The sequence below is a fragment of the Clostridium ragsdalei P11 genome (assembly GCF_001675165.1).
In the GTDB taxonomy this organism is placed as follows: domain Bacteria; phylum Bacillota; class Clostridia; order Clostridiales; family Clostridiaceae; genus Clostridium_B; species Clostridium_B ragsdalei.
In genome coordinates, this window is the sequence record NZ_LROS01000077.1 from 1 (window position 1) to 57,671 (window position 57,671).

At 31.5% G+C, this 57,671-nt stretch carries 46 protein-coding genes and 3 riboswitches (1 of these 49 running past the window's edge); of the genes, 26 read left to right on the top strand and 20 right to left on the bottom strand.

The window, feature by feature from the left end:
- Nucleotides 1-230 precede the first annotated feature (230 nt).
- The 7 genes from CLRAG_RS18745 to CLRAG_RS18775 all read right to left on the bottom strand — a co-directional run bounded on the left by CLRAG_RS18745 (nucleotide 231) and on the right by CLRAG_RS18775 (nucleotide 8,818).
- Complete coding sequence (locus CLRAG_RS18745) at nucleotides 231-1,502, bottom strand: SpoVR family protein (protein ID WP_065079905.1); 1,272 nt, start codon at nucleotides 1,500-1,502, stop codon at nucleotides 231-233.
- A 5-nt stretch (nucleotides 1,503-1,507) separates the two neighbouring features.
- On the bottom strand, nucleotides 1,508-2,710 hold the full coding sequence (gene yhbH, locus CLRAG_RS18750; RefSeq protein WP_065079789.1) for a sporulation protein YhbH: 1,203 nt from the start codon (nucleotides 2,708-2,710) through the stop codon (nucleotides 1,508-1,510).
- A 4-nt stretch (nucleotides 2,711-2,714) separates the two neighbouring features.
- Nucleotides 2,715-4,637 carry a PrkA family serine protein kinase gene (locus CLRAG_RS18755; protein WP_065079790.1) on the bottom strand — a complete coding sequence of 641 codons (1,923 nt, stop codon included), beginning with the start codon at nucleotides 4,635-4,637 and terminating at the stop codon, nucleotides 2,715-2,717.
- Nucleotides 4,638-5,137: 500 nt separating this feature from the next.
- A complete protein-coding gene (locus CLRAG_RS18760) occupies nucleotides 5,138-5,602 on the bottom strand; it encodes a MarR family winged helix-turn-helix transcriptional regulator (RefSeq protein WP_242872181.1) in 465 nt (154 codons plus the stop codon).
- A complete protein-coding gene (locus CLRAG_RS18765; protein WP_065079792.1) occupies nucleotides 5,586-7,163 on the bottom strand; it encodes a DHA2 family efflux MFS transporter permease subunit in 1,578 nt (525 codons plus the stop codon). Before CLRAG_RS18765 ends, CLRAG_RS18760 begins: the two co-directional genes overlap by 17 nt.
- Nucleotides 7,164-7,175: 12 nt before the next feature.
- On the bottom strand, nucleotides 7,176-7,829 hold the full coding sequence (locus tag CLRAG_RS18770; protein WP_065079793.1) for an HlyD family secretion protein: 654 nt from the start codon (nucleotides 7,827-7,829) through the stop codon (nucleotides 7,176-7,178).
- 20 nt (nucleotides 7,830-7,849) lie between these two features.
- A complete protein-coding gene (locus tag CLRAG_RS18775; RefSeq protein ID WP_065079794.1) occupies nucleotides 7,850-8,818 on the bottom strand; it encodes an HlyD family secretion protein in 969 nt (322 codons plus the stop codon).
- A gap of 403 nt (nucleotides 8,819-9,221) precedes the next feature.
- Between CLRAG_RS18775 and CLRAG_RS18780 the strand changes: the two genes are divergently transcribed.
- The 3 genes from CLRAG_RS18780 to CLRAG_RS18790 all read left to right on the top strand — a co-directional run bounded on the left by CLRAG_RS18780 (nucleotide 9,222) and on the right by CLRAG_RS18790 (nucleotide 15,005).
- Nucleotides 9,222-10,271, top strand: coding sequence for a carbamoyl phosphate synthase small subunit (locus tag CLRAG_RS18780; RefSeq protein WP_065079795.1), 1,050 nt, complete (start codon nucleotides 9,222-9,224; stop codon nucleotides 10,269-10,271).
- A 267-nt stretch (nucleotides 10,272-10,538) separates the two neighbouring features.
- Entirely contained in the window at nucleotides 10,539-13,745 is a 3,207-nt protein-coding gene (carB, locus tag CLRAG_RS18785) for a carbamoyl-phosphate synthase large subunit (protein ID WP_065079796.1), read from the top strand.
- Nucleotides 13,746-13,835: 90 nt separating this feature from the next.
- A complete protein-coding gene (locus CLRAG_RS18790) occupies nucleotides 13,836-15,005 on the top strand; it encodes a M20 metallopeptidase family protein (RefSeq protein WP_065079797.1) in 1,170 nt (389 codons plus the stop codon).
- Nucleotides 15,006-15,069: 64 nt separating this feature from the next.
- Here CLRAG_RS18790 and CLRAG_RS18795 read toward each other — a convergent pair whose 3' ends face one another.
- On the bottom strand, nucleotides 15,070-17,049 hold the full coding sequence (locus tag CLRAG_RS18795) for a sigma-54-dependent Fis family transcriptional regulator (RefSeq protein ID WP_083985803.1): 1,980 nt from the start codon (nucleotides 17,047-17,049) through the stop codon (nucleotides 15,070-15,072).
- 383 nt (nucleotides 17,050-17,432) lie between these two features.
- Here CLRAG_RS18795 and CLRAG_RS18800 point away from each other — a divergent pair, with 383 nt between their 5' ends.
- Together CLRAG_RS18800 and CLRAG_RS18805 are read left to right on the top strand one after the other, a co-directional pair.
- A complete protein-coding gene (locus tag CLRAG_RS18800) occupies nucleotides 17,433-18,329 on the top strand; it encodes an isocitrate lyase/PEP mutase family protein (protein WP_154105031.1) in 897 nt (298 codons plus the stop codon).
- Nucleotides 18,330-18,527: 198 nt separating this feature from the next.
- Nucleotides 18,528-19,811 (top strand): MFS transporter, encoded by a 1,284-nt coding sequence (locus CLRAG_RS18805; RefSeq protein ID WP_065079799.1) that lies wholly within the window; start codon nucleotides 18,528-18,530, stop codon nucleotides 19,809-19,811.
- 421 nt (nucleotides 19,812-20,232) lie between these two features.
- On the opposite strand, the gene CLRAG_RS18810 is transcribed toward CLRAG_RS18805, so the two are convergent.
- Together CLRAG_RS18810 and CLRAG_RS18815 are read right to left on the bottom strand one after the other, a co-directional pair.
- On the bottom strand, nucleotides 20,233-21,447 hold the full coding sequence (locus tag CLRAG_RS18810; RefSeq protein ID WP_065079800.1) for a sensor histidine kinase: 1,215 nt from the start codon (nucleotides 21,445-21,447) through the stop codon (nucleotides 20,233-20,235).
- Between the two features lie 3 nt (nucleotides 21,448-21,450).
- Nucleotides 21,451-22,128, bottom strand: coding sequence for a response regulator transcription factor (locus CLRAG_RS18815; RefSeq protein WP_065079801.1), 678 nt, complete (start codon nucleotides 22,126-22,128; stop codon nucleotides 21,451-21,453).
- 228 nt (nucleotides 22,129-22,356) lie between these two features.
- On the opposite strand from CLRAG_RS18815, the gene CLRAG_RS18820 reads away from it, so the two are divergent.
- The 5 genes from CLRAG_RS18820 to hemL all read left to right on the top strand — a co-directional run bounded on the left by CLRAG_RS18820 (nucleotide 22,357) and on the right by hemL (nucleotide 29,415).
- Nucleotides 22,357-23,307: a glycosyltransferase family 2 protein gene (locus tag CLRAG_RS18820; protein WP_065079802.1), complete on the top strand. Its 951-nt coding sequence runs from the start codon at nucleotides 22,357-22,359 to the stop codon at nucleotides 23,305-23,307.
- A 58-nt stretch (nucleotides 23,308-23,365) separates the two neighbouring features.
- Nucleotides 23,366-23,785, top strand: coding sequence for a GtrA family protein (locus CLRAG_RS18825; RefSeq protein WP_065079803.1), 420 nt, complete (start codon nucleotides 23,366-23,368; stop codon nucleotides 23,783-23,785).
- Between the two features lie 12 nt (nucleotides 23,786-23,797).
- Nucleotides 23,798-25,996, top strand: coding sequence for a glycosyltransferase family 39 protein (locus CLRAG_RS18830; protein ID WP_065079804.1), 2,199 nt, complete (start codon nucleotides 23,798-23,800; stop codon nucleotides 25,994-25,996).
- Between the two features lie 583 nt (nucleotides 25,997-26,579).
- Nucleotides 26,580-26,758: riboswitch (cobalamin riboswitch) on the top strand.
- 157 nt (nucleotides 26,759-26,915) lie between these two features.
- Entirely contained in the window at nucleotides 26,916-28,112 is a 1,197-nt protein-coding gene (hemA, locus tag CLRAG_RS18835; protein WP_065079805.1) for a glutamyl-tRNA reductase, read from the top strand.
- Between the two features lie 28 nt (nucleotides 28,113-28,140).
- Nucleotides 28,141-29,415, top strand: a complete 1,275-nt coding sequence (hemL, locus tag CLRAG_RS18840) for a glutamate-1-semialdehyde 2,1-aminomutase (protein WP_065079806.1) — start codon at nucleotides 28,141-28,143, stop codon at nucleotides 29,413-29,415.
- Nucleotides 29,416-29,802: 387 nt separating this feature from the next.
- On the opposite strand, the gene CLRAG_RS18845 is transcribed toward hemL, so the two are convergent.
- The 3 genes from CLRAG_RS18845 to CLRAG_RS18855 all read right to left on the bottom strand — a co-directional run bounded on the left by CLRAG_RS18845 (nucleotide 29,803) and on the right by CLRAG_RS18855 (nucleotide 33,636).
- A complete protein-coding gene (locus CLRAG_RS18845) occupies nucleotides 29,803-30,606 on the bottom strand; it encodes a lipid II flippase Amj family protein (protein WP_065079807.1) in 804 nt (267 codons plus the stop codon).
- Between the two features lie 472 nt (nucleotides 30,607-31,078).
- Complete coding sequence (galU, locus tag CLRAG_RS18850) at nucleotides 31,079-31,948, bottom strand: UTP--glucose-1-phosphate uridylyltransferase GalU (RefSeq protein WP_065079808.1); 870 nt, start codon at nucleotides 31,946-31,948, stop codon at nucleotides 31,079-31,081.
- A 32-nt stretch (nucleotides 31,949-31,980) separates the two neighbouring features.
- Complete coding sequence (locus tag CLRAG_RS18855; RefSeq protein WP_065079809.1) at nucleotides 31,981-33,636, bottom strand: glycosyltransferase 87 family protein; 1,656 nt, start codon at nucleotides 33,634-33,636, stop codon at nucleotides 31,981-31,983.
- Nucleotides 33,637-34,037: 401 nt separating this feature from the next.
- Here CLRAG_RS18855 and CLRAG_RS18860 point away from each other — a divergent pair, with 401 nt between their 5' ends.
- The 3 genes from CLRAG_RS18860 to CLRAG_RS18870 all read left to right on the top strand — a co-directional run bounded on the left by CLRAG_RS18860 (nucleotide 34,038) and on the right by CLRAG_RS18870 (nucleotide 37,840).
- Nucleotides 34,038-34,877: a DNRLRE domain-containing protein gene (locus tag CLRAG_RS18860; RefSeq protein WP_065079810.1), complete on the top strand. Its 840-nt coding sequence runs from the start codon at nucleotides 34,038-34,040 to the stop codon at nucleotides 34,875-34,877.
- 198 nt (nucleotides 34,878-35,075) lie between these two features.
- Nucleotides 35,076-35,972 (top strand): DUF6385 domain-containing protein, encoded by an 897-nt coding sequence (locus CLRAG_RS18865; protein WP_065079811.1) that lies wholly within the window; start codon nucleotides 35,076-35,078, stop codon nucleotides 35,970-35,972.
- Between the two features lie 65 nt (nucleotides 35,973-36,037).
- Nucleotides 36,038-37,840, top strand: coding sequence for a tetratricopeptide repeat-containing glycosyltransferase family 2 protein (locus CLRAG_RS18870; RefSeq protein WP_083985804.1), 1,803 nt, complete (start codon nucleotides 36,038-36,040; stop codon nucleotides 37,838-37,840).
- A 30-nt stretch (nucleotides 37,841-37,870) separates the two neighbouring features.
- On the opposite strand, the gene CLRAG_RS18875 is transcribed toward CLRAG_RS18870, so the two are convergent.
- From CLRAG_RS18875 to CLRAG_RS18890, 4 genes are all read right to left on the bottom strand, one after another.
- The gene (locus CLRAG_RS18875; protein ID WP_065079812.1) at nucleotides 37,871-38,773 is read right to left on the bottom strand and encodes a sensor histidine kinase; all 903 of its coding nucleotides are present in this window, start codon (nucleotides 38,771-38,773) and stop codon (nucleotides 37,871-37,873) included.
- An 18-nt stretch (nucleotides 38,774-38,791) separates the two neighbouring features.
- Nucleotides 38,792-39,532 carry an ABC transporter permease subunit gene (locus tag CLRAG_RS18880; RefSeq protein ID WP_065079813.1) on the bottom strand — a complete coding sequence of 247 codons (741 nt, stop codon included), beginning with the start codon at nucleotides 39,530-39,532 and terminating at the stop codon, nucleotides 38,792-38,794.
- Nucleotides 39,525-40,448, bottom strand: a complete 924-nt coding sequence (locus CLRAG_RS18885) for an ATP-binding cassette domain-containing protein (protein WP_065079814.1) — start codon at nucleotides 40,446-40,448, stop codon at nucleotides 39,525-39,527. The genes CLRAG_RS18880 and CLRAG_RS18885 overlap by 8 nt, the downstream gene beginning before the upstream one ends.
- An 86-nt stretch (nucleotides 40,449-40,534) precedes the next feature.
- Complete coding sequence (locus tag CLRAG_RS18890) at nucleotides 40,535-41,230, bottom strand: response regulator transcription factor (protein WP_065079815.1); 696 nt, start codon at nucleotides 41,228-41,230, stop codon at nucleotides 40,535-40,537.
- A 113-nt stretch (nucleotides 41,231-41,343) separates the two neighbouring features.
- A riboswitch (SAM riboswitch) is annotated at nucleotides 41,344-41,444 on the top strand.
- A gap of 79 nt (nucleotides 41,445-41,523) precedes the next feature.
- Between CLRAG_RS18890 and CLRAG_RS18895 the strand changes: the two genes are divergently transcribed.
- The 8 genes from CLRAG_RS18895 to CLRAG_RS18930 all read left to right on the top strand — a co-directional run bounded on the left by CLRAG_RS18895 (nucleotide 41,524) and on the right by CLRAG_RS18930 (nucleotide 50,579).
- Complete coding sequence (locus CLRAG_RS18895) at nucleotides 41,524-42,480, top strand: methionine ABC transporter ATP-binding protein (RefSeq protein WP_065079816.1); 957 nt, start codon at nucleotides 41,524-41,526, stop codon at nucleotides 42,478-42,480.
- A gap of 2 nt (nucleotides 42,481-42,482) precedes the next feature.
- Nucleotides 42,483-43,139, top strand: a complete 657-nt coding sequence (locus tag CLRAG_RS18900) for a methionine ABC transporter permease (protein WP_065079817.1) — start codon at nucleotides 42,483-42,485, stop codon at nucleotides 43,137-43,139.
- Nucleotides 43,140-43,205: 66 nt separating this feature from the next.
- Nucleotides 43,206-44,480: a nickel-dependent lactate racemase gene (larA, locus tag CLRAG_RS18905; protein WP_065079818.1), complete on the top strand. Its 1,275-nt coding sequence runs from the start codon at nucleotides 43,206-43,208 to the stop codon at nucleotides 44,478-44,480.
- A 168-nt stretch (nucleotides 44,481-44,648) separates the two neighbouring features.
- Nucleotides 44,649-45,035: a GntR family transcriptional regulator gene (locus CLRAG_RS18910; RefSeq protein ID WP_065079819.1), complete on the top strand. Its 387-nt coding sequence runs from the start codon at nucleotides 44,649-44,651 to the stop codon at nucleotides 45,033-45,035.
- A 22-nt stretch (nucleotides 45,036-45,057) separates the two neighbouring features.
- Complete coding sequence (locus CLRAG_RS18915) at nucleotides 45,058-46,191, top strand: DUF1648 domain-containing protein (protein WP_065079820.1); 1,134 nt, start codon at nucleotides 45,058-45,060, stop codon at nucleotides 46,189-46,191.
- A gap of 371 nt (nucleotides 46,192-46,562) precedes the next feature.
- Nucleotides 46,563-47,933 carry a cell wall-binding repeat-containing protein gene (locus tag CLRAG_RS18920; RefSeq protein WP_065079821.1) on the top strand — a complete coding sequence of 457 codons (1,371 nt, stop codon included), beginning with the start codon at nucleotides 46,563-46,565 and terminating at the stop codon, nucleotides 47,931-47,933.
- Nucleotides 47,934-48,082: 149 nt separating this feature from the next.
- Nucleotides 48,083-49,030 carry a leucine-rich repeat domain-containing protein gene (locus CLRAG_RS18925; RefSeq protein ID WP_065079822.1) on the top strand — a complete coding sequence of 316 codons (948 nt, stop codon included), beginning with the start codon at nucleotides 48,083-48,085 and terminating at the stop codon, nucleotides 49,028-49,030.
- A 364-nt stretch (nucleotides 49,031-49,394) separates the two neighbouring features.
- The gene (locus CLRAG_RS18930) at nucleotides 49,395-50,579 is read left to right on the top strand and encodes a pyridoxal phosphate-dependent aminotransferase (protein WP_065079823.1); all 1,185 of its coding nucleotides are present in this window, start codon (nucleotides 49,395-49,397) and stop codon (nucleotides 50,577-50,579) included.
- A 266-nt stretch (nucleotides 50,580-50,845) separates the two neighbouring features.
- On the opposite strand, the gene CLRAG_RS18935 is transcribed toward CLRAG_RS18930, so the two are convergent.
- Nucleotides 50,846-51,607, bottom strand: a complete 762-nt coding sequence (locus tag CLRAG_RS18935) for a LysM peptidoglycan-binding domain-containing protein (RefSeq protein WP_065079824.1) — start codon at nucleotides 51,605-51,607, stop codon at nucleotides 50,846-50,848.
- Nucleotides 51,608-51,614: 7 nt separating this feature from the next.
- A riboswitch (cyclic di-AMP (ydaO/yuaA leader) is annotated at nucleotides 51,615-51,752 on the bottom strand.
- 449 nt (nucleotides 51,753-52,201) lie between these two features.
- Here CLRAG_RS18935 and CLRAG_RS18940 point away from each other — a divergent pair.
- Entirely contained in the window at nucleotides 52,202-53,365 is a 1,164-nt protein-coding gene (locus CLRAG_RS18940; RefSeq protein WP_065079825.1) for a DUF116 domain-containing protein, read from the top strand.
- Between the two features lie 19 nt (nucleotides 53,366-53,384).
- Here CLRAG_RS18940 and CLRAG_RS18945 read toward each other — a convergent pair whose 3' ends face one another.
- Nucleotides 53,385-54,842 carry an MDR family MFS transporter gene (locus CLRAG_RS18945; RefSeq protein WP_065079826.1) on the bottom strand — a complete coding sequence of 486 codons (1,458 nt, stop codon included), beginning with the start codon at nucleotides 54,840-54,842 and terminating at the stop codon, nucleotides 53,385-53,387.
- 163 nt (nucleotides 54,843-55,005) lie between these two features.
- Nucleotides 55,006-55,455 carry a MarR family winged helix-turn-helix transcriptional regulator gene (locus tag CLRAG_RS18950; RefSeq protein ID WP_065079827.1) on the bottom strand — a complete coding sequence of 150 codons (450 nt, stop codon included), beginning with the start codon at nucleotides 55,453-55,455 and terminating at the stop codon, nucleotides 55,006-55,008.
- Nucleotides 55,456-55,916: 461 nt separating this feature from the next.
- Between CLRAG_RS18950 and CLRAG_RS18955 the strand changes: the two genes are divergently transcribed.
- The 4 genes in view from CLRAG_RS18955 to CLRAG_RS18970 are tightly spaced (at most 50 nt apart) and all read left to right on the top strand, a layout consistent with a single transcriptional unit that may run on beyond the window.
- Nucleotides 55,917-56,279, top strand: coding sequence for a DUF2089 domain-containing protein (locus CLRAG_RS18955; protein WP_013237152.1), 363 nt, complete (start codon nucleotides 55,917-55,919; stop codon nucleotides 56,277-56,279).
- A gap of 25 nt (nucleotides 56,280-56,304) precedes the next feature.
- On the top strand, nucleotides 56,305-56,694 hold the full coding sequence (locus CLRAG_RS18960; protein WP_065079828.1) for an SHOCT-like domain-containing protein: 390 nt from the start codon (nucleotides 56,305-56,307) through the stop codon (nucleotides 56,692-56,694).
- A gap of 12 nt (nucleotides 56,695-56,706) precedes the next feature.
- Nucleotides 56,707-56,958, top strand: coding sequence for a hypothetical protein (locus CLRAG_RS18965; RefSeq protein ID WP_065079829.1), 252 nt, complete (start codon nucleotides 56,707-56,709; stop codon nucleotides 56,956-56,958).
- Nucleotides 56,959-57,008: 50 nt separating this feature from the next.
- Nucleotides 57,009-57,671: the 5' portion of an MFS transporter gene (locus tag CLRAG_RS18970; protein WP_065079830.1), read on the top strand. The gene runs 609 nt beyond the window's last position; the window shows 663 of its 1,272 coding nt (coding positions 1-663); it begins with the start codon at nucleotides 57,009-57,011; its stop codon lies beyond the right edge, outside the window.

Sequence of the window (57,671 nt, forward strand, 5' to 3'; positions counted from 1 at the left end):
ATTTGAGCATCCTCGATATCTCATAGTAACCACAGCTAATACTAATCTAGTAAATTTAGAATTCGTAGTGTTTTTTAGCTCAATTAAATCTTCAATTTTATAATCATACAGTGATTCTATTTCAAATAATTTTCTTCCCATAATTAAAACTCCTTTCTCCGTACATTTAGTATTTGGAGAAGAATTTTAATTATTCTGTATAAGTTAATATTTTAGTTAGAAACCCTATATTAATCACATCTTAAAGTTTTATAAGTAATAGTAGTAGGCTCGCTGCAGCATACTTCTATATCTTCTTTGCTTATTTTGGTATTTAATTTCACGGGATATCCCCACAATTCATAAATGCATTTTAAAGTAGCTTCCATATAATTTGAATTTAATTCTCTCCCATCGTAAATATGTTTTAATACGAGGGTATTGTCCTTTTTTAAAATATCATCAACGACAATATTGGGAATGGAACCCATACCACAATTATTGCATAGGGTATTCCTGATTTCAATCCATCCTTTTTCATCAGGAATTTCTTTTATTACGTAGTCACTGCGTTGTTTTGCATATTCAAATAAATTTAGTTCATAACACAGCTCTTTTGTTAAGTATCTTCTAATAAAAGAGGCATCTCTTTCCAGTGATCTTACTTCAAATATTTTATTTTGTCCGTATCTTTTATCTAAGTCTTCAAATATTTTAAAGCCAATATAATAGGGGTTAATTCCTCCCATAATAGGTGTAATTACATCATTATGTCTTTTAATGAATTCAATGTGAAGTGAAGGCGAAAGGTCCAGTCTATTTAAGGTCTTGTAGTGCCAGTAACTTGCCCAACCTTCATTCATAATCTTTGTTTCAACCTGAGGTATAAAATATGCAGTTTCTTTTTTTACTACATATAAAACATTTTTTTGCCATTCTTCTAAGTCACTGTGATTTATAATAAAGTTTAGTAAGTCTTCTTTTGATTCTTCTTCTGTTTTTTTTAATCCTATAGCCCTATTTGTTTGAAATCTTATGGAATGAGCGGCATTTAAAATTTTTTCTACTCCTTCATACCCGATGCTTGGGTCATTTATATATTCTCTTATCATATCTGCGTCATTTTTAAACATTTCAAGAGTATAGGATGCTTTAGTACCCTCTTTAAACAATCTGTTATTTTTAAAGAAATCATTATGTCCGTATACATGAGCCATTGTTAGAATTTGCAGTAACAGTGTATTGTCCTTCATCAAATAAGCAAGACAGGGATTTGAGTTTATTACCATTTCATAAGGAAGTCCTGTAAGGTTATATTTGTAAAGTGATTTTGTCCTATCATAGGATTTGCCAAAACTCCAGTGAGGGTATCTAGCAGGCATTCCCAGATAGGCTTCGTATCCTATCATGTCTGTATAACTTACAATTTCAAATTCTTGAGGATAAAAGTCAAGTCCTGATTTTTTAGATGCATCTTCTATAATGTCACACCATTTTTCTAAATCTGTACCTGTATATTCCAGAAAAATCACCTTCCTTCCAGTTCTTTTTTCAATATTTTTTTAAGGGATATCCATAAGTCTTGCTTCTCATTAATAGTTACAGTAGAAAAGTTATTTTTATCTATTCCTCGACGGAAAATGTTTTTTATATTACTTCCAAAATAGCTGGGTATGATTTCTGCATAGCTAAAAAGATTGCAGACTTCACATAAATCTTTGGCAGCTTTTAAAGCACGTTCGTTGTCTTCATCCCAATTGTCACCGTCACTTACATAAAAGGTATATACGTTCCAGTAAGCAGGATTATAATTTTCTTCAATTACTTCAAGAGCTTTATTTAATCCGCTGGATATATAGGTTCCACCAGATTCTACTTTGTGGAAAAATTCATTTTCAGTAACTACTTTTGCTTTAGTGGAGTGAGAAATAAATTTAATTTCAACATTATTGTATTTAGCTTTTACAAATTGATACAGAATAAAGAAAAAGGATCTAGCTAAGAATTTTCTTGTGCTATCCATGGAACCTGAGGTATCCATTACGCATATAACAGCAGCATTTAATTCACGCTTTTTTTTCTCTTTTATCCTGAAGTATCTTAAATCTTCCTGCCTGAAAGGAAATCTTGAGTCTATATCTTTAGAAATAATTTTATTTTTAAACAGTGGGTCTTTGGAAGCTTCTCTAATATCTCGTTTAGAGTTTTGCTGTCTTTTTAGCTTTTCTATAACAGTTCTTTTCTTAGCGAGCCTTGGATTTATTCCATTTCTTTGATATCCTGCTTTTTTTAAGGATTTTTTAGACAGTAGTTCTGAAAATTTTTTTTTGTCCATCAAAGGTAGCTCCATATCTTCAAGAAGGTAATTCATAAGTTCTTCTAAGGTAATTTCCGTTTCGTACATATCTTCCCCTTCTTCGTTACCTGCACCGCCTTTGCCTTTGCCTCCATTTTTCGCTAGGGATCTTCCAATTTTATCTCCTCTTTTTTGAGATCCATTTCCACTTCCAACTTGGGGACTGTTGTCTCCATATATAAAGTGATATTCTTTAATGCCCTTTATGGGAATTTTAATTTTCTTATCTTTACTCTGACCTATAATGCTTTCTTCTGATATTATATCTGCAAGATTATCCTTTATGGATTTCTCTACTAATTGCTTGTGGCGCCTTCTATCTTCTAAGGATCTATCATGGTGATCCCTTGGATCAAATTCTCTAAAAATAGCCATAATATCAATCCTTCCATAGGTTGTTGGCAGCGTATTTTAAAATAACGTCACAGCAGTGGTTACAATATCCATCTGCCTTCATTTCCTCAACCATGGAATTATATTTTTCGTTTTGTTCCTTGCCCCTTACTTTTGACTTAGTTATAACTCTGGATAGTTCTTTTACAGATGCAGTGAGTTTTTTCTCAATAGCTTCTTTAAGAGGTTCGTAGGAAGTATAGCTGATTTTTCCTCCATTTCTTATAACGTAGAACATATATGAAGTTACATCTGTTCTAAATCCTTTTGCAGAATTTTCGGAGATGCCAATATGTTCTTCTATAGATCTCATGAAAGTCTCATCTGGTTCTAATTCTTCTCCAGTAGATTGATCTTTAATTTTATTTTTATTTACATAAGCTTCTGCATGATCTAGGTAATTATCAAAAAGACTTTCTGCCTGTTCTTTAAAACTGTGAATAAAAGCTCTGGTTATTTCTTTTTCCAATACTTTGTTGTATTCTTTTCTAATGGTATCTTTTATAAAAGTTAAATATCTTTGTTTATCATCTTCAGCTATATCCAAATCTTTAACTGCTTTTGTTAAGCTTTCTATTACGCTAAGAGGATTTATACAGTTGTATTCTGAGTTTGAAAGTGCACTATCTAAGGCTTTTACTATAAACCTAGTGGAAATTCCTGTCATTCCTTCTCTAGAACCTGCTTCCTCTTTTAATTCTGAAAAGTCAATTTTTTTAGTTGTGCCTTTTTCAACGATATCTTCTCCATTGTAAATTTTTAATTTTGTCATAGGATCTACCTTGTTGGAAGGTGAAAGTCTGGATAGAATTGCGAACATTGCTGCTATTTCTATGGTGTGGGGTGCTATATGTGCATTAAATTGACTCTTGCCAAGTATTTTTTTATATATTTTAATTTCTTCATTTAATTCCATGCAGTAAGGAACTTCAATTTTTACTATTCTATCTAGTATTGCTTCGTTAGTATGGTCAGATTTAAATTTGTTCCATTCAGATTCATTGGAATGTGCTAGAATAATTCCATCAAAATAAATCATTGAACCCTTACCTGGAGATGGAACTGATTTTTCCTGGGTAGCTGTAATTATTGTGTGAAGATATTCCACATCATTTTTAAAAACTTCAATAAATTCTACAAGCCCTCTATTACCTACGTTGAAAGCACCATTTAGCGAGAATATTCTAGGATCATCTTCAGGGTACATATCCATCTTTGATATATCAATGGAACCTGTGAGTACGGATGTATCTTGGTTATTAGGATCAACTGGGGGTACTACTCCAATGCCTTTTCTTGATCGTATGGAAAAGTCAGTAGTAGTTACAGGAAATTTTTCATATTCGCCGCCGTAATCATGCTTTAGCCTATATTTACAAACAGGACATAAATCACCTTCAATTTCTACACCGAGTGCTTTCTCAAAACTTCCTTTTAAATGTTTTGGTATAAGGTGCAGAGGCTCTTCTCTCATAGGACATCCTTCAAGAGTATAAATAGGTTCTGAGGTTTCAAGGGCTTTTTTAATTGATTCTACTAAAGATGATTTACCAGCTCCTACAGGACCTACTAGGTAAAGCACCTGTCTTGATTCTTCTCCCATCATTGCTGCAGAGTGGAAATAGTTAACTAGTTTCATTATGACTTTGTCAATTCCAAAAAAGTCATCTTTGAAAAAGTTATACCTTCTAATTGGTTCATTTCCATATAATTTTTTTATTCTTGGATTTTCTTCAGGCTTTAAAACTTCATAACCTTTATTCATTATAATATCATACATTCTTCTATGAGATAATTTTACGATTTTAGGGTTCTTTTTTACAATTTCTAAGTACTCTAGAAAAGTTCCTTTAAACTCATGCTTTTTTCTTATTTCCCTGTCTTTTTCAATTATATCCTTAAAGTTCATATTCTCCTCTCCTTTTTATTATATCTATTAAATACTACGCAGCATGGGCATTTATTATGTATAATAATTGATAGCACTTGTGATTTCAATCAAGTGATTCTTAGCATCAGGTGGAGTTTTAACTCCATCTGATGCTAAGAACTCTGTTTATCCGATGGCTACCAGCCGTAATACCCCCATCGCACACAGCGAAAGCGACTATTGCCAAATCAAAGATTTGGGATATCTGCTTTTCTTATAAAGTGGGGAATATTAGAACTATTGAGCTTCAGCGATTTAGAGTTCTTATGCTGTGCATAACGGCTGCTACGCCCCTGGATAACGATTTCCCCTAAAGGATAACGCCTTCTAAGTGATAAAGCACTAAGAATCCTGTTAATAAGTTTCAGATGGAGAAAAAAACTTCACCTGAAACCAAGAACTCTGTTTATAAGGATGAAGAGAAAGGTAAAGGGAAAACACGACAGCAGTAAGCAAGTTTTGCTGAAGTATTTTCCCTTTTATTTAATATCTTCTAATAGTGATTTGTAATGTTCTAATGCATGAATAAATTGATCTACTGATTTGCTATCCATATTTCTTATAGTATCGGATATACAGTTGGAAATTAAAGTTTGCTTTATGTCTAATATATCATTAACTTTCTTAAATTCTTCAGATATAGATAGTTTTACAATTCTTCTGTTGCTTTCAGGTATCTCTCGGGTTACAACACCCTGATTTACCAGACGGTTTACTATACCAGATACTGTACTCTTTGCAAGCATTAAATGATTGCTCAACTCATTTAATGTCATACCAGGTTTTTTATACAGATGAACTACAACTGCCAGTTGAGGTGCCGTAAAACCAAATTGTCCTGCAATTTCTCTGAATTTATGACCAATAATTTTATGGATAATTTTAAAAAGATTAATTATTTTATCCGATTGCTCTAATATTAAGTCATCATTTTGTGGTGGCAAGTTCTTTTGTGTTGGTATTGTGCTCAGCTCCTTTCTCTGTTTTTTTACTTTTCATCATTAAAGTTAAGACTATAGTGACAATTACTATAATAGAAGTAATAGCAACTGCATAAGCCATAGCGTCTATGGTAGCCTGTCCTTGAAGCAATTTACTTAACGTAGATAATGCAGAGGCTTTAGCTGTGCCTTGGGGTAGGCCTTCTTGCATATATGATTTCGTAAGTATATTTATCGTATCATTAGCGGGTTTATTGTAGACATTTATTTGCTCAGATAGTTTTAAATAATTGTAGTTAGTTTTGCTTTGTATTATGGCGGACATTATTGTTACGCTGAGGGAACTTGCTATTTGTCTTATGGTACTGGAGAGAGCAGATGCTTTTCCAATCAAGTTTTGTGGTACTACATTCATTCCTGCAGTATTAATTGGCATCATTGTAAATCCTAGCCCAATTGACCTTACACATAGAATAAAAGTTATCATTTCTCTAGTGGAATTCATATTTATTAAAACTGAAAGATGATAGGAACTTAAGGCTAGTATTATAAGCCCAGGTATAACTAAGGGCTTGGCACCAATTTTATCAAACAAGTTACCACTTACAGGCATTAGTATTCCAACTACAAGTGCAGCAGGCAGCATGATTAGACCTGTTTCCATTGCTGTATATCCTCTTATATTTTGGAGGAATAAGGGTAGCACGTATACTCCACCCATAAGTGCCATAGTCAAAACGCAGATTATTATTTGACATACACTAAAATCAAATAATTTAAATACAGTGAGGTCTAAAAGTGGCTGCGGGTGGGTAAGTTCATTTACTATAAATAGTATAAGACTCAGACATCCTAAAGTCAAAAGCAGCGGGTATTGTACTTTGCTCCAGTCAATTGAAGTCCATTCCCCAAGTACATATAAAATGCTTACTACTCCAATTGTAGAAGATAAAAATCCTATTACATCAAAAGATTTAAATGTAACTTTTTTAGGATCCTTTAGTAAAATTCCAGCTAAAATTACACCTAGTATACCTATGGGAACATTGATATTGAAAATAAGTCTCCAGTTCATATTTTGAATAATATATCCACCTAAAGTAGGTCCTATGGAAGGTGCTGCCATGGAAGCTATCCCCCAAATTCCAAGGGCTAGGCCTATTTTATCTCTAGGAAATATTTCATATATTATGGACATACCTACAGGCATTATCATGCCGCCACCTAAAGCTTGTATAATACGAAATACTATCATAGATGTATTGTTCCAGGCAAATCCACATAGCATGGAGCCCAAAGTGAACATTGCAAGTGCAAACATATATATTTTTTTAGATCCGAAAACTTCCTGAAGATATCCCGTAAGAGGTATAATTGCACCAAGAGCTAGGGTATATGATGTCAGTATCCATTTTGAATCATCCATTGATACTCCAAAGACTGCCATCATCTTTGGAATAGCGATATTAACTATACTACTGTCAAGTATGGACATAAAAGTTCCTATTACTACAACAATTAATGCTAGCCAGCTGTATATAGATTCATTGTTGTTTTCTTCCATTATATCACCCCATTACTTTATGCGAATTTTAACAACGGCATTGGTACCTGGAAGTATTTTGTTGTTAAATTTGTCTAGAGAAATTTTTATAGGTATTCTCTGAACTACTTTTGTAAATGTACCACTGGTAGTAGTTGGTATAATAGATAGTGCAGATTGGGCTGCTTCTCCTACAGATTTTACTTTACCGGTAAATTTTTGAGACCCATACTCATCTATAGTAATGCTAACTGGCTGTCCAACTCTTATTTTTCCAAGCTTTGTTTCTTCTATGTCAGCAGTTATATAAAGTTTATTTGGATCTATTAAAGTAGCTAGGGTTTGACCAGGAGACCAAATTTCACCGATGGTTCCCTGCTTTTTAATAATTATGCCATTTATAGGTGATCGTATTAAAGATTGATCTACCTTTGAGTCAGATAGGTCTGACATTTCTTGACGGGCTAATATTTGATTTTTAATAACAATATCTCCTTCATCTACATTGAGTTCTAGCAATTTACCACTGATTTGTGGAGTTACGTTGACTAGGTCTGCATCTACTTTTGCATCGTCTGTTGAAACATAGTAGGTGTTTTCATACCAATAATAAAATCCTATACTACTGAGTGCGACTGCGATTATTACTAATATTCCTACAATCAATATTTTTCGTTTTTGTTTCATATTTGAAATACCTTCTTTCTCTATTTTTCAAGTCCAATCTCAGCAAACATACCGGGTTTTAGCTGTGAATCTTTATCTGTTAGGCTTACTTTAACTAAAATGTCTCTGCTTTCAGAATTTAAATTAGAATTTATAACGGCTATTCTACCCTTAAATTGTTTGTCTGGTATTTCAGATACTTTTACAGCTACTTCTTGTCCTTCTTTAATTTGACTTACAATATCTAAAGGTGCATAGGCATTTACATAGAGGTTGCTGGAATTTATTATAGAAAGAAGTGTTGCACCAGGGGATACTGTATCTCCTACATTGACATTTCTGGTATTTACTACTCCGGAAATAGGTGCCGTAATAATAGCATTGCTTAAGGATGTCTGTGCAGTTTTTAAAGCTGCTTGAGCCTGGATTACCTGTGCTTTGTAAACATCTATAGATGATTTTGTGGGGCCATTTTGTAGCATAGCAAGTTGCTCTTGGGCAGTTTTATACTGTGAATCTGCTGTAGCAAGCTGCTGATTGGCTGAATCCAGTTCCTGCTGAGTTGCTGCTCCTGCATTTACTAAAGCCTGTACACGGTCATAGTTCTTTTTTACTGTTTCATAACTTTGAGAAGCACTGCTTACAGAGGATTGAGCTTCAGCGACTTGTTCAGGACGGGTGCTATTTTGGGTATTAGTTAAATTTGCATTTGCGGTATTTAAAGCTGCTTGGGCTTGATCAACTTGTCCTTGAAGATCTTTTGTATCTAGTTTAATAAGTACGTCGCCTTCATTTGTTTTTGAACCCAAGTCAACGGATATTTCAGAAACCTTTGCTGAAACTTTTGAAGTTATATTTGCTTGTTCATTTGTTGAAATTTTTCCTCCCATTAAAAATTGATCACTGGTATTTTGATTGATGTTTTTAATATTTTTACTCGTAGTGTTTGTAGAACCGCAGCCTGTCAAAAATATTGCTGCAGCCAGGCTAAATAAAATAGCTTTTTTCATATACAACCTCCTTTAATGGTTAATATAGATATTATTTGCATAAAAACTGTTCGTGTATTAACAGTTTTTATTATATACCTGTTTATTTTCATTTTCAAGAATATTATTCCAAGTGATAATTTAAAAAATACATTTTTTGATACTTGACATATGGCCATATTTTAATTAGAATAAAGGTTAGAATTTAAGTGAAAAATACACTTTAAATTGGTCCTGTGAGGCCAGAAAGAGGTATGTGATGGGTAAGCTTTTTTATATCCTAAAAAAAATGAATAGTTTTGTATTTGAATATGAAAACTTTGGCAATAGAAAAATTGTTTTTTAAAATAATTTTTTTATTGCCTTTTTTGTTTTTTAAGATGGATAGGTGTATTTTTACTAGTAAAAATGCAGGAGGTATAGTATGAAAGCAAAACTTATATTAGAAAATGGAAGTATCTTTCAAGGAGAAGCTTTTGGGTATTTGAAAGATAGTGTAGGTGAAGTGGTATTTAATACTGGAATGACAGGATATGAAGAAATACTTACAGACCCATCCTATTATGGTCAGATAGTAACGATGACTTATCCCCTTATAGGAAATTATGGAATTAATCTGGAAGACATGGAATCATCCAACCCAAAGGTAAAGGGATTTATTGTAAGAGAGTTATGCAGCTATTCCAGTAATTTTAGATCTGAACTTGAACTTTGTGATTACCTTAAAACGAATAAAATTGTAGGACTTTCTGGAATCGACACGAGAGCACTTACAAAAATGCTAAGAACAAATGGTACTATGAAGGGAATTATAACTATAGAAAATCTAGACTTTGTCTCTGTAGAAGATAAAATTAAGTCTTTTTCCAATAAAAATGCAGTATCTAAGGTGAGTACAGAGGAAAAATATATTGTAGGTGAAGGCAAAAAAAATATTGCTATTTTGGATTTTGGAATTAAAAAAACCATGATAAAAGCATTTGCAGATAGAGGATGTAAGGTAACTATATTTCCTTCAAATACTAAAGCAGAAGATGTACTTGAAATTGATCCAGATTTGATATTCTTATCAAATGGTCCGGGAGATCCAGATGATCTTACCTGTGAAATTGAAAATATAAAAAAGCTTATAGGCAAAAAACCTATTACAGGAATATGTCTTGGACATCAGCTTTTGGCATTAGCCCTTGGGGGGAGCACAGCTAAACTCAAATTTGGTCACAGAGGATGCAACCATCCTGTAAAAGATCTTATAAGCGGTAAAGTGCATATAACTTCTCAAAATCACGGCTATTATGTGAACAGACTGCCTGAAGATATGGAAATAACTCATGTAAGTTTAAACGATGGAACTATAGAAGGAATGAAACATAAAAGTCTTCCTATATTCTCAATACAATTTCATCCGGAAGCATGTCCGGGACCGGAAGACAACAACTATATATTTGATGAATTTATGAAATACTCACTTTAAAATATAGAGTTTCTAGTTTGAAAGTTAACTTGTAATCCGGATATTTTACTGTTAATTGATAAAATATAATTAAAAATTAAGAGTTAAGAATTAATAGTTATGGATGATTTTCTTCAGCTAACACTTCAGAAAATCTTCATTCACTATTCATTATTAATTCTTAACTTAAAGATATGCTTGCACACAAGTTGTCTTTAAGTTGTAAATTCTATAGATGAAAATTATGAATTGTGAATTGTGCATTGAGTAGAAGGGAGATAGGTTTTTATGCCTTTAAATAAAAATATTAAAAAAATATTAGTAATAGGATCTGGCCCTATAATTATAGGTCAGGCAGCAGAGTTTGATTATTCTGGAACTCAGGCTTGTGAATCTCTTAGGGAAGAGGGGTTAGAAGTTGTACTTATAAATAGTAATCCGGCAACTATAATGACAGATAGGGAGGTTGCGGATAAAGTTTATATTGAACCTCTTACGGTTGAATTTGTAGAAAAAGTTATAAAAAAAGAAAGACCTGACAGTCTTTTAGCAGGTATGGGTGGACAGACTGCATTAAATTTGACAGTGGAATTATATGAAAAGAAAATACTTGAAAAATATAACGTGAATATAATAGGTACCGCAATAGAAGCTATAAAAAAAGGTGAAGATAGAGAACTTTTTAGAGATACTATGAATAAAATAAATCAGCCTGTTGTGGAAAGTGAAATAATAACGGATATGGAAAGCGGTAAAAAATTTGCAAACAGAATAGGTTATCCTGTTATAGTAAGGCCTGCTTATACCTTAGGTGGAACAGGCGGCGGAATAGCTGAAAATGAAGAACAGCTGGAGACCATACTGGAATCGGGACTAGAACTTAGTTCCATAGGTCAAGTACTTCTTGAAAGAAGTATAAAAGGCTGGAAGGAAATCGAATATGAAGTTATGAGAGACAGCTTTGGAAACTGTATAACTGTATGTAATATGGAAAATGTAGATCCTGTTGGAATTCATACAGGAGACAGTATAGTAGTAGCCCCTAGCCAGACATTATCTGATAAGGAATATCAAATGCTTAGAACTGCTTCTATTAATATAATAAATGAGGTTGGAATAGAAGGCGGATGCAATGTTCAGCTGGCACTTAATCCAAAATCTTTTGAATATGCAGTTATAGAGATAAATCCAAGGGTAAGTCGTTCTTCAGCTTTGGCATCAAAGGCTACTGGATATCCTATTGCAAAGGTTGCAGCTAAAATAGCTCTTGGATATGGCCTAGATGAAATAAAAAATGCAGTTACTAAAAAGACTTATGCTTGTTTCGAGCCATCTCTTGACTATGTAGTAGTAAAAATTCCTAAGTGGCCTTTTGACAAATTCCACAATGCAGATAGGGAACTTGGCACAAAAATGATGGCTACAGGTGAAATAATGGCAATAGGTAGTAACTTTGAAGCTGCATTTTTAAAAGGTGTGAGATCTCTTGAAATAGGGGCTTATTCCTTGGAGTATAAAAAATTTAAAGACTTCACCATGAAAGAACTTAAAGAAAGAATAGCATATCCTGATGATGAAAGAATATTTGCAATGGCAGAAATGATTAGGAGAAAATATAGAATTGAAAAATTAGCTGAGATTACAGGAATAGATATATTCTTTATAAAGAAATTTCAGTGGATAATAGATGAAGAAGAAAAATTAAAGTCCAGTGATATTTCCAATATGGATAAAGAGTGGCTAACTTTGCTTAAGAAAAAGGGATTTTCAGATAAGGGAATAGCAGATATGCTCCGAGTATCTCCAGAAGAAGTATATAAGCTTAGAAATATATGGAGTATAACTCCTGCTTATAAAATGGTAGATACCTGTGGGGGAGAATTTGAAGCCCTATCACCTTATTATTATTCTACTTATGAACAATATGACGAAGTTGAGGTTTCAGATAAAAAGAAAGTTATTGTAATAGGCTCAGGACCTATAAGAATAGGCCAGGGAATAGAATTTGACTATGCTTCTGTTCACTGTATAAAGACTCTTAGAAAGTTAAATATAGAAACTATTATAGTAAACAACAATCCTGAAACTGTAAGTACAGATTTTGATATTTCAGATAAATTGTATTTTGAACCTATAACTGAAGAAGATGTACTAAGCATAATAGATAAGGAAAAACCTTATGGTGTAATACTTCAATTTGGTGGAGAAACTGCCATAAAATTAGCAGAATTTTTAAAGGAAAAAAATATAGTTACTTTGGGTACAACAGCGGATCAGATAGATGAGGCAGAAGACAGAGAAAAGTTTGATGATCTTTTGGAAAGACTAAATATAAGCAGACCTAAGGGAAAAGGTGTTTGGTCTGTAGAAGAAGGATTGGAAGAAGCAAGAAGATTAGAATTCCCTGTACTTGTAAGGCCGTCCTATGTACTTGGTGGTCAAGGAATGGAAATAACTTACGATGATAAAGAACTTACTTACTACTTATCCATGGCTTTTAAGAAAGATAGGAAAAATCCTATATTAATAGATAAGTATCTGATGGGAAGAGAAATAGAAGTAGATGCAATTTGTGATGGAGAAGATGTGCTTATACCTGGAATTATGGAGCATCTTGAAAGGGCTGGTATACACTCTGGTGATAGTATAACTATGTATCCTAGTCAGAATATAAGTGATGAAATGAAGAAAAAAATATTAGATTATACCGAAAAACTTGCAACTGGAATCGGAATAAAAGGTATGATTAACATTCAGTTTATAGAGTATAAGGGAAATCTGTATGTAATAGAAGTAAATCCAAGGGCTTCAAGGACAGTTCCATATATAAGCAAGGTGAGCGGTGTACCTATAGTTGATATTGCAACTAGAGTAACTTTGGGTGAAAAACTAAAGAATATTGGGTATGGAGTTGGAATTTCAAAAGAACCCAATATAGTGGCAGTTAAGGTGCCTGTATTTTCTACACAGAAACTTCCAAATGTAGAAGTATCACTTGGACCTGAAATGAGATCAACTGGAGAAGTACTAGGTGTTTCAAATACTCTTACAGGAGCACTTTATAAAGGATTTTTAGCTGCAGGAATGTTTTCTAATATGAAAAACGGAGTAATGCTTGCTACTATAGGAGATCATGATAAACAAGAATTTTTACCTATAGCTAAAGAGATTTACAAGATGGGAATAAAATTTATGGCTACTCGAAATACGGCAAAACTTTTAAGAGATAATGGAATTGAAGTTAAAGAAGTTAGAAAGATGAATGAAGAAAATCCTAATATAATAGATGTTATAAAAAATGAAGAGGTGGATTTAGTCATAAATACACCAACTAAAGGGAATGATTCTAGAAGAGATGGATTTCATATAAGAAGAACAGCCGTAGAGAGAAACATTCAAGTAATAACTTCTTTAGATACATTTAGAGCTATGACCTATGTCAAATCAGAAGATGTAGATAGTGATGAATTAGATGTATTTTCAGAGTATAAGTAAAAATACAATCAGGTGCCAGGCACCATGGTGGGACATTTATGCTCCACTATGGTGCCTGGCACCTAAAATAATAATGAAAGGTTTGTAATTATGAGTGATATAAAGGAACTTACAGAAAAGTATTACCCTGAAATAGTTGAGATAAGAAGATATTTTCATAAATATCCAGAGTTAAGCAAAAAAGAATTTGCTACTCAAAAGAAAATCATTGAAGTACTTGAGGGTTTGGACTTAGACATTAGAAAGGCTGCTGGTACAGGAGTTATTGCTGAATTAAAAGGTGAAAAACCAGGTAAAATTATAGCAATTCGAGCAGATATGGATGCACTTGCCATAGAAGATGAATGTGGAAAGCCTTATCAATCACAAAATAAGGGTGCATGTCATGCTTGTGGCCATGACGGACATATTGCTATGCTTTTGGGAGTTATAAAAGTACTTAGTAATCTTCGTCATGAGATAAAGGGAACTGTAAGATTCATATTTCAACCTAGTGAAGAAGAAGTAGCTGATGGATCAGGGGCAGCGGCAATTATAGCTGATGGTGGACTAAAAGATGTAGATGCCATTATAGGAGCACATCTATGGCAGCCTGTTAAATTTGGGACAGTAGGAATATCTGCTGGTCCCATGATGGCAGCAAGTGATGAATTTACAATAATTATTGAAGGAAAAGCAGGGCATGCTTCCATGCCACATCAAACTATAGATTCTATATTAACAGCATCCCAAATAGTGGTGGCATTGAATACAATTGTTGGAAGAGATGTAGACCCAATGAAGCAAGCTGTTGTGTCTGTTGGTGTATTTAACTCGGGACATGTTTACAATTCAGTAGCAGGAAGAGCTGAACTAAAGGGAACCATAAGGTCTCTTGATGAAAATGTACGAGAAAAAGTATTTGGCCATATAAAAAAGATTGTAGAGGATGTATGTGATATGGCAGGTGCAAAATGCAAAATTGAGAGAGATAGATGTACTTACGTTCTTGCAAATGATCCTAAAGTTACCAGTGTAGTATTGGAAGCAGGTAAAGAGATGGTTGGACATAAAGCTCATGCTATAGAGCCTTTTATGAGCAGTGAAGATTTTTCTTACTATTTGCAAAAGATTTCCGGATGCTTCATCTTTGTAGGTGTAGGTAATCCTGAAAAAGGTATTATATACCCTCAGCATCATCCTAAGTATGATATAGACGAGAGAGCCATGGCCTACGGAGTAGAAGTCATGAGCAATGCTGCATTGAAATTACTAAATTAGGTGCCAGGTACCATGATGGAACATAAATGTCCCACTATGGTGCCTGGCACCTATAATATTGATATCAATTTTTCCGTTTTATATTTATCTTATATTCCTTCATTTTTCTCCACAAGGTTGTTCTACTGCATCCTAAAGTTTCTGCAGTTTTTCCTATCTCTAAGTTATTCGTCATTAAGGTTTTTATAATATTATTTTTTTCAAATGTAGTCAAATCAAAATCATTTTGATCATGCTTATCTAGTTTGTCTATTTTGGTGTGTTGTCTAATTAATTCATTAATTAGATCATCGATTTTATTTTTCCTGTTTTCCTCATTGGATACAACAAATAATCTTTCAACAAAACTTTTTAGTTCTCTAACATTTCCATGCCAATCATAATTAGTTAATTTGCTGAAAATTGAGTTGAAATCTATTTTAATGTTTGATTTATTTTCATAGTTCAATTCATTTAAAATATTATTAGCTATCTCAATAATATCATCTTTTCTATTACGTAATGGAGGAATTGTAAGATTAAGTACGTTAAGTCTATAATATAAATCTTCACGAAATCTATGTTCTTTTATTTCATTAAATAAGTTTTTATTTGTTGCTGCAATAAATCTGATATTAATTGGTATTATGCTTTCTCCTCCAATTCTGCGAATTTCATTTTCTTGTAAAGCTCTCAAAAGTTTTACTTGAATTTCCATAGGCATTTCTCCTACTTCATCAAGGAATAAAGTACCTCCATTAGCTAGCTCAAATACACCCTGCTTTCCACCTTTTATTGCTCCTGTGAAAGAACCTTCCTCATATCCAAAAAGTTCAGATTCAAGTATGTTTTTTGATAGCGCAGAACAATTAATTGCTACGAATGGTCCCTCTTTCCGAGGGCTTGTATTATGTATGCTTTGAGCAAATAGCTCTTTACCAGTTCCAGTTTCACCAGTAATTAGTATTGTAAATTTTGAAAGAGAATAATTATATGCTATTTTTTTAATTTTTTTTATCTGCTCTGAACTGCCAATTATATCATCAAAATTGTGTTTAGCTACAAATCCTTTTTTATGTAATTGTACTCTTGCTTTTCGTTCACTTTTTTGTAAGGATTTTATTTCTTGAAATGTTGCTACTACTCCTTTTATCTGTTGATCAACAATTATTGGTATTCGGTTAGTTGAAACCATTGTACCATTAATATTCATTATCTCATCTGTTTCTTTTATGCCTGATTTAGTTACATCATGTAACCTGGTATTATGAATTACTTCTTTTATATCCTTTCCAATACAATATTTTGAATCTGACTTTACTATTTTTTCAGCTAGACTATTTAAAATCTCAATTTTACCTGTAGTATCAACTGCGATAATAGCATCATGAGTATAGTTAAATATAGTTTTATATCGTTCCATCTTTAATTTTAATTTTTCTTGTATTATGTGTTCCCTATTTTTCACTTTTAATGGTTGTTCTGCTACCTCTATTGCTTTTTTTACAGATGTTGGGGAACTCTCAACAACGATATGATTTAGCCCATATTTTCTTGCAAAGTATTCTGTAGAAGTTCCCCCTATTCCTAAAACAATGTTTTTTGCCATTGCATTCTTTATACATATTTCACAATCTTTAAAAGTATTAAATGTATAATAATCTGCATCAATGTTTAATAAATAACACATAGTTTTTACGTCATTAGATATTTCTGAATATGAAAAAAAAGCTATTTTACCTTTAACTTTTATGACTTTCTCCATAATTGGAATATAGTCAGATAATGTTGTATCTATGTTAACGGTGGGTATATCTAGGTCTTGTTTTAATATTTCTGTTGTACCTTTTCTGCTGATTATTATTCTAGCTCCCTTAGATATTAATTCTTTAGAAAACTCAAGTGCCTCGTCTAACTTTTTGATAAATACATCAATTTTTTTATTATTACTATTTATAATTTTATTAGCTAATTTAACTAATTCTTTGGATGGAGATATTAAACATATAGGTGTTACTTGCTCTTGCATCTTAACAAATTCCTTCCTAATAGTTTTTATTATCATTAAAATAATCTTTAGTAGCACATATTTATGGATAAATCTAAAAAACAATTTTATTAAATTCTTCTATTCACATTTATTATACTGCAAATGCATTTAAAAATGGCATATTTGAAAGTAATGTAATTCACACTGTTTCATAATGTTTTACTTTCATAAAACGATATGAAACAATATGAAACAATACGTAAATATATTAAATATATTAAGATAATATTTAATATATTTACGTATTATCTTAATATTGGCAGAGTGCAAAATGTAAGCTTTTTTTAATTTATATTTGAGAATATTATAAAACTTGGCATAGAATTTGCTCTAATCAATAGTAATACTAATTAGCCGGCATTAGTTATCAAATAAAAATTATGAAGGGATGGGTACAAATGAAAAATATGCCTAAACAATTACGTGAAAGATTAAAGGAGAAAGAAATACTTGTTGCTCCAGGAGCTTATGATCCTCTAACAGCAAAAATTATTGAAAGAGAAGGTTTTGAAGCAGTTTATATGACAGGCTATGGAACATCTGCAAGTATACTTGGAAGACCAGATGTTGGATTATTAACTATGAGTGAAATGGTACGTCGTGCAGCAAATATTGTTGAGAGAATAAATATACCTCTTATTGCTGATGCAGATACAGGATATGGCAATGCCGTTAATGTTATGAGAACTGTTCGTGAATACGAGAAGGCAGGGGTTTCTTGTATCCAATTAGAAGATCAGGTTGCACCAAAAAAATGCGGACATATGCTAGGAAGAGAAATTATTTCACAAAACGAAATGGTTGGAAAAATTAAAGCCGCATGTGATGCAAGACAAAATCCTGATTTAATGATTATGGCAAGAACAGATGCACGTACTAATTTTGGATTAGAAGAAGCTATTAAAAGAGGAAAGGCCTACGAAGAAGCAGGGGCAGATATTTTATTTATAGAATCTGTTGAATCTGAAGATGAAATGAAAACAGTTACAAGTAGTTTTAATGTTCCTGTATTAGCTAATATGCTGGAACACGGAAGAAGTCCGTTACTTTCTGCAAGTCAGCTTGAAAAGATAGGATATGATTTAACAATATTTTGTGTATCATCAACCTATGTTATTGCAAAGGCAGTAACCGATTTAATGAGACACTTAAAGAAAACAGGTACAACAAGTGACTATTTTGATAAAATGATAACATTTGAGGAGTTCAATAGATTAATAGGGTTACCAGAAATTCGTGAAATAGAAGAGAAATATTCAACAGGAAGAAGTGCAGTATTTCCTAAAGGTAACTAACTAAACTTTGGCAGAAGGAGAGTTAAATCTTATCAATGATTTGTTTATTTTAAAGGAAATTGATGTATTGTTATCTGATGATTTCAACATCAGATAACAATACATCAGTAAAAATAAGTACTGACCATTTTTTACTGTAGTTTTTATTTCCTACTAATATAAATTTTGTATTAATATCATATTAAGGAGGTTCTTTAAATGCAAACGAATACATGTAAACGAATTCAAAATAATAATGGATATTACAAATATTCTTGGGCTATACTTATTATTATGATTTGTGCCTATTTTGTGGACATGTTTATGAGATATAATATTCCAACGGTTATACCAACGCTTATGAAGACATATAAATGGGATGCAGCCACTGTTGGGTGGGTGGATTCATCATATTTATGGGCTTATGCGCTAATGCAAATGCCTTGGGCGTACATAAGTGAGAGATGGCTTGGTGCACGTTGGACAATAACTGTTGGTACCGGGTTAATTGTTTTTTCAAGCATTGTTTTCGCATTTAATATTTCTAATCTTGGTGTTGGTATTGTTGCACGTGCACTAATTGGTGCTGGTGCTGCTGCAATTTGGGTTCCTGCAAATCCAATGCTTGCAAGGTGGTTTGCACCATCTCATCGAGGATTGCAAACAGGAATACTTGGAATAGGCGGAACTTTAGGTACCTTTGTTGGAGGAGCATGTATGCCAGCCTTACTCTCTAGTTTTTGCTTTTTTGGATTGCCAAATATTCAAAGTGGATTTTTACTTTCTGCCCTTCCAGGACTTTTAATACTTTTTATCGTCCCCAATATAATTAAAAATAGGCCAGAGGAAATTGGTTTGGTCTCACTTGATAATCAGACTAAAACAAAACAAACTGATAATGAACCAACTATTGGATATATCATGAAGCATTCCCCATACCCATATATAATGGGTATAGTTTATGCTGGATTTCTTGGAACACAATATTTTGTCTTTACATGGTTTGCAACGTATTTAGGAAAGGTTTATATGGTTAACGTTAAATCAGCAGCACTTTTATGGGCACTTTCTGCAACATTACCATCTGTTATTAGTCAGCCATTAAGTGGAATGATATCTGATAAAATTGGCCATAAGAAAGCAACATCAGCAGCATTACTTCTTGCAGCAACATTTTCATTAGTATTTGTTTTCATTGCTTCAATGGGAAATAGATTGCCACTAGCTGTTACGATGACTGTCATGGTTTTATTTGCGCTATTTGTTAATATGTGGGTCCTAGCTTGGCCATTTACGACTATGATGTTTCCTACAAAAGCTGGAGCTGTAGTAGGAGGATTTATGAATACTGTAGCTCAATTGGTTGGTGCTGCAGCACCAGTAATTTCTGGTTACATTATAAGGGGAACTAATTCTTATGTTGGAGTATTTGCATTAGGTGCAGTTTGTGCTTTAAGTGGTTTTATAGCATCATTATTTCTTAAAGAACATCGAGTGGTGTAATGTGAAATAGTGTTTTCAATATCCCTATGATAATTCGTTAATATGCAATATAAAACAAACATTCTTTAATGTTGTCACATTAAAATATCTAATAAACTGAAGGTTGTAAAAAATATTTAGAGTATAAGTTGATTTTTCGTTTATAGACTCTATGATTTGTAGTTATTTTAATTCAAATTTTACCTTATACATGAAATATACTAACAAAATTGAAATTACATTTAAAAACTTTTATAAATAAGTCTTAGCTTGGTATTTTAGAAAACCTTAGGTACTTAGATGTGTTTGAGGTACGAGTTTATCTAAGTACCTTTAGGTTTTCAAAATACCAAGCTTTAGACTTATTAAAAGTTTTTAGTGTAATGAAATTTGTTAGTATATGGCTGTTATAAGTAAACTTTCTACTTAGAAACTCTATATTTTAACTTACTGGAAATATAACTTTAAAAGTAGCTCCTTTACCTACAGTACTTGATACATCTATAGTTCCATCATGTTCTTCCACTATACACTTTGCAATGGAAAGTCCAAGTCCGAAATTACCCTGCCTACTTGATCTAGATTTATCAACTTTGTAAAATCTCTCAAAGATTTTATTTAGATGTTCTGGAGCTATGCCTTCCCCTGTGTCAGACACTGTTATTTCAATTTTATTTTTTATTTTTTCTAAAGTTACTCTGATGGAGCCGCCTTCAGGGGTATGTTTTATTGCATTGTCAACTAAGATAGTTATAAGTTGGTTGATCCTACCCTCATTTCCTAAAAAAATTACATCTGGGTGAATATCTGATAAAATGGCTATTTTATGTTTTGAGGCAACTGGTTCAAGAGGAACTACAGATTTAGTCACAGCACTGCTTATATCAAATGCAGAAGTATCAAATCCATTTTTATGGGAATCTGATCTAGCAAGAAATAAAAGGTCTTCTATAAGCTTAGTCATTCGTGTAGTTTCAATCTTAATGTTTTTAAGCCATTTATCTTGGCTTTCTACAGTTTCATCTTTATTGTCTAGTACTATATCTAAATTAGTGGTTATAACTGCAAGGGGAGTTCGAAGTTCATGGGATGCATCTGCAGTAAAAGCTTTTTGTTTTTTCCACGCACTTATAATAGGTTTTAGAGACATATTGGCAAGGAATAAACTTATTATAAATACAAAAACGAGACTTATTATATAAATCGTTACAGATATAGTAATTAATCGACGCAGTACTTCATCGTCGAAGGACTTATCTTGAAAAACCACAATAAAGCCGTAACTTTTAGGGACTTTAATATACCTTAAAATATAATTTCCATATGTTGTAGTACCGTTTGGTTTAGTTTTCTTTAATATTTGTTCTAATAGTTTCTTGCAGCTTTTTTCAGATAACGGAGAATTAGGAGATATTTCTTCAACTTCATTTTTGAAATTTATTTTTATAAAAAAACTCTCAGAAGCAGTCATGTTTTTATCATGAGGTCCAGAGGGTGGAATATTTTCCATTTCAGCTGTTTTACTCATACGCATATAGGCAGAATGTTCAAAACTTGTGCTCATAAGTATATATATGCCTGAAAATATGGTTATTAATACTAAACTTGTAAGTATTAAATTGATTAGAATAAGTTGTATTTTTAATTTACGAAACATAATTTAAACCTCTTTTAAGCAGTAGCCTATGCCTCTTATAGTTTCAATGACTACATTACATTTTAATTCCCTTAGTTTTTTCCTCAAATAGGAAAAGTAAACTTCAATATTGTTATTCATTTCTACGTCGGAATCAAGGCCCCATACTCTATCTAGTATCTGATCTTTAGTTAGAACTTGATTTTTATTACGTGCTAAAAGTTCTAGAAGTTGGGGCTCTTTTGTAGTAAGTTTAGTTTTCTTACCATTACATTCAATTTCTCCCCTCAGTGGATCGAAAGTTAGTGAGGACAGCTTAATGCTTCCATGCTGGATAAAGTCTGTATGCCTTCTGCTGAGAGCCCTTATTCTAGCTAGCAGTTCCTCTTTAGAGAATGGCTTTACAAGATAGTCATCTGCTCCATTGTCAAGTCCTTCCACTCTATTTTCAATGGAATCCATAGCTGTAAGCATGAGTACCGGGGTTTCAATACCCTTTTTTCTTATAAATTTTAAAATATCAAGTCCGTCCTTTTCGGGAAGCATTCTGTCAAGTATTATCAAATCATATATTTCGGATTCTGCCATTTCTTCTCCGGTGATTCCGTCGTAAGCTGCATCTACAACATAATTGTTTTTCTTTAAGATATAGACTAAGGCATCCGAAAGCATGACTTCATCTTCAACTAAAAGTAATCTCATAATAAAATTTCCCTCCTTATATCTAATTATTATACTATAAATTATGTGATTTTAAATTTAATTTAAATTTATTATTATTCTTTTAAGTTTCTTTTAAGGTTGAAACCTCAAAATAATAACTAAGCTAGATCGATAAAGTTTCTACCGACGCAGTATGATAAAAAATAGGCTAGCATACTGACTGGTTATTTCTTTGAAAATGCCTAACATTAAATTGAGGTGAATAACATGAATGAAAATGTAATGTATTCTATAGTAGTACCGCTGTATAATGAGGAGCTAGTAATAGATGAAAGCTATAGAAGACTTAAAAAAGTTATGGACTCTACTTTAGAGAGTTATGAAATTATATTTATAAATGATGGAAGTAGCGATAAGACCAGGGAAAAGACGGAAAAGATATGCAGTGAGGATAAGAACATAAGACTTATTAATTTTTCGAGAAATTTTGGTCATCAATGTGCTATAACTGCAGGAATGGAAAACTCTATAGGCCAGGCTGTAGTTGTAATAGATGCAGATCTTCAAGACCCTCCAGAAGTTATTTTAGATATGATTAAGAAGTGGAAGGAAGGCTATGATGTCGTCTACGGAAAAAGAGCTAAGAGGGAAGGAGAATCATTTTTCAAGAGGTTTACAGCAAGGTCATTTTATAGATTATTAAAGAGTATGACTAGCATTGATATTCCTGTAGACACTGGAGATTTTAGACTTATAGATAGAAAAGTGTGCAATGCATTAAACTCACTGCCGGAAAAAAACAGATATGTGAGGGGGCTTGTAAGTTGGGTTGGGTATAAACAGACCTTTGTAGAATTTGTAAGGCATGAAAGATTTGCAGGGGATAGCAAGTATCCACTTAAAAAAATGCTGAAACTGGCCTTTGATGGTATAACTTCATTTTCTTATAAACCGCTTATGCTTTCTGGATATTTAGGAGGACTGTCACTTTTTATTGGATTTGTTTCAATCATAGTTGAGTTTACAAAATGTGTATTACAAAAAACGAGCATAGTAAATTTTGGACTCATAATATCAATTGATTTGGTGATGTTTGGGACAATATTAAGTTGCATGGGTATAATAGGCCAGTACATTGGAAGAATTTTTGACGAAAGTAAAGGAAGACCTAATTATGTTATTGAAAATATAGTAAATAAGGCATTTGAAAGAAAATAGGCTAGCATACTGACTGGTTATTTCTTTGAAAATGCCTAGTAGAAAGGAGCAGATAAATATGGATCAATTAATTAAAACTATGGATTCTATTTTCAATGGTAAACTAAAACTACTAAGCCGTTTTTCTGCCACTGGTGTCATAAATACAATAATAGATTTTGCTGTATTTACTCTTTGTCAAAGTGTATTTGGACTGCATTATACAATAAGCCAGGTTATAGGTTATAGTTTTGGAGTTGTAAATAGTTTCATATTCAATAAAAAGTGGACTTTTGAATACAAAAGTTCTGGAAAAAAGGTGATTCGAGAGTTATCTCAATTTGCAATAGTAAATCTCATTTCACTTATTGCAACACTCGTATTTATGAAATTTTTAATAAATGATTTTAATTTAAACGTGTATTTATCAAAAATAGTCGTAACACTCATAGCTCAGGTAATAAATTTTTTATTATATAAAATATGGGTATTCAATTAAGGAGGAAAACTTATGAAAAAATTTAAATTTACAAAAGAAAGATTTGCACTATGTATAATTCTAGCCATATCTGCAATATTGAATTTTGCGAATTTAACTATAGAAGGATACGGAAATGGATATTATGCTGCAGGTGTAAAGAGTATGCTCATGAATTTTAAAAATTTCTTTTTCGTATCATTTGACCCCGCGGGATTTGTATCCATTGATAAGCCGCCTTTAGGTTTCTGGATACAGACTATATCAGCAAAAATATTTGGATTTAGTGGATGGAGTATATTATTTCCCGAGGCACTTGCCGGAGTAATTTCAGTTGGAATCTTATATTATATAGTAAAAAGATCTTTTGGGGAGATAGCAGGACTTATATCGGCTCTGTGCCTTGCAATAACACCAGTTTTTGTAGCAACCAGCAGGAATAATACTATAGACAATCTATTAATTGTGACATTACTTTTTGCCTGTTTATTTTTATCCAAAGCTGCTGAAAAAGGCAAGCTTAAATATCTAATAATAAGTTTGGTTCTTGTAGGATTAGGGTTTAATATAAAAATGCTTCAGGCATATATGATAGCTCCTGCTCTATATATAACTTATTTGATTTCTTCAGCTGTACCTGTAAAACAGAGGATAAAACATTTGATTATAAGTACACTTATTCTTGGAGTAATATCCTTATCCTGGGCAGTGGCAGTTGACTTGGTTCCATCACAAAATAGGCCTTTTGTAGGGAGTAGTACAAATAACACCGTTACTGAACTTATATTTGGACATAATGGACTGGAAAGACTTAGCAGTACTAATGGTGGTATGGGTGGAGGACCATCAGGAAAGGTAGGAAATCCTCAATCTAAAGAATTTAGAAGTAATTTCGGCAAAAACCAGGCAAATTCACAAAGTGGAAACAGTAATGCTCCTAGTGGAATGACACCTCCACAAAATTCAGGAAATTCTGCTCAAGGTCAACAAGGAGGTCCGGGAGGTGAGACTACACAAGGCAATTCCAAGAATCAAGGTGGAGGACCTGGTGGCGGCGGACCTGGCGGATCAAATGGACTTTCAGGAAGCTTTGGGGGACAGACAACAGCAGGTGTTACTAGATTATTTTCTAAAAATGTTTTGTCAGACCAGATAGTTTGGTTTTTACCTCTAGCTATATTTGGACTTGCTACATCTGTAATAGTAGAAAAACTTAAGTTCCCATTTGATAACAAGAAAAAATTAGGGTTAACATTATGGACATTATGGTTGGTACCTGAATTCATATATTTCAGTTATACAAAAGGATTGTTCCATCCATATTATTTAACAATGCTAGCCCCTCCAATTGCAGCTTTATGTGGAATAGGACTTACTTCTATGTGGAAGCTATATAAGGAAGGCAGCATAAAATCATGGATAATGCCTGCAGCATTTATTGCAGAAGGATTGGTACATCTTTTGATGTTATCCTATTTTACTACTACTATATCCACTACTATAAAATGTATAATTATAGCAGCTATCATATTGTGTTTTGCATCTGCTGCACTGCTTATAATATACAGGATAGTAAAGAAAGGAAATTTGGATCAGGGTAATAGTGGAAGGCTTGCTAAGATATTTACAGCACTTGCTCTTATAGGAATTTTAGTAACACCTGCTATCGGTTCTGCTGCTGCTATAACTCACAGCTTAAGTTCTTTGCCAGCTGCAGGATTGGAGCTCCTGTCAAATAGTAAATCAGGAAATTCCATGATGATGGGTGGACAAAACAGCAGTAAGAATTCAAAGCTTATAAAATTCCTTGAAAATCATACGTCAAACGAAAAATATGCACTTGTAGTTTCAAGTTCTGCTTCTGCTGAAGATATAATAATTGAAAGCGGAAAAAGCGTAATGGCCCTTGGAGGTTTCTCAGGATCTGACAAGATACTTTCTCTTGATCAATTTAAACAAATGGTTAAAAAAGGTGAGGTAAGATATGTACTTACAGGAGGTATGGGAGGAAGAGACTCCCAGGATATAATGAATTGGATTCAGAAAAACGGCAAAGCTGTTTCAACTACTGAATGGAAAGATACTACTAGTTCTCAAGCTCAAAAAAGTGTAAATTCTAATAACAATAATAAAAAAGAGAATAGTTCAAAAGAAAATAGTAGTTTCCAGCATCAAGGAATGGACGGCATGAACAATGAAACGCTGTATGATTTAAAAGGCACTGTAAAATAGAGGTAGAGTTTCTAAACAAAAAAATCAACGTATACTCCAGATATTTTTTACAACCTTCAGCTCATTAAATATTTTGATAATTCTAAGTAAAAAATTCTAAAAAGCTAAGAACTTTTGAAAACTCGTACCTCAGACAATTCAAAAGTTCTAAGTTTTTACGAATTTTTTTCTAAGACTTATATGCAAAATATTTAAAAGAGCTTCATTATTGTAAAAATATGCTTGCGTATAAGTTGATTTTTAAGTTATAAATTCACATTGAGGTATTCTAGCTTAAAATTTGAACTTATACCTGAAAATAATGCTGACAAAATTGAAATCACACTTAAAAACTTTTTTTATAAGTCTTAGTGAGGTATTTTAGAAAATCTTAGAAGCTTATATATGTCTGAGGTACGAGTTTATATAAGCTTCTTTAGATTTTCAAAATACCGAACTTTAGACCTATAAAAAGTTTTTAGTATGATGAAATTTGTCAGCATATGAACTGGTATATGTCAACTTTCAATCTAGAAACTCTATAGTTGATTCTTTTTATGATAATGTTATAATTAAGATGAAAATTAATGTTGTAAAATAAAATTTAATAAATAATAGTATAGGTTTAAGTATATTTAATTAAAAGGGAATCAGGTGGAAATCCTGAGCTATCTTGTAGCTGTATTAGGTGAATTTAAGTAGGACAAGCCACTTGTAAATAGGGAAGGCATACTTAGATGATGAAGCTTAAGTCAGAAGACCTGCCTATATAATAGGCCGTTAACTCTACAAGTGATAGGGGGCATTGTAATAAATAAAGCATTTATTACTTATGTTTATGTGTAAAAACCTTTTAACACTTAGTTAAAAGGTTTTTTAGGTATATAGTAAAGTTATATTTTAATTATAATAATATAGTTGTAATATTGGAGTTGATAAAATGATACAACTTATAGGGGTAAAAAGTGAATGTGATATTGAAATAAGGCAGAAGTTCTCTATTGTATCGTCAAAATTAGAAGATAAATTAAAGAATGTTTATAAAATTACAGGAAACGTTTTAATTTTGAGTACTTGCAACAGAACAGAAATATATGTGGATTCTAATACACAAGGGGAAGAACTAATAAATGCTGTATTTGATGCTTTAGGTTGGAGCAGGGAACTTATTATATATACCTTTTATGCAAAAAGTGAAGATGCTATTAAGCATTTAATGGAAGTAAGTTGTGGTTTCCATTCTAAAATTTTGGGAGAAGATCAAATTTTAGGACAAATTAAGACTGCATATAATATGGCATTAAAAGTTAAAACTATAAAAGGACAGCTTCAGAGGCTGTTTCAGAATGCAATAACCTGTGGTAAGAAGTTTAAGAATGACTGTGAAATGTATAAAATACCTGTATCTGTACCATCAATAGCTGTTAAAGAAGCAGAAAAAAGCAAAATAAAAAGGTATATGGTAATTGGGTTTGGAGAAATAGGAAAGCTTGTCCTCAAATATTTAGCTGGTTTGAATACTGAAATTGTATATATTGTAGTGCGTGATTTGAATAAAGTTAAAGATTTATATGAAAATTGTAATTGGATTAAATTCATAACTTTTAAAGAAAGAAAAGCTTATTATAGCAATGTGGATTGTATTATAAGTTGTACTTCTGCACCTCATGCTATAATTTATAAAGAAGAACTTCCTAAAAAGAAATTTCTCATATTTGATCTTGCAGTACCTAAAGATATAGATGCAGGTGTATTAAGTCTTCCAGGTGTAAAAGTATATGACATAGATAATATAAGCAGTATTGATGAAAATAATAAGATTATGCGAAAAGAAAAAATGGAAAAGTACAGGTATATTATCCAAGAATATATAGATGAATTTATAAAATGGCAGTCTTTAGATGAGCTTTCACCGGAAATACAGAAGATGAAAAGTTTTGGAAGTGAAATATGTGAAAAGAGGATAGAGACTTTTAAAAATAAAAGGTATACCAAGGATAATGAAGTACTCGTACAAACTATGATACAGAGTACAGCCAAAGTGTATATAAACAGGGCTATAGATGTATTAAAAGAAGCAAAACTTCAAGGAAAAGAAGATGAATATTTAAAGCTTATAAATAAAATATTCTGTTAATGATGAAGAAATGGAGATGTAAAACTTAATGAGAAATGATGATATATTTAATGAATCTAAATTATATATGCCAGGAGGAGTAAATAGTCCTGTTAGAGCATTTAAAGATGTGCCTTTGAATCCACCTGTTATAAAGAGGGGGAAAGGGGCTTATATCTATGATGAGGATGGTAATAAATACATAGATTTTGTATGCTCCTGGGGGCCTATGATTTTAGGACACTGTGATGATGATGTGGTAAAGGCTATAAAGGATACAAGCGAAAATGCTATATCTTTTGGCGCCACTACAGAGCTTGAATTGGAGCTTGCAAAATATGTATGTACCACTTTAGATAATGTAGAAATGCTTAGAATGGTAAATTCGGGAACAGAAGCAACTATGAGTGCAGTAAAGCTTGCTAGGGGATGTACTGGAAGAAATAAAATAATAAAATTTGCAGGCTGCTATCATGGTCATTTTGATGATTTTTTAGTAGAAGCAGGTTCTGGAGTCATGACAGAAGGAATTCCAGGAAGCGCTGGGGTTCCTGAGGACAGTGTGAAAAACACTTTAATAGCTAAATATAATGATCTTTCTAATGTGGAGAAAATTTTTGAGAAGCATGGTAAAGACATTGCAGCAATTATAGTAGAACCAGTAGCAGGAAATATGGGCGTAATTCCTGGAGATGCCAATTTCTTAAAAGGACTTCGCAGTATTTGTGATAAAAATGGAAGCTTGCTTATTTTTGATGAAGTAATGAGTGGATTTAGAGTAGCTTATAAAGGAGCCCAGAGCATTTATGGAATAAAGCCGGATATAACTACTTTTGCAAAAATTATAGGTGGAGGTCTTCCTTGTGGTGCTTATGGTGGAAGAAAAGAAATAATGGAGAAACTTTCGCCAATGGGACCTGTCTACCAGGCAGGAACAATGTCCGGAAATCCTCTTGTAATGGCTGCAGGAATCGCAACTTTAAAGAAGCTGCATGACAATCCTGATTACTATGCACATCTTGAAAAATTAGGTGCAAAATTGGAACAGGGTATAGGGGACATAGCAAAAAAGAAGGGCATAAATGTTGTAGTAAATAGGTGCGGAGCAATGTTCGCTATATTCTTTACTAAAGATTCAGAAGTTAGAAATTATGAAGATGCTAAAAAATGTGATACTTCTCTTTTTGCAAAGTATTTTCAACATATGATAAGCAAAGGCATTTATATTGCACCTTCTCAATTTGAAGCTATATTTTTAAATGTAAAGCATACTGAAGAAGATATTGATAAATTCTTAGAGGCATTCAGCACATTTGAAGTCTAGGATGTAGATTACTAAACAAAAAATAAACTTATGCTCCGAATATTTTTACAAACACAAACACGTTAAATATTTTGATAAGTCTAACCAAAAAATTTTGAAAACCTAAGACCTTTTGAAAACTCGTACCTCAGACAATTCAAAAGGTCTAAGTTTTTCTAAAATTTTTTACTAAGACTTATATGCAAAATATTTAAATGTGTTTGCTTATTGTAAAATATTTCTACGCATAAGTTTATTTTTAAGTTAGAAACTAAACTTTACAGTTTGAAAATTAAAATAAATTTGCACATATCAATAGATTATTAGTAACTCAATTTTTGTAAGAACCAATTCCTATAATTGTAGAAGAAAGTATTTTAGCTTTACCGCGTATCTTTTTCAAATCAACTAAATTAATCTTGCTATAAGTACTATCACATGTGAAGCAGGCACTAATATTAATTGTGCTAATATACTTCCGATAATCAATCCACCAACAATAAAAATTATGCAGCGGTTAAATTCCAATTCTGTACGTTCTCCTCTTATCACATCATCTGTCATCATAGATAAATATGGATCAATAAATATAACCATGAATATTGTTGAAATACTATTAATTACAGATGCTAAAGTGCTGCAGGTAGTTCTTAAATTAGGACTTAAACATCCAGCATATAATGATGATAAAATACTTACACTAGATATAGAAAATGCAATAATGTTTAGTAAAATTACCTTTTTAGGAGTTTTCCTAAAGTTCCTTAATTCAGATAAATTTTCTTTTTTAGGAATTGAAATGCTATTTTTAAACTGCTCAATTCCTGATTTCGAAAATGCATGAAGCATCAATCTAGGTAAAGACCTATAAACACTAAATGATACAACCAATTTATTAAACACTTTTATAAAAGTTGGCATTAAAATTGCACCAGCTATTGTGGCTAAAGTAATAGAAAAAACTATCCATCTAAAAATATACAGTAAGTTACTAGAATGACCTGTATTTATACCATTTTCAATAGTTTTTGCTAACAATGGAGCTTGAATAGTATTAGCTGTTCTTTGTATAAGTACAAAAACATTAAATACAGCAAAAGATACCGCAATTCTACCAGTTCTTATTCCCACAATTCTAGTAGAATATGCCAATGTTCCTATAACATAAATAATAAAAGTTAGCATAAAAACTAAATATACCTGTATTGTCATTTTTCTTACCACCTTATGGCTTCATTAGTTTATATTTGTTTCATAAATTTGTATATGCAAATTATATCACAAATTTAATTTTGATAGGAACTTATAAGATGAAGATTTCAAATCATACAAGGAAACATGCTGACAAAATTGAAATCACACTTAAAAACTTTTTTTATAAGTCTTAGTGAAGCATTTTAGAAAATCTTAGAAGCTTATATATGTCTGAGGTACGAGTTTATATAAGTCTCTTTAGATTTTCAAAATGCCGAGCGTTAGACCTATAAACAGAGTTCTAAGCATCAGATGGAGTTTTAACTCCACCTGATGCTTAGAACTCGTTATCTAGGGACGTAGTCGCTCTTTACTCCCACTTGCAGAAGTGGGAGTATTAGAGTGAGTAGTCATCGGATAAAAAGTTTTTAGTGTGATGAAATTTGTCAGCATGTTTTTATATGACTTGAAATTTCTACTTAGAGCTTTCCTAAAGTGCAGTTTTAATTGTAGATAAATATTCTAAAAGCTCATCTTTTAAGACATTATTTTTTAGTGCATAGTGTATATTTGCCTGGAGAAAACCAAATTTATCTCCTGCATCATATCTTTGTCCTTCAAAACAATATCCGTATATTGCCTCAGTTTTTACAAGTTCTTTTAGGGCATCTGTTAGCTGTATTTCTCCTTTTTTATCTGGTTTGGTTTTTTCAAGTATTTCAAATATTTTTGGAGTTATAATATATCTCCCTAGAATTGCAATATTTGAAGGAGCTTCCTGGGCTGTTGGCTTTTCTACCATATCTTTGACTTTAAGAGTTCCCTTTTCAACTTCAATGCCACTTATAATACCGTATTTTGATATAGCTTCTTCCTTTACAGGCTGAACGCCTAAAATAGAAGTATTGTAGTTATCATAACAATCTATAAGCTGCTTGAGGCAAGGTGTTTTGCTGTCAACTATGTCATCGCCTAACATAACTGCAAAAGGTTCATCTTCTACAAAATTTTTAGCAAGGCTTATGGCATGACCTAATCCTTTAGGTTCTTTTTGCCTTGTATAATATATATCTACCATGTTTGATATGTTTTGAACTAACTTTAATAAAGTGGTTTTATTATTCTTTTTAAGTTGATCTTCAAGTTCTACGGATTTGTCAAAATGATCTTCAATAGATTTCTTATTTTTGCCTGTTATTATTAATATTTCCTCAATTCCAGAAGATACAGCTTCTTCAACTATATATTGAATTGTTGGCTTGTCTACTATAGGCATCATTTCTTTAGGTTGAGCCTTTGTAGCAGGAAGAAATCTTGTACCGAGTCCTGCAGCAGGAATTATTGCTTTTTTAATTTTCATGAGTTACACGTCCTTTCTATTATTTGCTTAACTCAACAATTGTGAAATGTGGATCGTGAATTGTGAATTAAATTCATATTATCTATTAATATTTTCATAAGATATATAAACAAAATAATGTTCAGCAGTGAAATAGCATCTATTATTAAACTGTGAGAATCTGAATTCATTCCTCTTGAACCACCAAATAAAATATAATAAATATTGGTGTAAATTGTTATAGTATATCCAATTGCTAGAGTTAACAGTCTTTTATCTTTTAGGTATATAAAGCTTATAACTGATAATGCAGCAGCAGGAAACAAATACCTTTCATGCATTCCTGTAGAAAATGTGAAAACACCTGAAATTTGGACAAGTGCTGCAGCAAAGACAAACATCCTGTTTTTGTTCTTTGCATATAAGTACCAGCAAGATAAAGTAATTGCAGTTATTGCAATCATTCCCCAAATTTGATAGTTAAATATAAAAAACACTTCTGAAATCTTTTTGTAATTCGCTCCAATTAAATTAAAAAAGTTAAATCCATTTACAGAAGCATAAGGGTACTCTGATATAGTTTTTGAATATAATTTAAATATCCACAGGGCATTTTGGTTGTAGGAAAAAGGTAATATTATAACTAAAGCTGTGATAATACCCGCAATTACTGATTTTATAAATATTTTTAAATCCCTTTCCCGTACTAGTTCAAATAATAGAACCGGTAAAAATATAATTCCCTGAGGTTTCATAAGCACTGCACAGGTAAAAGCTATAGATGACAGGACCGTCTTCCTTTCCGATAACAAAAACAGTGACAGTACTATAATTAGTGTAAAGAAAGAATCTACTTGTCCCCAAAGTGCAGAGTCTATAAAAGTAACCGGGTTAAAAATGTAAAATGCACTAAGGAGAATACTGAATTCTAGTGATAAATACTTTTTAGCTAACCTGTATATAAAATAAGCTGTAATCACATCAGCTGCTATTGATGGAAGTTTCAAAAGTAGTGTGTAATATGGATTAATTGAACTTATACTTGCAATCTTACCAATTAAAAATAGTACATACATATATAAAGGTGGATAGTCGCCAGATCTTGCATTTGTATAAAATTGAGAAAAACTATTTGCTGTAGTTGATGCCCAATCTTTAAATAAATTTATATCTCCGCCGTATCCTTCCATAACTGTAGATAATGAAATTCTTAAAAATAGTCCTATACACAATAATGAAAAAATCAATATTTTTATATTATTTCTATTTATTTTTAAATCTCTACGAGTTATAAAGTAGAAAGCTCCAGCACACAAAATTAGAAATGCTATTAAATATAAGGTTAAAAAAGGTGCATATTTGCTTTTGGTAGATGAAAGGCCTCCTCCCATATCTCCACCAGGCATTTGATGTGTACCATTTTCAGATCTCTTACTGCTATCTTTGCCAAAATTCATATTATTACCTGGCTGCTTTTGAATGTTATTTTTTTCACCGTACCTGGTTCCATTTGAAAATTTAGTATTATCTTTTGGAACAGGTATGTTTTTGTTGCTTTTATTATTGCTAAATTGCTGTACGTTGTTTTTAGATGTAATAGTATTTGCTTTGTAATTTTTTATACTGTAAATACAAAAAAATGCGGATAGTAATATTAGAAAAATAAGACCTACCTTAAATAAATTCTTTTTTGGAAACATTGTTATCATTTCACTCTCCTCTCTTAGAAGTTGAATACTCAACTTTCGCACATATAAAATTTTGAATTAATATAAAAACTTTGCAAAGAAAAGCTTCGCAAGTTAAGAATTAATAATGAAAAATTAATAGTGAAGGATGATTTTTAGCTGTCGCAAAAAATCTTTAAATTTATATAAATCAGAAATGTTTCGCTTTAGCGAAACGAGTGGTGAAAAGCTTAATCAAAGATTTTTTGTAGTGTAACGGAAAAAAATCCACATTAACTATTAATTCTTCATTCTTAACTATTAATTAAAAAGTTTAGTTAACTATATTTTGGCTCATGAAACTTAAAAAAGGCTTAAAAAAAGATAAACTTTGTAAGCCTTTTTAAGCTTTACACATATTCTAGTTATGAGGGGGGAATTGTATGCCTTGTGAAAAAACACAAATTGTATGTAAAAAATGTATTACAATAACGAATTCAAATTCTAAAAATTATGTAGAGGATAATGAGTTAAAGGTTGGGTTTACAGGGAAAAATACATATAGAACTTATATGTATTTTAATATAAATGACATATCTGAAAATATAGTTGTAGATTCTGCAGAACTAGAAATATACTTAAATAAAATTAATATACCGCATTCTAAAACAAATTTTTATGTACACCCACTTAAGGAGGACTTTGATCTAAATACTTCATTTGAAAATCAGCCTGAGTATTATGAAAAACAGGTAAAGTTTGAGTTAAATAAAAACTCTCATGGAATTATTCATGTAGATATAACTCATATGTTTGATGAGTGGCATGATAATTCTATAAAGAACAATGGATTAGTTTTAAAATCTGGTGAAAAACACAGGGCACTTGCTAACTTTTCCTCAAATTCAAACCCTAATTATGAAGGTGCACCTAAATTAGTGATTTGTTCTTCAAAAATAAACCACGACCAGAAGATTGTAGATGTTGTAGAAAAGTATTGGGAGTTAAAGATTTTTAATACAGCACGTTCACCTATAGTAAATGTAGAACGTATTATAAATGGTACATTTTTTATTGAAAATACTAGCGGTGTGGAAATTAAGGCAGTAGTAGAAGTAAGTGTAGATTCAAAACACTGGATTGAAGATACAGGAGTGGTTGTTGGAGCCAATAAGTCACAAGTTTTAATAGCTAAATACTATGGAAAATATTATAGGGTGAAGTTCAATTGTTCTGGATTTGCATCTGCAAAACTTAACTTTATATGTCAGGTTTATCAATAGAAAGTTTCGGGTATATATCCACTTTCCTAGGCTAAAGCTGTAGAAAATATAAATAAATCTTACTTAGTGTGAGTGTTACAGTAGGTAGTCATCGGATAAAATGTATCACAATTAATAGATGAAAGAATAACATATTAGTAGGCCTGAAAAATAAGGCCCATTCAAATCAATTAAACCATAAAGAGGAGATGGGAATTCATGCCTAATAATTTGATATTTAATGGCACAGCTAGTGATTTGAAAACCCAAATGTATGCTTATAATAGTAGTACAAACAAAGCTGAGGCTTTAACTATATCGGGTGGTAATTTAGCAGTAGCAGGAACTGTAACTGTAGGAAATACGGTAGCTGTAACAGTGGGAACAGTAACAGTAGCAGGTACTGTAAGTGTAGGAAATACAGTAACAGTGGAAGGAACCGTAAGTGTAGGAAATACAGTAGCTGTAACAGTGGGAACAGTAACAGTAGCAGGTACTGTAAGTGTAGGAAATACAGTAACAGTGGAAGGAACTGTAAGCGTAGGAAATACAGTAGCTGTAACAGTGGGAACAGTAACAGTAGCAGGTACTGTAAGTGTAGGAAATACAGTAACAGTGGAAGGAACCGTAAGCGTAGGAAATACAGTAGCTGTAACAGTGGGAACAGTAACAGTAGCAGGTACTGTAAGTGTAGGAAATACAGTAACAGTGGAAGGAACCGTAAGTGTAGGAAATACAGTAGCTGTAACAGTAGGAACAGTAACAGTAGCAGGTACTGTAAGTTCAGTAACTACTGGAGTTGGATTTACTGCAACCAGCACTGCCATAACCACAGGAACAGGCATAAAATCGGTACTTCAGCAGGATACTTCTCAGCAATCAATGTACTCTTATTATATTAAGAATAATGATGCTGCAAATGCAATTACAGTAGTGCTGCAAGTTTCCCCAACTGATACGGACTCCTATTTTGTAAATGATGTTAGTCCGGTAACACTTGAGAAAGGTAGTGCTACAGTTTTAACTACCAAGTATTATATGAATTATACAAGGCTTTATTATGATACGGGAACTAATACCGCTAATCTTGAAGCTTATTTTAATGGAAGAGTTTAGTTATATTGGTGCTGCCTTTTAGGCAGCACCATATTAATAAAACTCTAAAAAGGAGGTTTATAGATGTGCCCATAAGTTTGTGCATGATAGTTAAAAATGAAGAAGATGTCCTTGGAAGATGTCTTGGGAGTGTAAAACACTTTGTAGATGAGATTATAATTGTGGATACGGGATCTACTGATTCTACTGTAGAAGTTGCTAAAAAATATGGCGCAAAGATTTTTTATTATAAATGGGATAACAGCTTTTCTAATGCAAGAAATTGTGCATTGGAGAAGGCTGAGAAAGATTGGATTCTTATAATGGATGCAGATGATGAATTTGAAAAAGAGGATACAAATAAGCTTCTTAAATTAACTAACGATAAAAATAGCAAAACTAATGTATATTTTATGCAAACTTTAAGCTATTCAGGAGATAATATAAGCAGCGGTGATGTTACCCTTAATTTGAATGTAAGACTTGTGAAAAATAGAAAAGGGTACAAGTTTGTAGGTGACATACATGAACAGCTTATACCTCCACCAGAGCACATTATTAGTAAGGATGATATAAAAATTGAAAATATAAGATTTTATCATTATGGATATTTAAATGAAATTGTGAAATCCAAAGATAAAAGGCAGAGAAATATGGCTATAATTCAAAAGGAGCTGGATAAGCATCCTCACAATGGATTTATGTTATTTAATATGGGAAATGAGTACTATGCTAAAGAAGATTATAAAAAGGCATTGAAATACTATATGAAAAGCTATGAACAGTTTAATCCAATGGAAGGCTTTAGTTCTAAACTCATATTGAGGATTGTTTCCTGTAATCAAATACTTGAAAATTTTGCAGAAGAATATAAGTTTGTTGATCAAGGGTTAAAATATTATCCTAATTTTACAGACTTAGAATTTATAAGAGGCAATACTTTTATTAGTGAAAAAAAGTATCTTAAGGCCATAAGTTCACTAAAAAAATGTATTAAGATGGGGGAACCTCCTATTCAGATAAATGAATTAGTTGGAGTGGGCTCATATAGAAGCTATATGGTTTTGTGCAGCATATATTTATATCTAGGAGATAATGACTCGTCCCTTTATTATTGTGATAAGATATTAAAGATGAAACCAGGATATGTGAAGGCTATTTACAAACTATGTGAAATAATGGCGGTTAAAAAAGCTTCTATAAATGAAATGAAATCTAAGTTCGACGGTTATGTGGATAAAAGTTCAGATCCAAATATATATTTAGTTTTATCAGATGTATTTTATGGTCAAAATAAGTTTGATATTGCATATGAATATGCAGATAGAGCTGATAGAATATGTAAAGATGAAATTAGCAGGTCTAAAATATATTACTATAAGGGAGTTTGTTTGTTTTATCAGAAAAAATTTAAGGACGCTTATGGCTTTCTAAAAAAGATAAGTTCAGAGGAATTTATAGATAAGGCTTTTTATTATACTATGCTTTGCAATACCTTTGATGACACCGTATCCACTAAAGACGTATTGACAGATGAGCCTAAGGATATACCTGACAATAAAAAGTATATGATATATATGAAGTTTAAGGATTTATTGGAAGGAAGAGAGTGTACAGACCTCTCAGAAGATACTGAGGATTCAAAGGATTTCTGTGAACTTATATTTAATCTGCTTGCCATTTTGTTAAAAATAAATTGTTTTGATGAATTTGAAAAGGGTCTTCAACTTTTAAACTTAATTGAGAATCAGGATGTTTTATTATATCTGGGAAAACTTTATTATAAAAATGGATATCCAAAACTAGCTTATAAGGAGCTTGTACGATCTATAAAAATATACGATAAGACTGATGTAGAAGCTCTTGAAATGATGAAAAAATGCTTATAAGGGGGCGAGCCCCCTTATATCAAATTTAAATTAAGAAATTTTCCACTTTATAATTATACTTAGTTTGTTGTCTTTAAAATTAGCAGTAATGCTATGTCCCATTTGTTCAACCAAGGCTTTTGTTATGGCAAGACCCAATCCAGTGTTTTTGCCTGTTCTCGTTCGATCTCCTGTAAAAAATCTTTCAAATAGGTGATCTATATCATCTGGATTTAAGTTATTAGCATTATTTGTAAATGAAGTTACAATGTAATTTTCATCCTTTTTTAGAGATACGGAAATAAACTTATCACCGTGTTTTAAAGCATTTTGAATGAGATTTGAAAATACACGTCTTATTGCATTTTCATCCCCTATAATTTCAGGTACACTTTCATCAATTTCAATTAAAGGTTCAATTTCTTTATTTGTAAAATCGTTGTAAAAAGATGCTATTAGTTCACAGAGTATATTTGAAAGTGAGATAGACTCTAATTCAAAAGCATATTCATTAGCTTCAAGTCTTGATAGGTCAAAAAAACCTGCTATAAGCATTTTTAAAGATTTTGCACGGTTTAGTATGATGTCTATATATTCATTTTTTTCATCCTTTGATAGGTCATCACTTTTTATAAGTTGAATATATCCTATAATGGAGGTAAGAGGAGTACGCAGGTCATGGGAAATATTTGCTATAGCCTGCCTGAGCTCCATGTCCATATGTTTGTACTTTACTTCTGTCTGCTGTTTTTTGTCTATATTTTTATTTATTTCCCGGGCTAAATTTTGAAGACTGCGGTTTTGAAAGGACAATGTCACTTTTTGGTTTGTATCTATGTCGTTTATTTTCTTCAGGCTGCCAGTTATATGTTTGATCTCACTTTTTGTAAGAAAAAGCAGGGTGATACTTATACCTGCTAAAATTCCTAATAAAATTATAATAAACAAGTACATATGTATCACCCTTTCAAGTTATTTGATTTCCATTTTTTTAAATATTATAATACCTATTATAGTAAAAATAATAGTATATGCAAATCCCAGTCCTGCAGAGTGGAGCATTTGCAGTGAAGTTAAGTTTGGATTTTTTATTGGAGTTAGTACACTTATGTTAGTAGTAATTAAAAGGTTGTAAATTCCATAAAATTTATTGGATACAAGTGCACAAAGTAATTTTATAAAATTGCCCATTAAAGCAAATATAGCTGCATAAGTATAGGCAAATGCATATTGATTTTTTAAAATAAAGCTGAGGAATACACCAAAACTAATTGCAGCTATATAAAGCGGTATGGCGCATAAAATCCTTAATGATAAGTTTATTAAAATTGCAGGGCTTAAATTTCCGGGTTTAAGAAATAAAAAGGTGCTTCCTACAAAAAAAATTAATACCAATGTGCAGGTTATAAAAGATATAATTATAGGAATAATTACTTTTGAAATATATAGTTTTTCTCTTGATAAGCCTGAAACCATTACATTTCTTAAGGTTTTATCCTTTAACTCTTCTGTGACATCAATATACATCATAACTAGAAAAGCTACTGCAGGAAGACAGCTCATGGCCATATACATAGATTCCAAAGCTGTGACCTTAGGACCTGTAAATAGTGCATTTGCGCTCACTGATAGTAAAACTAAGACTAATAGAGTAACTTTATAAGAAAGTCTATTTAAACCTTTGTAAAGTTCAGCTTTTATATAATTAAGCATTGATGCCACCTCCAATTAAATCCATGAAGTAATTTTCTAAATTTGCAGATGTCTTACTTATGGAATATACTTTAATGCCATTTTTTATAAAAGCTTCACTTACCATTTCAGGCTTATCCAGGTATTTAAAAATCTTAATTTCGTTCTCAGGAAGCACTTGATAGGAAGTACAGTTTAAATTCTTTTCAAGTATAAGAGAAGCATGAGCTGCATCGTCTACTTTTACCGACAAATATTCCCTGCATTTTTCCTCTAAGTCCTTTGCGGAAATTTGTTCTATGAGTTTCCCATTATCTATAAAGCCATAAGTGGTGGCAAGCTGAGAAAGTTCCCCTAAAATGTGGCTCGAAATTAATATAGTTGTACTTTTTTCTCTATTTAATTTTTTTAATATATCTCTAAACATCACTATACCAACAGGATCAAGACCATTTATAGGTTCGTCTAAAATTAAAAAATCTGGACTTGCAATTAAAGCTAGGGCCAGGCCAAGACGCTGCTTCATGCCAAGAGAATAATGTTTGAATTTTTTATTACCTGTATCCGAAAGACCTACTGTATTAAGTACTTTATCCACACAGTCTTTTTCAGGAATTCCTTTTTGAATTCTATAGTATTCAAGATTTTTTTTGCCTGAGAGATAAGGAAAAAAGCTGGGTGTTTCTATTATGCATCCTGTTCTCATTCGCTCTTTGTTTAATTCGTCTTTGCTTGTTTTTGAAAATAATTCTATATCACCGTTATCTTGCAAAGAAAGACCTGTTATTATTCTCATAAGGGTTGTCTTGCCAGCGCCATTTTTGCCTACAAGACCGTATATGTCACCTTTACTTATCTTAATATTTACATTATCAAGTGCCTTGTGATTTTTGTATTTTTTAGTAAGATTTTTTGTATGAAGTACTAAATCATTCATGATATCAACCTCCATTTTCTTGTTGATTTTATATTAGAACAAAATCAGCAAGATACATTAAAGAAAAACTTAAGAAATCATTAAGTTTAATCTTTCATCTTAAAACCTATTCCCCAAACGGTATGTATGTATTCTGTGTCCGGGTCAATTTTAGCTATTTTAGAGCGAAGGTTGCTCATATGCACATTTATGGTGTTATCATCGCTTATAAATTTATCTTTCCATACATGTTCAAATAAATTAGCTTTTGTAAATACTTTTTTGGGGTAAGACATTAGAAGTTCTAGTATACAAAACTCCCTTATAGTTAATATTACTTCCTGAGAACTTATAAAAACTTTGTGATTTTCCCGATCTAAGGTCATATTTTTATAGGTTAATATGTTTTGTTTTTCATTTGAGTTTGAAAATATCATATATCTTCTAAGTTGTGCACAAACTCTTGCCAGTACTTCTTCTACATCGAAAGGTTTTGATATAAAATCATCTGCTCCTAGTTTTAAAACTTCAATTTTTGTTTCTTGAGCTGTTTTTGCAGATATTACAATGACAGGCATAGTTTTAATCTTTCGTATTTTTTCTATAAGCTTTTCACCTGTAATGCCAGGCAGCATCAAATCAAGTAAAATTAGCTGAAAGTCATATTTTTCAATGCACATTTCAGCTTCGGTACCTGAAAAAGCCCCGCGGACATTGTAATTATTTTTTTCTAGTATCCTGCATAATAACTTATTTATATCTGTATCATCTTCTACTATTAAAATGTTTATATTTTTGTTCATAAGTATTCCTCCAGAGTTTTTGAGTTAAGACAATTATAACATTTTTAGATGGGTGTATTGACATAATAAAAGGTCACGTCTATAATTAAAAGCATAATTAAATATAAATCTTGAACTTATCAAGAGTGATTGAGGGAACAGGCCCTATGAAATCCAGCAACCAGTACAGTGTATAATGGTGCTAAATCCTGCAGCGGGAGCTGAAAGATGAGAGAAATTTTGAGTTAACTAAGTCTGAGATTTTTCTCGGGCTTTTATTTTTTCTTAAAATTGATATGGGAGGTTAAAGAATATTGATAGATATTAATAATGTAGGCAAGAGTTTTAACAATAAAAGTGTGCTTAAAAGTATAAATCTTCATATACAAGAAGGTGAAATATTTGGAATAGTTGGCCACAGTGGTGCTGGAAAATCTACACTTTTAAGGTGCTTGAATGGTCTTGAAAGCTATGACACAGGAAGCATAAAGGTAATGGGTAAAGAAGTAAAAGACTTAAAAGGTAAAGAAATAAGGACTTTTAGAAAAAACTTGGGAATGATATTTCAAAATTTTAATTTATTAAACAGAAAAAATGTATATGATAATATATCACTTCCACTTGAAGTCTGGGGATTAGAAAAAAGTAAAATAAAAACTAGGGTAAAGGAATTATTAAATTTAGTAGGCCTTAGTGATAAAGCAAAGAGCATGCCGTCTGAATTAAGTGGTGGACAAAAGCAAAGAGTAGCTATTGCAAGAGCTTTGGCGCTAAATCCAAGTATACTACTTTGTGACGAAGCCACATCTGCACTTGACCCAAATACTACTAAGTCAATACTTGAGCTTTTGAGAAAAATAAACAATGAATTTAAAATAACCATAGTAGTTGTAACCCATCAAATGGAAGTTATAAAAGAAATATGTAGTAAAATCGCTATTATAGATGAAGGTGAAATCAAAACTTCTGGAAATGTAGAAGAAATATTTTTAAAACCAGGAAAAAATCTAAAGAAGCTGCTTGGAAATGATAGTTTACTTCCAGATGAAGGTATAAACATAAGAATATTCTTTCCTAAGGAAATAAGCCAGGACAATTTAATAACCTCTATGGCTATAGATTTGAATATAAAGTTTTCTATAGTATGGGGAAAACTTGAAAGATTCCGCAGTGATGTTTTAGGAAGTCTGGTTATAAATGTAAATGATAAAGACAAGGAAAGTATATGTAATTATCTTTCTTCAAAAAATGTTAACTGGGAGGTAGAGTAAACATGGGATTTAGTGAAACATTTCAGGAAATACTACTTCCTGCTATTGGACAAACATTTTATATGGTTATAGTTTCTACAATACTTGCAGTAATTATAGGATTTATACCTGCTATTTTGCTAGTTGTAACTGAACCTGGTGGATTAAAGCCTAATAAAGTAGTCTACAAGGTATTGGATGTAATAGTAAATTTATTGAGATCATTTCCTTTTATAATACTTATGATAGCAATTTTTCCTTTTACAAAGCTTATTGTTGGAAAAACCATAGGTACAACAGCAGCAATAGTTCCTATTACAATAGCAGCAGCACCTTTTGCATCGAGGGTAATTGAATCTTCACTTAAAGAAATAGATCCGGGAATAATAGAAGCTGCAAAATCGTTTGGTGCAAGTAATATGCAGATAATATTTAAAGTTATGATTAAAGAGGCACTGCCATCTATAGTGCTTGGTATAACACTCACTGTAATAAGTGTAGTTGGATGTTCAGCTATGGCAGGTACAGTAGGCGGAGGTGGACTTGGAGATGTGGCAGTAAAGTATGGATATTATAGATTTCAAACTGACATAATGGTATACACTGTAATAATACTCATAATTTTTGTCCAGGTACTTCAAACTATAGGAAATCTTATATATAAAAAGCTAAACAAATAATTATTTGTTTGGTAAAGTAATTATTGTAGAGTCACTTTAAAAATATATTTATGGGAGGAAATTAGAATGGCTAAAATAGAATTACCATACCATAAAAAAATAATAGAAGCTGAAATAGATGACAACAACTTACTTGGGGTACTTGAATCAAAAGCAAACCAATATAAAGCAGAGCTTGGTCAATTGGAAATAGTGGAAAAAGCCCTTGATAATCCTATAAGCTCACCAAGACTTGAACAATTGGCTGAGAATAAAAAAAATATAGTTATAATAAGCAGCGATCATACAAGACCTGTTCCTAGTAAAATTATTATGCCTGCACTTTTGAGAAGAATAAGGAGTACAAATTCTGATGCTAATATTACTATATTAATAGCTACAGGTCTTCATAGAGCTACTACTAGGCGGGAACTCATAGATAAATATGGAGAAGATATAGTAAAAAATGAAAAGATAGTAGTACATGATGCGCAGAATGAAGACAATCTGTTAAAAATCGGTACATTGCCATCTGGTGGGGAACTTATAGTAAATAAACTTGCAGTTGAAGCAGATCTTTTAATTGCAGAGGGATTTATAGAATCTCATTGTTTTGCTGGCTTTTCAGGAGGTAGAAAGAGTGTGCTGCCTGGAATAGCCTCTGCCAAGACCATCCTGGCAAATCACTGTGCGGAATTTGTAGCACATCCTTCTGCAAGAGTTGGAAATTTAAAAGATAATCCTGTTCATAATGACATGCTATATGCAGCTAAAAAGGCAGGATTGGCTTTCATAATAAATGTAGCACTAGATGAAGATAAAAAGATAATAAATGCTTTTGCAGGAGATACGAATGATGCCCATGTAAAAGGCTGTGAATTTGTGCATAATTTATCAAAAGTGAGTAAATTAGTAGGTGATATTTCTATTTCTACTAATGGAGGGTATCCACTTGATCAAAATATATATCAATCTGTTAAGGGGATGGCAGCAGCTGAAGCCAATTGCAGGGATGGCGGCGTAATAATAATGGTATCTGCTTGCAGTCAAGGTCATGGTGGAGAAACCTTTTATAACAATTTAGCTAATTTAAATACTCCAGAAGAATTCTTAAAAAAAGTTTCAAAGGTTCCCAGGAATAAAACTGTACCTGATCAGTGGGCATCTCAGATGCTTGCGAGTATACTTTCAAATCATACAGTAATTGTTGTAACAGATATGTGTGATCCTAAAATAATAAGGAATATGCATATGCAGCAGGCAGATACTTTTGAAGAAGCTCTAGAAAGGGCATATGATATTATGGGGAAAGATGCTAAGGTTGTGGTTATACCAGATGGACTAGGAGTAATTGTAGAATAAAAACTTAAAAAGGCTATTGTGTAATGAACAAAAATTCATTATGAAATGGCCTTTATTTTTTTGCATTTCATTAACTTTTAATTTCCCACAAAAAAATGTAAAAAAACTATTGCACATGTTTTCTATTTGTTATATATTATGTATAACAAATAGAAAAGGAGGGACGCTATGTTAGTTCAAATAGATTTTGAATCGGAAATGCCTATATATGAACAGCTTAGGAGGCAAATAATAGAAGGAATAGCCTCTGGTAATCTGAAATTAGGAGAGAGCCTTCCTTCTGTAAGACAACTGGCAGAAGACATTGGAATAAATCTTCATACAGTAAACAAAGCATATAATGCGTTAAAGTCAGATGGTTACTTGAATGTAGATAGGAGAACAGGAGCTATAGTAAGTGGAACATTCCCTGAAAGTACGGAGGAGTTTGACAAAAAACTTAAGGAGGAATTTACTTACTTGATATGTGAAGCTCATTTAAGGGGAAAAAAGATGGAAGATATTTTGGATCTGTGTTCTGATATATTTAAGCAATATATTAAAAAAGATAAATAACTACTAAGGTGGGTGAAATTAAATGAAAGATAATTTGTTTATGTGTATATATTTATTTTTTATTTTTGTGATAATACTCGTAATCAATATGTTGACTCCTAAATTTACGAGAAAAGAAATTGTATTTGGAGTGAGAATTCCTGAAGATAAGATTGATTCAGATGAAATTAAGCATATAGAAGCACAATTTGTAAAGAATAATTTAATTATAGGAATTCCCTTTATTATTTTATTTAGTGTGTTAAATTATAGTTTTTTAAACGTAGGTATGATTTTGTTTACTACTTTTGCCTTTGTATTTATAATTTTTCTAATATATCTTATATCAAACAGAGCTATGAAAAATCTTAAGTCACAAAAGTTGTGGTTTCAAGGCAAAAAACAGGTTGTAACTGTAGACACTAGTTTTTCTAGAAGCAAAAGTAATATGCTTGTATCAGCTTGGTTTTTCTTGATACCTGCAGCTATTATTATAGTAAATATAATTTTAGGATATATGAATTATGACTCTCTACCTTATAAAGTCCCTACACACTGGGATTTTTCCGGTAATGTAACAGGATATCAATTTAAATCCAGGTTTCTAATTTGGGAAATGCCAATTACTCAGATTTTTACTACTTTTATGTTTTTTATAGTCTATAAGGGAATTGGATGGTCAAAACAGCAGATTAGTTCTATAGACCCAGAAGCATCTGTAAAGAAAAATAGTATATTTAGAAAAAGCTGGTCCATGTATATGGTTATCTTTGCTGTAGTAACAAATCTTTTATTAACCGTTGCTACTGTTCAGATATTTAGGGTATTTAATGTAAGTAGTACCTTTTCATACATCATAATATTGGCTTTTGTACTAGTTACAATTTTAAGCAGTATAGTTCTAGCTTTTAAAATCGGGCAGGGTGGAGGTAATATAAGATTTAAAAGTGATGGTGAAAATGTCAAACCCGATTTTGGTGATAAGGATGATGATAAGTGCTGGGTACTAGGAAATAGTATATATTATAACAAGAATGATCCATCCTTATTTGTGGAAAAAAGATTTGGTATAGGATGGACGATAAATGCAGGCAGACCACTTGGAATGGCTGTATATATAGGAAGTATTGTGATTATAATTGTAACTATAATTTTTGCTGTATTTAGTGGAAAGTAAAAATTAGAATCTCTATAGAAATTCTAAGTAAAAAACAACTTATACTTCGGATATTTTTTACAACCGCAAGCTCGATTAAATGTTTTGATTATTGTAAAAATATGCCTACGTATAAGTTGTTTTTTAAGTTAGAGAATTCATTAAAAAACACGAATAATGGAAATTAGATTCTAATTATTTTAGCCGTTAGGCTGCTGGATAAGTATAAAAATCAATATATAGTGGCTGAATAGTTACTATTTTGCTTAAAGTTAATAAACAAGTCAATAGTTATAGATAATTGTAATACATCCTCCAATAGCGTTTAATTTGCTAATTATAAGATTTAATGATAAAATTGGTTTAATAGTAAAAATAAGGGGGATTATGTAATGAAAAAAACCTTTTTACCGATTATAACCACTATAATATTAAGTTTCTCTATCTTTTTTACATCACAAGTTAGTGCAGCATCACAAACTAAAAGATTAGGTGGACAAAATCGTATAGAAACATCAGTAGAAATAGCTACTGACTACAATAATGGACAATTGCAAGCAGTTGTTGTAACTACAGCAAATGATTTTCCAGAAGCATTAACAGGAAGTACATTAGCAGCTAAGTGTAAGGCACCAATATTATTAGTAGATACAACAGTAGAAGATAATCAAAAAACCTTAGATTATATAAAATGTCATTTAGCATCAAATGGTACAGTATATATACTTGGACAAACAACATCAGTATCATCCGATGTTGAAAATGCAATAAGAAACATGGGATATACTAACATAAAGAGACTAGCAGGAGCTAACAAAGAGGAAACATTCAAAGTAATAAATAGTGAGGTTAATGTAGCAACAGGAACTCCAGTATTCATAGCTTCAGAAGATAACTTTCCAGATGCATTATCAGCTAGTGGAATAGCAGCAGTAAAAGGCTATCCAATAATTTTATGTTCTCATGGAGTAGTATCACAATCTGCTATCGACCAACTAAATACAATTAAACCAGCACAGGTTTATGTAGTAGGTGGGCAAGCAGTTGTACCAGAAAGCACAGTACAACAGGTAATGAGTATTACGGGTCTAACATCAGATAAGATGATTAGGTTAAGTGGTAAAGATAGGTATGAAACGTCATTAGCAATAAATAAAAAATTTAACTTAACAACTGAAAATGCAATAGTAGCATCAGGAGAAAAGTTTCCAGATGCTTTAGTAGGAAGTTCCTTAGCAGCAAAGTATAATGCACCAATTATATTCACAGATGGTGGTGAATATAACTATTCAATGAACGGTAATAATATAGTAGAACAAATAAAATATCTACAAAGTATTAATTGTTCAAACTTAATTATATTAGGTAAAGAAAGTGCAGTAAGTAAAAGTGTAGAAGATATACTAGGGGGAAATGGAAGTTTTAGGCTTTGGGTGAAAGGTGCATCTATAAGTAATAACAAAAATTATATTACGGGATGTTTTGAGAGATTTGTTTATTGTTCAGATCCAGATGTTTTTGATGCAACAAAAGCATATGAAAAAGCAACTGGGGATAAAATACTTTCTGATTATGAATATAGAACAGGAGACATTGGATTTGAAGGATTTCATATGGATATTAGTACTCCTATTACTTTAGAAGTAGCTAACAATGTAGATTTTAATAATATACTTCAACATAATTATAACATTCGTTCAATCTTTGATATAACGTTTCAAAATGGTATAGTAAAAAAAATTCTTGATCAACATATACAATAGATATGAGGATCGTAGTATAAATATAAACTAAATTATTATAGATGAATATATAAAACCTTAAATTTTATATATTCATCTATTAGTTCTACATTATTTAGCGGGAAGTTTCAATTGCCTATAAAATATTTAAATAGTTAGGGAGATAAAGTATGATTTGTAATAAGTGTAATAAAAAAATACCAGATTCAAGTAACTTTTGTCCGAATTGCGGTAGTAAAGTTATGAATAAAAAAATACATAATAAAAAATTATTAATTAGTAGTATTACTATAATTGTACTATTAATAGGAATTGTAGGTGGATATCAATATTATAAAAATCATTTTACCACTCAGACAAATAATAAATCAAATGAAGTTAGCAAACAAGTTCAAAATACATCTGATAAAGATAAAGTAATTATGTTTAAAGATAGTGGTTTTGATGAATTTATAAGAGAAAAAATAAATAAACCTCAAGGTGCTATTCATAAAAGTGATGTTGATTACCTAACTCACTTAGAGATAGAAGGTCATGAGGGTGCAGAAGCAGATATTAGTGGAATAGAAGATATGACTAATTTGCAAGATCTTACTATAAGTTTTGGTAAAATTAAAAATATAGATAAATTAAAGGAATTAACTAATTTAAAAACTCTTCATTTAGAAGGTCTTGAACTTACTGATATAAGTTGGTTGAAAGAATTAAAAAATTTAGAAACTCTTTTTTTGGATGGTAATAAAATTAGTGATATTAGTGTTTTAAAAAATTTATCTAAATTAGAATCTCTCTCGTTAAAAGATAATAATATCACTGATATAAGTACATTAAAAAAATTACCTAATTTAAAAGAGGTTTATTTAAATACTAATAGGGTTAATAATGTAAATACATTAAAAGGTGGAGTTCCTAAGTTAGAGTCGTTTTCTATAGAAAGAAATAAATTTACTGATGTAAATCAACTTATAACTGCATTTAAGGGAACTAAAATAAAAAGCATTGATTTAGATTTTAATGTTGGTATAAGTGATGCTGACATTAAAAAGTTACAAGATGCTATACCTGCATGTACAATACAGTATAATGTCCGTGATTCGGAGTATTATAAAACAAATTAATAAAAAAATATTAGTGGTATTTTTTATGATTAGAGAAAACAAAATCTCTAGTCTTTTTTGTTTGCAAAAAATTAACCAATAGAATAAGTTGACTTTAAAACTAGAAATCAATAAATTGCTTAAAGTTTCACATTTACAAGTTGATGTGTTAAAATATTTTATATAATGATAAAATATAGTTAAAAATTGAAAGTTAAGGATGATTTTCTTGCGTTAACACTTTGGAAAATCAACCTTTGCTTTCAACGCTTAACTTTATGTTTATAGAGATTCTAATTGAAATTTGTCACTACATGATTTGTATAAGGTAACTTTCAATTTAGAAACTTTATAATTACGAATTGAAAAAAAGGGGGCAATTTTTATGATATCCAATAAAATGAAAGAACATGTATCTAAAAGTTCTATAATAAGAGCTATGTTTGAAGAAGGAAAGAGACTAGCTTCAATTTATGGGGAAGAAAATGTATTTGACTTTAGTTTGGGAAATCCAAATGTAGAACCACCTGAGGATATAAAAAAAGCTGTAAGTGAAATTATGTCCGAGGAATCTCCCAATCTGGTTCATGGTTACATGAGCAATTCGGGTTATGAGGATGTAAGGGCTAAAATTGCAGAGCACATAAATAAAAAATACAATTTGAAGCTTACTGAAAATAATTTGGTAATGACTTGTGGTGCAGCAGGAGGGCTTAATATAATTTTCAAAACTCTTTTGAATCCAGGAGATGAAGTTATTACATTTTCGCCCTTCTTTGGAGAGTATGAGAATTATGTAGATAATTTTGGTGGGAAGCTTGAAATAGTACCTTCAAATACAGAAACTTTTGAGCCAGATTTAAATGCATTAGAGCAATCCATAAATGCTAAAACAAAGGCAATAATCATAAATTCACCAAACAATCCTACAGGAATAATTTATTCGGAAAAGCTTATTAAAGATTTATCGCAGCTTTTAGACAAGAAACAGGAACAACTTGGTACTAGTATATACTTAATTTCAGATGAACCCTATAGAGAAATAGCTTATGATGGAGTAAAGGTTCCATACATATTGAATTATTATAGAAATTCTATAGTAGGCTATTCTTATAGCAAATCCCTTTCACTCCCGGGTGAGAGAATAGGATATGTAGTTTGCAGTAGTGATATGGATGATTTTAAAGATGTTATGCCTGCCCTTAATGTGGCAAATAGAATTTTAGGTTTTGTAAATGCACCATCTTTATTTCAAAGGGTAATTGCAAAATGTTTAGATTCAAGCGTAGATATGAATATATATAAGAAAAATAGAGACTTACTATACAATCATCTTGTTAAAATAGGATTTTCCTGTGTTAAACCTGAAGGAGCTTTTTATTTATTCCCTAAGTCATTAATTGCTGATGATGTTGAATTTGCAAAGGAAGCAAAGAAATTTAACTTGCTAATAGTTCCAGGTTCATCCTTTAAATGTCCTGGTCACTTTAGACTTTCATATTGCATTTCTTATGATAAAATAGAAAAGTCTTTAGACAGTTTTGATAAACTTGCAAAGAAATATCTCTAGAATAGAGTTTCTAAACGAAAAATCAACTTATACGTAAAGATATTTTTACAATAAACAAGAACATTTAAATATTTTGTATACAAGTCTTAGTGGAAAATTTATAAAAAAAACTAAGGACTTTTGAATTGTTTGAGGTACGAGTTTTCAAAAGTCCTTAAGTTTTTATAAATTTTCTGCTTAGACTTATCAAAATATTTAACGTACTTGTGATTGTAAAAAATATCCGAAGTATAAGTTGATTTTTTTGCTTAAGATCCCTACAAGGTCTAGTATGTGAATACCAGTTTTCCAACTCTTAAAGCAATGGGCTTTGACCAGAGCCAACTATTTGTAGTGGAATCATCAAAATAATAAATAGCTCCTTTTGTTGGATCAGAACCATATAATGCTTCTAAAGCAGCCTTTCTAGAACTATCAGAAGCAGGCTTGTTTATCCATCCATTTAATACTGGAGTAAATTGATAATATCCATAGGATACTTGGTATATTACATCTTTTAGTGTAGATGGAAACTGAGAACTTTGAACTCTATTTATAACTGCAGCGGCTACGGCTACTTTAGCAGTATAAGGTTCACTTTCTGCTTCAGCAGTTACAAGTCTTGCAAGCAAATCTACCTCGCTGTCAGTACAGGAAATTATATATTTTGGAGAGGTTGTTACATTAAAAACATAACCTGCAGGAATGTTTAATACTTGTCCAGGGTAAATATAACTGCTTACATTACTATTGGCAGCAATTAAAGTGTCAAGAGATATTCCAAATTTTTTTGCTATCAAGTAAAGTGTGTCAGAGGCTTGTACAGTATAAGTCTTTGAATTAACATATAGAGCTTGACCTGGATATATGCTATTTCCACTTAAACTATTATCATTAATGATTGTAGTTGCATTTGTTTTAAATAATACTCCTATTTTAAATAAGGAGTCACCAGGTTTTACAGTGTAACTAGCTGCATGTACTTGGGTAAAAGATAATGTGCACAGAAATGCGGCAAATAACATTGTCCTGATTTTTTTAAAATTCATAAATATAGATCCCCCTTAATTTTGCCTACGAGGTTAGTTGACGGGTTCGGGATTGGGATACCCCTACTTTTTAGTAAAAAAGATTAACCCCAAAAAAATAATTATCCCCCGCATCTCATTCTTGAGATTTAGGCTTGTCTATGTTTGCTATTCTAACAGTATTTCCAGAACATATCCATATTAAATAGATGGGACTATTGACATAAACTTTCAATTTTACACTATCAATTGCTTGAAACATAACTCAACTTTCGCAGTTTAAAAATATTGCGAAGCAAAGCTTTGCAAGTTAAGAATTAATAATGAAAAATTAATAGTGAAGGATGATTTTTAGCTATCGCAAAAAATCTTTAAATTTGTATAAGTCAGTGCTTAGTAATGTTTTGCTTTAGCAAAACGAGCATTCAAAAATTTAATTAAAGATTTTTTGTAATGTAACGGAAAAAAATCCACATTAACTATTAATTCTTCATTCTTAACTATTAACTAAAAAAATGTTATATGTGAGAAAATTAATAACGTAACTTCTCGTTATTAAAAGTGATAATATAGTTATATAACAAAAATTCAAAAGTGATTAAATAGGAGAATATTATGGAAAATTGTATAACCTATTTTCTTAGAGATGAATCTAAAAATTCAAATGAATATTACAAATGTATATCCAATTTTTCAAATGAAGTTATCGAAAAAATTGAAATCGAAGCAAATAATATAATAGAAGATTTTATAAATTTTATTAAGAATAATAGTATAGAAGAACTTAGAAGTAGAGAAGAGTATGAACTTGAATTTCTAATCATTGGAGTTTTGTGGAAAACCTATATAACAAAAGCTTTAAATGCAGATAGAATGTCCTTGAATGTTTTAAAGCTTCTATTTAATTTGAGGACAAAATCAAAATTTTTAAGGAAAAGTGTGGACAATTTAAGGGGAAGGTTTGCTTGTAAATATCTTTTAAAGAAAGAAGTAGAGCCTTCTTCTGTGTCTTATGGTGAAAGTGACTTTGAAAAATTACTATTCTGGCTGACTGCTTCAGGGGAATTCAAATATGAGTGCAGGAGAATGAACACATGGCTGCTATTTTTAAAAAATAGCAGTGAAGAATATATTATAAAAGTAAACAAGTGTGCCTTTAAAATATCACTGTGGTTTCAAAAAAGATCCAGGGAGGTACTTGGAGTATATACTCCAAATGTACAGAAATTTTTAGACACCAACTATAGGTTCTATGGAATAAGAGAGGATAATGTTTTCTGTGGCAGGAAGGAAGTTGAGTACCATCTAAATATGGTTGGAGCAGAGATATTAAGTAATGCATTTAGAAAGTTATTTGTTAAGACAAAGGAAAGAAAAGTACTCCTGCCTGCTTGCATTTGCTTGAAACCGGAAGGGGTATGCAAGAGAAAAGAGGTCAAAGATGGTTTCTTGTGTGGGAATTGTTCTAAAAGCTGCAGGGTAAATGAGCTTACGAAGCTTGGTAAATCCCATAACTTTCAGGTTCTAATTGTTCCTCACGAAACTGATGCCTTTTCAAATGCAAAAAATATTAAATATGGAGATGTGGGCGTTGTAGGTGTGGCTTGCGTACTCAACCTAATAGAAGGTGGGCTGAAGGCTAGAAACTTAAACCTTGTCCCACAATGTGTTATCCTTGATTATTGCGGATGCAAAAGTCATTGGGATAACAATGGAATACAGACGGATATCAACTGCAAAAAGTTGTTTGAAATTTTGCAAGTTGCCGAAAATATGTGATGTTCCTTATATAAAGCTATTAGGCTCTGCTACTTTTAGATTTTTTATTAATAGCATTATTTGCTATAAATAAAGATAAAATTAGAGCAATAACAAGAACGAAAGTTTCAATTGTAAAAGCGTGCTTTACTCCGAATACTAAACTTAAAGCTTGACTCTTTGCATTAGATGGATTGCCTGCAGCAAATAAGTATTTTTTTTGGGATGCACTCATTATAGCAACAAATAAAGAAGTTCCGAATGCTCCTGCTATTTGCTGTAAGGTGTTCATTATGGCAGTTCCATGAGGATAGTATTTTGGAGATAATTGATTTAAACTATTGGTTTGTATAGGAGTATTTATAAGTCCAACAGCTATTAGAGATAAACAATGAAGTACAATAATAACAGGAATAGTTATACTCATAGATACAAAACGTGAAAGTAAAAAGAATGTAATAGTTGATATTGCATATCCAGGTATAATTAATGCTTTAGGGCCAAATTTATCATATAAATGACCTGAAATTGGTGATATAATTCCGTTGATAAATCCACCAGGTAACATTAAAAGACCAGCAGTAAATGCAGCTAAACCCAGGGCACCTTCAAGAAACATCGGTAAAATAAGCATAGTAGCAAAGTTAATCATGTGCATAATTATCATAAGTATACAGCCAAGGCTAAACATAGATTCTTTAAATGGATGCATGTCCAACATAGGTTGGCTCATGTGTAATTGACGCAGCACAAATATGGCTAATGCTATACAAGAAATAATAATAGGAGCTGCTATTAAATATGTATAAGAGCTTCCAATATTACTAACACCATATATAAATCCACCGAATCCTATAGTAGACAGTACAATTGATAAAAGATCTATAGGTGGTTTTGTAAGTTCTGTTACATTTTCGACATATTTGTAACCTAAAGCTAAAGATATAACTGAAAAAGGTAGTATTATAAAGAACAACCATCTCCAGTTGAGAGATTGAATAATTAAGCCAGAAAGAGTTGGTCCAATAGCTGGTGCACAAAACATTACGAGGTTAAATATACCAAGGGCTTTTCCACGTTTTTCTATAGGGTTTATAATCAATAAAGTATTCACTATGTTAGGTATTAAAATACCAGTTCCAATAGCCTGAATTAATCGGCCTACTAGTAAAATTGAAAAAGCTGTAGAGAAACCACTTATAACTGTTCCAACCAAAAATATGGTTACAGAGGTTAGAAATAGCTGTCTTGTTGTAAAACTTTGAATAAGTAATGCAGAAACAGGAATAGCTATTCCCATAATAAGCATATATCCTGTACTAAGCCATTGTACAGTATTTGCAGATATACTAAATTGAACCATTAAATTTTTTAATGCCATATTTAGTAAAGTTTCATTTAACATACACAAAAATCCTGCCATGATTAGGGCAATAGTTATTGGTACTACATTGTAAGTCCTTTGTTGATAATTTGATTCTTCTAAACGTTCTTCCATAAAATTTCCTCCTAGTTAGTAATTAAATTAGTCATTTGCACAGTTGTGCAGATATTAAAATATATAAAAAAATCCTCCACTATGAAAAATACATTGTTACAATACAAAATAGAAATCATAATAGAGGAGGGTTAACCATGTTTTTATAAAGGTAAATAGCTTATTATTTTTTGCTAATTTTCTTCTCTTCTATAGATATGTTTTTTTCAAATTTATTTAGAGTGTCTATAAACAAATCTAATTGATCTTTTGAAATTTCGTTTGTAATGTTTGTAAATAAGTGTTCAATGAATGGATATACTTCATGTTTTAATTTTTTACCTTCAGGTGTAACATAAATTAAAAATGAGCGCCTATCTTCAGCGCTTTTTTTGCGTACTACTAGATTTTTCCTTTCAAGAATGTCTAGTATTCGAACTAAAGTTGCCTGATCTTTGTCAACCTTTTTAGCTAGCTGTTTTTGGTTGACGCCGTCTTCTTCTGTTAAAGACAATAATACTGACCACTGTTCTGTGGTTATATTATATTTTTTAAGATTTAAAGATAAAAATCTTAAAATTTTTCTATTAACAGAATTTATATACATACCAATGGACTTATCAAGAGATCTCATAGCTTTTGCCTCCTAGGATATATGATATTAAGTGATTCTTGGGTTCAGATGGAGTTTGCTTATAAGGATGACTTTCTCCAGCTGAACCTTAGAAGAACTTATCCAGGGACGTAGCTGCTCTTTACTCCCACTTGGAGAAGTGGGAGTATTAGAGCAGGTAGTCATCGGATAAATATAATTAATTTACATATAGTTAGCATACTAATAATATGCTAGACTATTAAAAATGTCAAGCAAATTTTAACTCTAGGTATTTGTAAAAGGTTAAAATGCTATTAAATGTAATAATATATCTGCATATAATCTGATTTTTAAGTTAAAAAACACATAATTTAATTTTACAAACACAAAACTTAATAATGTTAATATATAAATAAGTTAATGTTAAAATATTTAATATTAATATTGATTTATTTAATTTATAGTGGTATATTATAGATATGGAAAAGGAGAGTGGTAATTTGACATATAAAATTATTAGCAAATGTCCTGTTTGTTCTTCTAAACTTTTAATTTCAAAGATAAAATGTCCTAAATGTAATACTGTAATTGAAAATGATTTTGAAATGTCAAAGTTTGAATATCTTACAGACAGCCAATTGAAATTTATAGAAGTTTTCCTAAAAAACAGAGGGAACATAAAGGATGTAGAAAAAGAACTTGGGATATCCTACCCTACTGTGAGGGCAAAACTAGATGAGGTCATAACAGCACTTGGATATAATGTGGCAAAAACCAACACTGTGGATAAAAAGAAAGTAGTAGATATGCTTGATAAAGGTGAAATAACTGCAGATCAGGCTATTAAAATGTTGAATGAATAAATATATTGAAAAGGAGAAATAGAAAATGAATGAGGAAATATCAAAGATTTTGAAAATGGTGGAAGAAGGAAAAATTACCTCTGACAAAGCTCAGGAACTTATTGAAGCACTAAACGATAAAAATACTTCTCTGGACGTTTGCAGCAATGTTTCAAATGATGCTGACATTATAAATAAAATGCTTAAAATAAAGGTTATTTCTCACGATGGAGATAATGTAAATGTGAATTTACCTGTTAAATTTGTAAAGACCATGCTTAAAACTATAGGAAAAATTCCTATACCAGAAAGTGCAAAATGTATGGAAAATTTGGATTTGAGTGTTATTGCAGATGCAATAAACAATGGACTTTCAGGAAAGATAGTAGATGTAAAAAGTGCAAATGGTGACATAGTGGAAGTTAGTATAGAGTAAAGGAGAAAATTTATGAGAGTTCACATCAAGTCAGGTAAAATTAGATTTGTAATACCTTGCCCTATAGCTTTTCTAAAGTTTGGGCTTTCTATTGCAGGATCTTCTTTTATACAAAAGCATATTCCTGAGAAAGATAAAAGATATGTAAATATGATTGATTTTAAGAAACTTTCAAAGTGTATGGACATTTTAAAAGAATACAGAGGATTAAAACTTGTTGAAGTAAAATCCAAAGATGGCAGTTATGTTGCCATAATTGTATAGACAAAGTTCACAATATTTCAAATATTATATTAATTAAGTAGGCGATAGAAATGAAAAATAATAAAAATTTACTATGTTATATGCTCGGAAGATTTATATCTTATATTGGTACGGGAATACAACAGGTAGCAATACCGCTGTATATATTGGATATAACTCATTCTGGAATTATGATGGGTATATTTTCAGCAGTTAATTTAGTCCCTAATGTTATAACTTTACCTTTTGCAGGTATTTTAGGGGATAGGAAAAACAGAAAAAACATTATGGTACTAGCTGACTTTGGAAGAGGAATTTTAGTATTAGCTTTAGCACTTTTGGTTGCTGAGAAAAATTTAAGTATCTATATGCTGTTTTTACTACAGGCCTTTATTTCAATTATGGATGGAATCTTCTTAGCTTCATCTACGGCAATTCTTCCAGAGCTTGTTTGCGAAGATGAACTTATGAAAGCAACTTCCTTAAGAGGAGGAAGTGATGCAATTTCTATGATTATAGGGCCTGCTCTTGGAGGTATAATATATGGGCTTGCTGGTATGAAGACAGTATTTTGTCTAAATGGTCTGTCTTTTATAATATCAGCAGTATGCTCTATGCTCATAATTTATAAAAATATAGATACAGAAAAAGGGAAAATAACTGTAAAGTCTTTTTTTACAGAAAATGGAGAGGTAATAGGCTTTATAAGGAAAAGTAGAGCTTTAATGCAGTTA

Bases quoted from the DNA above. Each gene is read 5' to 3' on its own strand.
- yhbH (WP_065079789.1), bottom strand. From the start codon at position 2,710: ATGGCTATTTTTAGAGAATTTGATCCAAGGGATCACCATGATAGATCC.
- CLRAG_RS18755 (WP_065079790.1), bottom strand. From the start codon at position 4,637: ATGAACTTTAAGGATATAATTGAAAAAGACAGGGAAATAAGAAAAAAG.
- CLRAG_RS18765 (WP_065079792.1), bottom strand. From the start codon at position 7,163: ATGGAAGAAAACAACAATGAATCTATATACAGCTGGCTAGCATTAATT.
- CLRAG_RS18770 (WP_065079793.1), bottom strand. From the start codon at position 7,829: ATGAAACAAAAACGAAAAATATTGATTGTAGGAATATTAGTAATAATC.
- CLRAG_RS18775 (WP_065079794.1), bottom strand. From the start codon at position 8,818: ATGAAAAAAGCTATTTTATTTAGCCTGGCTGCAGCAATATTTTTGACA.
- CLRAG_RS18780 (WP_065079795.1), top strand. From the start codon at position 9,222: ATGAAAGCAAAACTTATATTAGAAAATGGAAGTATCTTTCAAGGAGAA.
- carB (WP_065079796.1), top strand. From the start codon at position 10,539: ATGCCTTTAAATAAAAATATTAAAAAAATATTAGTAATAGGATCTGGC.
- CLRAG_RS18790 (WP_065079797.1), top strand. From the start codon at position 13,836: ATGAGTGATATAAAGGAACTTACAGAAAAGTATTACCCTGAAATAGTT.
- CLRAG_RS18795 (WP_083985803.1), bottom strand. From the start codon at position 17,049: ATGATAATAAAAACTATTAGGAAGGAATTTGTTAAGATGCAAGAGCAA.
- CLRAG_RS18800 (WP_154105031.1), top strand. From the start codon at position 17,433: ATGAAAAATATGCCTAAACAATTACGTGAAAGATTAAAGGAGAAAGAA.
- CLRAG_RS18805 (WP_065079799.1), top strand. From the start codon at position 18,528: ATGCAAACGAATACATGTAAACGAATTCAAAATAATAATGGATATTAC.
- CLRAG_RS18810 (WP_065079800.1), bottom strand. From the start codon at position 21,447: ATGTTTCGTAAATTAAAAATACAACTTATTCTAATCAATTTAATACTT.
- CLRAG_RS18815 (WP_065079801.1), bottom strand. From the start codon at position 22,128: ATGAGATTACTTTTAGTTGAAGATGAAGTCATGCTTTCGGATGCCTTA.
- CLRAG_RS18820 (WP_065079802.1), top strand. From the start codon at position 22,357: ATGAATGAAAATGTAATGTATTCTATAGTAGTACCGCTGTATAATGAG.
- CLRAG_RS18825 (WP_065079803.1), top strand. From the start codon at position 23,366: ATGGATCAATTAATTAAAACTATGGATTCTATTTTCAATGGTAAACTA.
- CLRAG_RS18830 (WP_065079804.1), top strand. From the start codon at position 23,798: ATGAAAAAATTTAAATTTACAAAAGAAAGATTTGCACTATGTATAATT.
- hemA (WP_065079805.1), top strand. From the start codon at position 26,916: ATGATACAACTTATAGGGGTAAAAAGTGAATGTGATATTGAAATAAGG.
- hemL (WP_065079806.1), top strand. From the start codon at position 28,141: ATGAGAAATGATGATATATTTAATGAATCTAAATTATATATGCCAGGA.
- CLRAG_RS18845 (WP_065079807.1), bottom strand. From the start codon at position 30,606: ATGACAATACAGGTATATTTAGTTTTTATGCTAACTTTTATTATTTAT.
- galU (WP_065079808.1), bottom strand. From the start codon at position 31,948: ATGAAAATTAAAAAAGCAATAATTCCTGCTGCAGGACTCGGTACAAGA.
- CLRAG_RS18855 (WP_065079809.1), bottom strand. From the start codon at position 33,636: ATGATAACAATGTTTCCAAAAAAGAATTTATTTAAGGTAGGTCTTATT.
- CLRAG_RS18860 (WP_065079810.1), top strand. From the start codon at position 34,038: ATGCCTTGTGAAAAAACACAAATTGTATGTAAAAAATGTATTACAATA.
- CLRAG_RS18865 (WP_065079811.1), top strand. From the start codon at position 35,076: ATGCCTAATAATTTGATATTTAATGGCACAGCTAGTGATTTGAAAACC.
- CLRAG_RS18875 (WP_065079812.1), bottom strand. From the start codon at position 38,773: ATGTACTTGTTTATTATAATTTTATTAGGAATTTTAGCAGGTATAAGT.
- CLRAG_RS18880 (WP_065079813.1), bottom strand. From the start codon at position 39,532: ATGCTTAATTATATAAAAGCTGAACTTTACAAAGGTTTAAATAGACTT.
- CLRAG_RS18885 (WP_065079814.1), bottom strand. From the start codon at position 40,448: ATGAATGATTTAGTACTTCATACAAAAAATCTTACTAAAAAATACAAA.
- CLRAG_RS18890 (WP_065079815.1), bottom strand. From the start codon at position 41,230: ATGAACAAAAATATAAACATTTTAATAGTAGAAGATGATACAGATATA.
- CLRAG_RS18900 (WP_065079817.1), top strand. From the start codon at position 42,483: ATGGGATTTAGTGAAACATTTCAGGAAATACTACTTCCTGCTATTGGA.
- larA (WP_065079818.1), top strand. From the start codon at position 43,206: ATGGCTAAAATAGAATTACCATACCATAAAAAAATAATAGAAGCTGAA.
- CLRAG_RS18910 (WP_065079819.1), top strand. From the start codon at position 44,649: ATGTTAGTTCAAATAGATTTTGAATCGGAAATGCCTATATATGAACAG.
- CLRAG_RS18915 (WP_065079820.1), top strand. From the start codon at position 45,058: ATGAAAGATAATTTGTTTATGTGTATATATTTATTTTTTATTTTTGTG.
- CLRAG_RS18920 (WP_065079821.1), top strand. From the start codon at position 46,563: ATGAAAAAAACCTTTTTACCGATTATAACCACTATAATATTAAGTTTC.
- CLRAG_RS18925 (WP_065079822.1), top strand. From the start codon at position 48,083: ATGATTTGTAATAAGTGTAATAAAAAAATACCAGATTCAAGTAACTTT.
- CLRAG_RS18930 (WP_065079823.1), top strand. From the start codon at position 49,395: ATGATATCCAATAAAATGAAAGAACATGTATCTAAAAGTTCTATAATA.
- CLRAG_RS18935 (WP_065079824.1), bottom strand. From the start codon at position 51,607: ATGAATTTTAAAAAAATCAGGACAATGTTATTTGCCGCATTTCTGTGC.
- CLRAG_RS18940 (WP_065079825.1), top strand. From the start codon at position 52,202: ATGGAAAATTGTATAACCTATTTTCTTAGAGATGAATCTAAAAATTCA.
- CLRAG_RS18945 (WP_065079826.1), bottom strand. From the start codon at position 54,842: ATGGAAGAACGTTTAGAAGAATCAAATTATCAACAAAGGACTTACAAT.
- CLRAG_RS18950 (WP_065079827.1), bottom strand. From the start codon at position 55,455: ATGAGATCTCTTGATAAGTCCATTGGTATGTATATAAATTCTGTTAAT.
- CLRAG_RS18960 (WP_065079828.1), top strand. From the start codon at position 56,305: ATGAATGAGGAAATATCAAAGATTTTGAAAATGGTGGAAGAAGGAAAA.
- CLRAG_RS18965 (WP_065079829.1), top strand. From the start codon at position 56,707: ATGAGAGTTCACATCAAGTCAGGTAAAATTAGATTTGTAATACCTTGC.